This window comes from Alkalihalobacterium chitinilyticum, assembly GCF_029028005.1.
Taxonomy (GTDB): domain Bacteria; phylum Bacillota; class Bacilli; order Bacillales; family Bacillaceae_F; genus Alkalihalobacterium; species Alkalihalobacterium chitinilyticum.
The window spans coordinates 1-48,189 of record NZ_JAOTPO010000026.1; the positions used below are offsets into that span (position 1 = coordinate 1).

47 protein-coding genes, 22 tRNA genes, 3 rRNA genes and 1 pseudogene are annotated in these 48,189 nt (G+C 38.6%); 9 read left to right on the forward strand and 64 right to left on the reverse strand.

Translation table 11 applies throughout. The features are described from left to right. The 13 genes from N7Z68_RS22325 to N7Z68_RS22385 all read right to left on the reverse strand — a co-directional run. Positions 1-202, reverse strand: a 16S ribosomal RNA gene (locus N7Z68_RS22325); the annotation flags it as partial. A gap of 187 nt (positions 203-389) precedes the next feature. Further along, positions 390-466: transfer RNA gene (locus tag N7Z68_RS22330), tRNA-Ile, on the reverse strand. A gap of 11 nt (positions 467-477) precedes the next feature. Beyond that, positions 478-551: transfer RNA gene (locus tag N7Z68_RS22335), tRNA-Gly, on the reverse strand. 6 nt (positions 552-557) lie between these two features. Further along, a tRNA-Pro gene (locus N7Z68_RS22340) sits at positions 558-634 on the reverse strand. A gap of 7 nt (positions 635-641) precedes the next feature. Next, a tRNA-Arg gene (locus N7Z68_RS22345) sits at positions 642-718 on the reverse strand. A 25-nt stretch (positions 719-743) separates the two neighbouring features. Next, positions 744-829 (reverse strand) — tRNA-Leu (locus tag N7Z68_RS22350). A gap of 15 nt (positions 830-844) precedes the next feature. Further along, positions 845-928, reverse strand: a tRNA-Leu gene (locus N7Z68_RS22355). A gap of 25 nt (positions 929-953) precedes the next feature. Next, positions 954-1,029, reverse strand: a tRNA-Asp gene (locus tag N7Z68_RS22360). A gap of 62 nt (positions 1,030-1,091) precedes the next feature. After that, positions 1,092-1,167, reverse strand: a tRNA-Val gene (locus tag N7Z68_RS22365). 99 nt (positions 1,168-1,266) lie between these two features. After that, positions 1,267-1,341: transfer RNA gene (locus N7Z68_RS22370), tRNA-Glu, on the reverse strand. An 8-nt stretch (positions 1,342-1,349) separates the two neighbouring features. Beyond that, positions 1,350-1,440 (reverse strand) — tRNA-Ser (locus tag N7Z68_RS22375). A gap of 2 nt (positions 1,441-1,442) precedes the next feature. Next, a tRNA-Asn gene (locus N7Z68_RS22380) sits at positions 1,443-1,518 on the reverse strand. A 124-nt stretch (positions 1,519-1,642) separates the two neighbouring features. Continuing rightward, on the reverse strand, positions 1,643-2,110 hold the full coding sequence (locus N7Z68_RS22385; protein ID WP_275120664.1) for a SprT family protein: 468 nt from the start codon (positions 2,108-2,110) through the stop codon (positions 1,643-1,645). A 108-nt stretch (positions 2,111-2,218) separates the two neighbouring features. On the opposite strand from N7Z68_RS22385, the gene cmpA reads away from it, so the two are divergent. Beyond that, positions 2,219-2,359 (forward strand): cortex morphogenetic protein CmpA, encoded by a 141-nt coding sequence (gene cmpA / locus N7Z68_RS22390; RefSeq protein ID WP_275120665.1) that lies wholly within the window; start codon positions 2,219-2,221, stop codon positions 2,357-2,359. Between the two features lie 28 nt (positions 2,360-2,387). Here cmpA and N7Z68_RS22395 read toward each other — a convergent pair whose 3' ends face one another. The 14 genes from N7Z68_RS22395 to acpS form a co-directional block, all read right to left on the reverse strand. After that, positions 2,388-4,544 carry a Tex family protein gene (locus N7Z68_RS22395; RefSeq protein ID WP_373323216.1) on the reverse strand — a complete coding sequence of 719 codons (2,157 nt, stop codon included), beginning with the start codon at positions 4,542-4,544 and terminating at the stop codon, positions 2,388-2,390. 222 nt (positions 4,545-4,766) lie between these two features. Further along, positions 4,767-5,369 (reverse strand): PP2C family serine/threonine-protein phosphatase, encoded by a 603-nt coding sequence (locus N7Z68_RS22400; protein ID WP_275120666.1) that lies wholly within the window; start codon positions 5,367-5,369, stop codon positions 4,767-4,769. Further along, positions 5,366-6,154, reverse strand: coding sequence for an RNA polymerase sigma factor SigB (gene sigB, locus N7Z68_RS22405; RefSeq protein WP_275120667.1), 789 nt, complete (start codon positions 6,152-6,154; stop codon positions 5,366-5,368). Before sigB ends, N7Z68_RS22400 begins: the two co-directional genes overlap by 4 nt. Further along, positions 6,123-6,599 (reverse strand): anti-sigma B factor RsbW, encoded by a 477-nt coding sequence (gene rsbW, locus N7Z68_RS22410; protein WP_275120668.1) that lies wholly within the window; start codon positions 6,597-6,599, stop codon positions 6,123-6,125. Before rsbW ends, sigB begins: the two co-directional genes overlap by 32 nt. Next, positions 6,596-6,928, reverse strand: coding sequence for an anti-sigma factor antagonist (locus N7Z68_RS22415; protein ID WP_275120669.1), 333 nt, complete (start codon positions 6,926-6,928; stop codon positions 6,596-6,598). Before N7Z68_RS22415 ends, rsbW begins: the two co-directional genes overlap by 4 nt. Before the next feature lie 53 nt (positions 6,929-6,981). Beyond that, a complete protein-coding gene (locus N7Z68_RS22420; protein ID WP_275120670.1) occupies positions 6,982-8,004 on the reverse strand; it encodes a PP2C family protein-serine/threonine phosphatase in 1,023 nt (340 codons plus the stop codon). Between the two features lie 12 nt (positions 8,005-8,016). After that, on the reverse strand, positions 8,017-8,427 hold the full coding sequence (locus N7Z68_RS22425; protein ID WP_275120671.1) for an anti-sigma regulatory factor: 411 nt from the start codon (positions 8,425-8,427) through the stop codon (positions 8,017-8,019). A gap of 2 nt (positions 8,428-8,429) precedes the next feature. Continuing rightward, positions 8,430-8,786: an STAS domain-containing protein gene (locus N7Z68_RS22430; protein WP_275120708.1), complete on the reverse strand. Its 357-nt coding sequence runs from the start codon at positions 8,784-8,786 to the stop codon at positions 8,430-8,432. 32 nt (positions 8,787-8,818) lie between these two features. After that, positions 8,819-9,637, reverse strand: a complete 819-nt coding sequence (gene rsbRA / locus N7Z68_RS22435; RefSeq protein ID WP_275120672.1) for an RsbT co-antagonist protein RsbRA — start codon at positions 9,635-9,637, stop codon at positions 8,819-8,821. 830 nt (positions 9,638-10,467) lie between these two features. Beyond that, a complete protein-coding gene (locus N7Z68_RS22440) occupies positions 10,468-10,818 on the reverse strand; it encodes a type II toxin-antitoxin system PemK/MazF family toxin (RefSeq protein ID WP_075387512.1) in 351 nt (116 codons plus the stop codon). Positions 10,819-10,821: 3 nt separating this feature from the next. Beyond that, positions 10,822-11,106, reverse strand: a complete 285-nt coding sequence (locus N7Z68_RS22445) for a CopG family ribbon-helix-helix protein (protein WP_075387513.1) — start codon at positions 11,104-11,106, stop codon at positions 10,822-10,824. Between the two features lie 110 nt (positions 11,107-11,216). After that, positions 11,217-12,395, reverse strand: a complete 1,179-nt coding sequence (gene alr, locus N7Z68_RS22450; protein WP_275120673.1) for an alanine racemase — start codon at positions 12,393-12,395, stop codon at positions 11,217-11,219. A 215-nt stretch (positions 12,396-12,610) separates the two neighbouring features. Next, entirely contained in the window at positions 12,611-13,627 is a 1,017-nt protein-coding gene (locus N7Z68_RS22455) for a LolA family protein (protein ID WP_275120674.1), read from the reverse strand. Positions 13,628-14,006: 379 nt separating this feature from the next. Continuing rightward, positions 14,007-14,369: a holo-ACP synthase gene (gene acpS, locus N7Z68_RS22460; protein ID WP_275120675.1), complete on the reverse strand. Its 363-nt coding sequence runs from the start codon at positions 14,367-14,369 to the stop codon at positions 14,007-14,009. Positions 14,370-14,550: 181 nt separating this feature from the next. Here acpS and N7Z68_RS22465 point away from each other — a divergent pair, with 181 nt between their 5' ends. After that, a complete protein-coding gene (locus N7Z68_RS22465) occupies positions 14,551-15,297 on the forward strand; it encodes a rhomboid family intramembrane serine protease (protein ID WP_275120676.1) in 747 nt (248 codons plus the stop codon). Between the two features lie 253 nt (positions 15,298-15,550). Here the strand turns inward: N7Z68_RS22465 and N7Z68_RS22470 are convergent, their stop codons facing one another. The 9 genes from N7Z68_RS22470 to N7Z68_RS22510 form a co-directional block, all read right to left on the reverse strand. Next, positions 15,551-16,105 (reverse strand): hypothetical protein, encoded by a 555-nt coding sequence (locus N7Z68_RS22470; RefSeq protein ID WP_275120677.1) that lies wholly within the window; start codon positions 16,103-16,105, stop codon positions 15,551-15,553. Then, positions 16,062-16,385: a DUF2325 domain-containing protein gene (locus N7Z68_RS22475; protein ID WP_275120678.1), complete on the reverse strand. Its 324-nt coding sequence runs from the start codon at positions 16,383-16,385 to the stop codon at positions 16,062-16,064. The genes N7Z68_RS22470 and N7Z68_RS22475 overlap by 44 nt, the downstream gene beginning before the upstream one ends. A 295-nt stretch (positions 16,386-16,680) precedes the next feature. Then, on the reverse strand, positions 16,681-18,366 hold the full coding sequence (locus tag N7Z68_RS22480) for an ABC transporter permease (protein ID WP_275120679.1): 1,686 nt from the start codon (positions 18,364-18,366) through the stop codon (positions 16,681-16,683). 37 nt (positions 18,367-18,403) lie between these two features. Next, a complete protein-coding gene (locus tag N7Z68_RS22485; protein WP_275120680.1) occupies positions 18,404-19,522 on the reverse strand; it encodes an extracellular solute-binding protein in 1,119 nt (372 codons plus the stop codon). Positions 19,523-19,803: 281 nt separating this feature from the next. After that, the gene (locus N7Z68_RS22490; protein ID WP_275120681.1) at positions 19,804-20,859 is read right to left on the reverse strand and encodes an ABC transporter ATP-binding protein; all 1,056 of its coding nucleotides are present in this window, start codon (positions 20,857-20,859) and stop codon (positions 19,804-19,806) included. A gap of 110 nt (positions 20,860-20,969) precedes the next feature. After that, a complete protein-coding gene (locus N7Z68_RS22495; protein WP_275120682.1) occupies positions 20,970-22,124 on the reverse strand; it encodes a Ger(x)C family spore germination protein in 1,155 nt (384 codons plus the stop codon). Beyond that, positions 22,114-23,214 (reverse strand): endospore germination permease, encoded by a 1,101-nt coding sequence (locus N7Z68_RS22500; protein WP_275120683.1) that lies wholly within the window; start codon positions 23,212-23,214, stop codon positions 22,114-22,116. The genes N7Z68_RS22495 and N7Z68_RS22500 overlap by 11 nt, the downstream gene beginning before the upstream one ends. Next, a complete protein-coding gene (locus N7Z68_RS22505; protein ID WP_275120684.1) occupies positions 23,204-24,724 on the reverse strand; it encodes a spore germination protein in 1,521 nt (506 codons plus the stop codon). The genes N7Z68_RS22500 and N7Z68_RS22505 overlap by 11 nt, the downstream gene beginning before the upstream one ends. A 133-nt stretch (positions 24,725-24,857) precedes the next feature. Beyond that, positions 24,858-25,118 carry a metal-sensitive transcriptional regulator gene (locus N7Z68_RS22510; RefSeq protein WP_275120709.1) on the reverse strand — a complete coding sequence of 87 codons (261 nt, stop codon included), beginning with the start codon at positions 25,116-25,118 and terminating at the stop codon, positions 24,858-24,860. 229 nt (positions 25,119-25,347) lie between these two features. Between N7Z68_RS22510 and mgtE the strand changes: the two are divergent. Together mgtE and N7Z68_RS22520 are read left to right on the forward strand one after the other, a co-directional pair. Then, positions 25,348-26,706 (forward strand): annotated as a pseudogene (mgtE, locus tag N7Z68_RS22515) (magnesium transporter). Between the two features lie 175 nt (positions 26,707-26,881). Further along, complete coding sequence (locus N7Z68_RS22520; protein ID WP_275120685.1) at positions 26,882-27,469, forward strand: YitT family protein; 588 nt, start codon at positions 26,882-26,884, stop codon at positions 27,467-27,469. A gap of 267 nt (positions 27,470-27,736) precedes the next feature. On the opposite strand, the gene N7Z68_RS22525 is transcribed toward N7Z68_RS22520, so the two are convergent. The 4 genes from N7Z68_RS22525 to N7Z68_RS22540 form a co-directional block, all read right to left on the reverse strand. Continuing rightward, positions 27,737-28,852, reverse strand: coding sequence for an RsiX family anti-sigma factor (locus tag N7Z68_RS22525; protein WP_275120686.1), 1,116 nt, complete (start codon positions 28,850-28,852; stop codon positions 27,737-27,739). A gap of 1 nt (position 28,853) precedes the next feature. Then, positions 28,854-29,387: an RNA polymerase sigma factor SigX gene (locus tag N7Z68_RS22530; protein WP_275120687.1), complete on the reverse strand. Its 534-nt coding sequence runs from the start codon at positions 29,385-29,387 to the stop codon at positions 28,854-28,856. A gap of 455 nt (positions 29,388-29,842) precedes the next feature. Continuing rightward, a complete protein-coding gene (locus tag N7Z68_RS22535; RefSeq protein WP_275120688.1) occupies positions 29,843-30,037 on the reverse strand; it encodes a transposase in 195 nt (64 codons plus the stop codon). A 191-nt stretch (positions 30,038-30,228) separates the two neighbouring features. Continuing rightward, positions 30,229-30,648: a universal stress protein gene (locus N7Z68_RS22540; RefSeq protein WP_275120689.1), complete on the reverse strand. Its 420-nt coding sequence runs from the start codon at positions 30,646-30,648 to the stop codon at positions 30,229-30,231. A gap of 248 nt (positions 30,649-30,896) precedes the next feature. Between N7Z68_RS22540 and N7Z68_RS22545 the strand changes: the two genes are divergently transcribed. Further along, complete coding sequence (locus tag N7Z68_RS22545; protein WP_275120690.1) at positions 30,897-31,493, forward strand: DedA family protein; 597 nt, start codon at positions 30,897-30,899, stop codon at positions 31,491-31,493. A 47-nt stretch (positions 31,494-31,540) separates the two neighbouring features. On the opposite strand, the gene N7Z68_RS22550 is transcribed toward N7Z68_RS22545, so the two are convergent. Next, on the reverse strand, positions 31,541-31,960 hold the full coding sequence (locus N7Z68_RS22550) for a hypothetical protein (RefSeq protein WP_275120691.1): 420 nt from the start codon (positions 31,958-31,960) through the stop codon (positions 31,541-31,543). Between the two features lie 365 nt (positions 31,961-32,325). Here N7Z68_RS22550 and N7Z68_RS22555 point away from each other — a divergent pair, with 365 nt between their 5' ends. Both N7Z68_RS22555 and N7Z68_RS22560 read left to right on the forward strand, forming a co-directional pair. Beyond that, on the forward strand, positions 32,326-32,517 hold the full coding sequence (locus N7Z68_RS22555) for a hypothetical protein (protein ID WP_275120692.1): 192 nt from the start codon (positions 32,326-32,328) through the stop codon (positions 32,515-32,517). A gap of 195 nt (positions 32,518-32,712) precedes the next feature. Beyond that, the gene (locus tag N7Z68_RS22560) at positions 32,713-33,516 is read left to right on the forward strand and encodes an alpha/beta hydrolase family protein (RefSeq protein ID WP_275120693.1); all 804 of its coding nucleotides are present in this window, start codon (positions 32,713-32,715) and stop codon (positions 33,514-33,516) included. A gap of 52 nt (positions 33,517-33,568) precedes the next feature. Here the strand turns inward: N7Z68_RS22560 and N7Z68_RS22565 are convergent, their stop codons facing one another. From N7Z68_RS22565 to N7Z68_RS22575, 3 genes are all read right to left on the reverse strand, one after another. Then, entirely contained in the window at positions 33,569-35,116 is a 1,548-nt protein-coding gene (locus N7Z68_RS22565) for a peptide chain release factor 3 (RefSeq protein ID WP_275120694.1), read from the reverse strand. A gap of 82 nt (positions 35,117-35,198) precedes the next feature. Then, on the reverse strand, positions 35,199-36,194 hold the full coding sequence (locus tag N7Z68_RS22570; RefSeq protein ID WP_275120695.1) for a Gfo/Idh/MocA family protein: 996 nt from the start codon (positions 36,192-36,194) through the stop codon (positions 35,199-35,201). Between the two features lie 82 nt (positions 36,195-36,276). Beyond that, positions 36,277-37,194: a YncE family protein gene (locus N7Z68_RS22575; protein ID WP_275120696.1), complete on the reverse strand. Its 918-nt coding sequence runs from the start codon at positions 37,192-37,194 to the stop codon at positions 36,277-36,279. A gap of 150 nt (positions 37,195-37,344) precedes the next feature. Here N7Z68_RS22575 and N7Z68_RS22580 point away from each other — a divergent pair, with 150 nt between their 5' ends. Then, a complete protein-coding gene (locus N7Z68_RS22580) occupies positions 37,345-38,178 on the forward strand; it encodes an MBL fold metallo-hydrolase (RefSeq protein ID WP_275120697.1) in 834 nt (277 codons plus the stop codon). 117 nt (positions 38,179-38,295) lie between these two features. Beyond that, entirely contained in the window at positions 38,296-38,751 is a 456-nt protein-coding gene (locus tag N7Z68_RS22585) for a DinB family protein (RefSeq protein WP_275120698.1), read from the forward strand. Positions 38,752-38,804: 53 nt separating this feature from the next. Here the strand turns inward: N7Z68_RS22585 and N7Z68_RS22590 are convergent, their stop codons facing one another. The 20 genes from N7Z68_RS22590 to N7Z68_RS22685 all read right to left on the reverse strand — a co-directional run. Further along, positions 38,805-39,008, reverse strand: a complete 204-nt coding sequence (locus N7Z68_RS22590) for an alpha/beta-type small acid-soluble spore protein (protein WP_275120699.1) — start codon at positions 39,006-39,008, stop codon at positions 38,805-38,807. Between the two features lie 234 nt (positions 39,009-39,242). Further along, positions 39,243-41,045 (reverse strand): glutamine--fructose-6-phosphate transaminase (isomerizing), encoded by a 1,803-nt coding sequence (gene glmS, locus N7Z68_RS22595; RefSeq protein ID WP_275120701.1) that lies wholly within the window; start codon positions 41,043-41,045, stop codon positions 39,243-39,245. Positions 41,046-41,502: 457 nt separating this feature from the next. After that, the gene (gene glmM, locus N7Z68_RS22600) at positions 41,503-42,849 is read right to left on the reverse strand and encodes a phosphoglucosamine mutase (protein ID WP_275120702.1); all 1,347 of its coding nucleotides are present in this window, start codon (positions 42,847-42,849) and stop codon (positions 41,503-41,505) included. 27 nt (positions 42,850-42,876) lie between these two features. Further along, positions 42,877-44,127, reverse strand: a complete 1,251-nt coding sequence (locus tag N7Z68_RS22605; protein WP_275120703.1) for a CdaR family protein — start codon at positions 44,125-44,127, stop codon at positions 42,877-42,879. Next, positions 44,120-44,944 carry a diadenylate cyclase CdaA gene (gene cdaA / locus N7Z68_RS22610; RefSeq protein WP_275120704.1) on the reverse strand — a complete coding sequence of 275 codons (825 nt, stop codon included), beginning with the start codon at positions 44,942-44,944 and terminating at the stop codon, positions 44,120-44,122. The genes N7Z68_RS22605 and cdaA overlap by 8 nt, the downstream gene beginning before the upstream one ends. Positions 44,945-45,071: 127 nt before the next feature. After that, positions 45,072-45,713: an anti-sigma factor family protein gene (locus N7Z68_RS22615; protein WP_275120705.1), complete on the reverse strand. Its 642-nt coding sequence runs from the start codon at positions 45,711-45,713 to the stop codon at positions 45,072-45,074. 13 nt (positions 45,714-45,726) lie between these two features. Beyond that, entirely contained in the window at positions 45,727-46,290 is a 564-nt protein-coding gene (sigW, locus tag N7Z68_RS22620; protein ID WP_275120706.1) for an RNA polymerase sigma factor SigW, read from the reverse strand. Between the two features lie 206 nt (positions 46,291-46,496). Next, positions 46,497-46,572, reverse strand: a tRNA-Ala gene (locus N7Z68_RS22625). Positions 46,573-46,576: 4 nt separating this feature from the next. Next, positions 46,577-46,650 (reverse strand) — tRNA-Gly (locus tag N7Z68_RS22630). 58 nt (positions 46,651-46,708) lie between these two features. After that, a tRNA-Gly gene (locus N7Z68_RS22635) sits at positions 46,709-46,783 on the reverse strand. A 4-nt stretch (positions 46,784-46,787) separates the two neighbouring features. Further along, positions 46,788-46,863, reverse strand: a tRNA-Lys gene (locus tag N7Z68_RS22640). Between the two features lie 3 nt (positions 46,864-46,866). Next, a tRNA-Gln gene (locus tag N7Z68_RS22645) sits at positions 46,867-46,941 on the reverse strand. A gap of 12 nt (positions 46,942-46,953) precedes the next feature. Continuing rightward, positions 46,954-47,038, reverse strand: a tRNA-Tyr gene (locus tag N7Z68_RS22650). A gap of 22 nt (positions 47,039-47,060) precedes the next feature. Continuing rightward, positions 47,061-47,136 (reverse strand) — tRNA-Thr (locus tag N7Z68_RS22655). Positions 47,137-47,140: 4 nt separating this feature from the next. Next, positions 47,141-47,216 (reverse strand) — tRNA-Val (locus N7Z68_RS22660). A 56-nt stretch (positions 47,217-47,272) separates the two neighbouring features. Then, a tRNA-Glu gene (locus tag N7Z68_RS22665) sits at positions 47,273-47,347 on the reverse strand. A 238-nt stretch (positions 47,348-47,585) separates the two neighbouring features. Continuing rightward, positions 47,586-47,662, reverse strand: a tRNA-Thr gene (locus N7Z68_RS22670). A 4-nt stretch (positions 47,663-47,666) separates the two neighbouring features. Further along, positions 47,667-47,742: transfer RNA gene (locus N7Z68_RS22675), tRNA-Asn, on the reverse strand. A gap of 18 nt (positions 47,743-47,760) precedes the next feature. After that, a 5S ribosomal RNA gene (gene rrf / locus N7Z68_RS22680) occupies positions 47,761-47,876 on the reverse strand. Between the two features lie 188 nt (positions 47,877-48,064). Further along, positions 48,065-48,189, reverse strand: a 23S ribosomal RNA gene (locus N7Z68_RS22685); the annotation flags it as partial.

Sequence of the window (48,189 nt, forward strand, 5' to 3'; positions counted from 1 at the left end):
GACACCATGTGGTGTCACTGATTATCCGGTATTAGCTCCGGTTTCCCGAAGTTATCCCAGTCTACAGGGCAGGTTGCCCACGTGTTACTCACCCGTCCGCCGCTAACCTCATAAGAGCAAGCTCTTAATTGGTCCGCTCGACTTGCATGTATTAGGCACGCCGCCAGCGTTCGTCCTGAGCCAGGATCAAACTCTCCATAAAAGTGTTTGATATAGCTCATTGTCACAAACGTGACGTTTTTAAAACATTGACGAGATATCATGTATCTCATTTATTTCGCTTGGCTTTTTGTTCAGTTTTCAAAGAACTTTTTTTGCGTCTTAAAAGCGACTTCTCTATATTATAATAGTATTTAAATGAAGTCAACACTTTTTAAAAACTTTTTTTCTGGTGGGCCTAAGTGGACTCGAACCACCGACCTCACGCTTATCAGGCGTGCGCTCTAACCAGCTGAGCTATAGGCCCCAAAAATAAAATGGAGCGGGTGATGGGAATCGAACCCACGACATCAGCTTGGAAGGCTGAGGTTTTACCATTAAACTACACCCGCATATGATGGTCGGGAAGACAGGATTTGAACCTGCGACCCCCTGGTCCCAAACCAGGTGCTCTACCAAGCTGAGCCACTTCCCGTATGTTATGGCGCGCCCTGAGAGATTCGAACTCCCGACCTTTTGATTCGTAGTCAAACACTCTATCCAGCTGAGCTAAGGGCGCTTCTATTTTATTCAGTATAATATATTGGTGCGGCCGAGAGGACTCGAACCTCCACGGGGTTGCCCCCACTAGCCCCTCAAGCTAGCGCGTCTGCCATTCCGCCACGACCGCTTTATAATCGCACATTGGTGCGGGTGAAGGGACTCGAACCCCCACGTCAAAGACACTAGATCCTAAGTCTAGCGCGTCTGCCAATTCCGCCACACCCGCTTAGTTTTCTTTTATAAATTAAAAATGGCGGTCCCGACGGGAATCGAACCCGCGATCTCCTGCGTGACAGGCAGGCATGTTAACCGCTACACCACGGGACCACAAACCGCTACAAAGTTATTAAATGATGAAAAACACAAAAGTGTTACAACAAGTTAATATATGGTGGAGGATGACGGGCTCGAACCGCCGACCCCCTGCTTGTAAGGCAGGTGCTCTCCCAGCTGAGCTAATCCTCCATACTGGTTATAAGATGTGAAAGCTTAGTCGCTACAGTGTATGAAAAACCTTCCAAACACGTTTAGTTCTAGCCTTCAACTACTTTTCAATTTCTATATTGGTGACCCGTACGGGATTCGAACCCGTGTTACCGCCGTGAAAGGGCGGTGTCTTAACCGCTTGACCAACGGGCCAATATGACTGGCGGAGAAGGAGGGATTTGAACCCTCGCGCCGGTTACCCGACCTATACCCTTAGCAGGGGCACCTCTTCAGCCACTTGAGTACTTCTCCATTGGCTCCACAGGCAGGACTCGAACCTGCGACCGATCGGTTAACAGCCGATTGCTCTACCAACTGAGCTACTGTGGAATAATTATCGGACTTGAACTATCTTACACGAATACGATCAAGACGTCAAGTTCATTTTGAAAAATATCGCAATTACTTAGACAAGCTGTCTTGTAGCGACTTCTATAATATATCACACAACATTTTAATGGTCAACATCCATTTTTAGCATCCTTAATTTTCCGCCACACTTACCACAAGCATATCGTGATAGGTCAAACTTTCTTTTTCTAGTGTACTTTAATGAACAGCTTGTACATTGAATAATATACCGTTTCTTGGAGTAAGATCTTTCATTAGAGAGTGCTTTACAGTATCTAGCTCCACCTACTTGTTTTAATAAATCTTTAAAATCCTTATCTTTATGTTGATAACCTTTCTTTTGTATGTGAAGGTGATAATGACATAACTCATGTTTAATAATGGAGATCAGCTCTTCTTCACCAAAAGCTTCATACTGTTTTGGATTAATTTCAATGTCATGGGTATGAAGCAAGTATCGCCCCCCTGTTGTTCTAAGGCGATGGTTAAATCGTGCTTGGTGGATAAATGGTCGTTTAAAATATGTTAAGGAAATTTCCTCAACCATGGATTGCAATTCTTCTTGCTTCACGACTTTTTTCTCCTTTAAATAAATTACTTTCAAATTTCTATCAACTTTGACAAACTGTTATACATATATTAATCATAGTAACATAAATGATTAAGGAGCTGCTAGCTTATGCCCTACTGGTTAAGAAAGCAACTAAAAGCTGCTTTCTTTCAAAAAAACCGTTATCAGATTAAATTGCTCAACCAGTGTTGGTTCTATTATCAAAAGACACATTTCAAAAGGAATACAGCAATTGAAAAAAGTAATTAATAAAAGGCTGACTAAGTCAGCCTTTTATTCATTCATTTATTTGTTTTTCAGGTTCAAGCATCGTTAAGGCCACTCTTTGCTTTTTCAGGTCAATATCATCAACCCAAACGGTAACAACCTCTCCTACCGCTACGACTTCTAGAGGGTGCTTCACAAAACGATTGCTTAATTTAGAAATATGGACGAGGCCATCTTGTTTTACACCAACGTCTATAAATGCACCGAAATCAACTACATTTCTTACAGTTCCTTGTAACTCCATTCCTTTTTGTAAATCTTCAAGTGCTAATACACCTTTTTTTAATAATGGCTTGGCTAAATCATCACGAGGGTCACGTCCCGGGCGAATTAGTGCATCAATGATATCCTTTAAGGTCGGTTCACCAATTCCTAATCTTTGCGCCATTTCTGATAAAGAAATTTGCTGAAGTTTTTCTTTTAAGGCATCTGTACCGAGTTCCTCCATGCTAGCGCCTACCGCTTCAAGTAATCTTTTTGTTTCCTTGTATGACTCCGGATGAATAGCCGTATTATCTAACGGGTTGTCCCCTTCAGGAATTCTCAAGAACCCAATACACTGTTCGTACGTTTTATCACCCAGTCTAGGCACTTTCTTTAATTGTTGGCGTGAAGCAAATTTCCCTTCTTCATTACGCTTTTTCACCACATTATTAGCAACCACCTTCGATAAGCCTGCCACATATTGAAGCAATGAAGGTGATGCTGTATTTACATTGACACCTACACGGTTTACAGCGGTCTCTACAACAAATCCTAAGGACTCCGCCAACCTTTTCTGAGAAACGTCATGCTGATATTGACCAACACCTACAGATTTCGGGTCAATTTTAACGAGCTCTGCTAATGGATCTTGTAACCTTCGAGCAATGGAAATCGCACTGCGTTCTTCAACTTGTAAATCTGGGAACTCTTCACGTCCAAGATCTGAAGCCGAATACACACTGGCTCCAGCTTCATTAACAATGAGGTAAGAAATCGGTAAGTTGTTTTCTTTGATTATATCAGCAATGAACTGTTCAGTTTCTCTCGATGCTGTACCGTTCCCTATCGCAATGACATCAATATTGTGCTGCTTGATTAATCGATTCACTACTTTTTTCGCTTCTTCTACTTTATTATGAGGCGGTGTTGGGTAAACCACTGTAATGTCTAAAACTTTCCCAGTATCATCTACGACACCTAACTTACAACCCGTTCGATAGGCTGGATCGACACCCAATACCGTGTGATCTTTAATAGGTGCTTGAAGTAATAGATTTTTTAAGTTCTCTGAAAAAATATGTATTGCCTGTTCTTCTGCTTTCGTCGTTAGTTCATTACGTATCTCGCGCTCTATTGAAGGTTCAATTAACCGCTTATACCCATCTTCAATCGCCTCTGTTACATATGGAACTGCGCCTGAATGATTGTTTTTTATGTAATTTCTATGCATATACGTTTCAATTCTCTGCACAGGGAATGTAACTCCAACACGTAAAATATCTTCTTTCTCACCACGATTCATAGCAAGAATACGGTGAGGAACGACTCGCTTAAGTGGCTCCTCATACTCATAGTACATTTCATAAATACCTTTTTCGTCTTTATCCGCATCTTTAGCTTTTGTAGAAATAACCCCTTCTTTAAAAGCAAGTTCTCTAATATGCTTACGAACATCAGCATCATCAGAAACCCATTCTGCAATAATGTCTTTAGCCCCTTGAAGTGCGTCTTCAATTGAAAGAACTTCATGTTCTTCAGAGATAAATTTTTTTGCTTCTTCTTCCACATCGGCTGCTTTCGGTAAAGAGAACAACCATCCTGCTAATGGTTCAAGACCTTTTTCTTTTGCTACCGTTGCTTTTGTACGACGCTTTTGTTTATACGGTCGATACAAATCTTCAACTTCTTGGAGCTTTCCTGCTTTTTCAATTGCGGCCTTTAATTCATCTGTAAGTTTTCCCTGTTCATCTATAAGACGAATGACCTCGCCTTTTCTTTCACTTAGGTTCACTGCATACTGCCACGTTTCCGTTATTGATCGGATTTGAACCTCATCGATCCCGCCTGTAAGCTCTTTTCGGTATCGAGCAATAAAAGGGACTGTATTTCCTTCCTCTATTAGTTCAATTACTTGCTGAATCGTTTTAGTTGGTAAATTTAATTCTTTACCTATTTTCATCATCATTTGTTGACGTTGTTCCGGGTTACTCAAGTTCATCTCTCCTCTATACACAACTTGCCATGTTAGCATTTCTTCTATTATATTGAATTATGCTCAAAAGTCGACTCTTCTAATAACCTTCGACAAATCACTCTCCAATCCTTTTATTAGAAAGTCAAACGTTCTAAAAGTAGTACAAAAAGGAGTCTGACACGATGAAACGCAGCCAGACCCCTTAATGATTCAATGTAATTGTCCAACGAGAAGCGTTAAGTCATCATCAACTGAACTCACATGTCTTTCAATAAATCGACCCGCCTCTTCCTGTGAACGCATATCTGTTAAGTTTTCGTGTTTTAATCCACTTAGCTTAATCCCATCTGAAAAAATGACAAAAATACTGCCAGGATCGTAAGGAAAACTCTCGGTCTTAACGTTAATTTTCCGACCCGATAAAAACCCGCGATAGGGAATCGGTCTAATCATTTGTCCTTTTGAAGAATAAAACAAAAAGCCAATATTGCCAATGTTGCTATAGTGAACCTCCCTGTCTTTCCGGTCAAATTTGATAACCGTTAATACAACCCCTCGCTTTGAGGCAAGACTTTTATTACATAGCTCCACTATTTTCTTTACATCTTCATGATGATTCTGTCTAATCACTTCCATTACCGTATCAGATGAAGCATACGCCTGTTCGCCGCTCCCTAACCCGTCAGAAACAGCACAGACAACATAATTTTCTTTTTCTACAACGACATAGGAATCCCCACATAACACATTTCCATTCTTCGGTTTCTGATAAGCTGAAATGCTCACATGTTGTTTTTTTTGAAATTCAATCATTTTAAACACTCGGTCGGTTTAACATCAATTGTTTCACGCAGCTTTTGAAGCGCTCTTCGTTGTAGTCTAGATACATGCATTTGAGAGATCCCTAATTGTTCTCCTGTCTCTTTTTGACTTAAGTTTTCATAATAGGTGAGTTGTAAAATCTGCCTCTCCCGCTCACTTAGAACAACAAACGCTTTTTCTAAAAGGATTTGGTGATCGGTTTGCTCGTACCCTTCTTCCGGGCGCCCAACAAGGTCTAACAACGTCGCCTCGCCACCTTCTTGATCCGCTTCAATCGGGCGGTCAACTGATAGTGCCTGATAACTTCTGCCCATTTCCATCGCCTCTAAAACTTCTTCGACAGAAACACCAATCAGTTCAGCAATTTCCTCAACCTTTGGAGAACGTTGGTATTCATTCGTCAATTCATCAACAGCCTTTTTAATTTTAGGCCCTAATTCTTTAATTCTCCTGGGAACATGAACACTCCATGTTTTATCGCGAATATACCGCTTAATTTCACCAATGACCGTAGGCACAGCAAAAGACTCAAAGCTCTTTCCTACAGTTGGATCGAATCGTCGAATAGCACCTAGCAACCCTAACATACCGACTTGGTAAAGGTCTTCTGCGTGTTCAGGCCCCTTTGCAAACTTGCGAGATAACGTTTGTACTAGCGACTTATAATGGTCTACTAATTTCGTCTGAGCCTCGTCCGATTCACTTTTTTGATACTGTGCAATCCATAACATTACACCATCTTGGCTATTGGGTCGTTGCTGAGGTTTCGTCGACATATCGTTCCACCCCATCTCTTCCTAAGTACTTCGTCATCATTAAAATAACACCGTCTTTTTCACTCATCTCCACCTTATCCATTAAAGTGTTGATGAGAAAGAGACCCAGCCCTCCTTCTTTTAACTCATTGATAGGCTGACTTGCATCAATCGGTCCTAACTGATCTCTTATGCCTTCTATATCAAAACTTTCTCCACTATCTGCCACAACTACTTCTAATCGGTCACTAAATACATGAAAGGTCACTGATATACAACCATCCCCTTCATAAGCGTGCTCTACAACGTTCGTACATGCTTCTGCAACAGCAATTTTTATATCTTCAATATCATCGTAAGTGTAGCCAATTCGATTTGCAATTCCAGAAACAGTCAAACGGATGACTCCTACATACTCTGGTTTTGCAGGAACTTTCATCTCGATGCGATCACTTTGACGGGTCATTGCTTTCCCTCCTTTTCTTGATCTTCAATATCGATCACTTCATCCAAACCAGTAATTTTAAATAATCTATGCAAACGGCTGGAAAGTCCTTGAAGTTGGATGTGGCTGTCATAATTGTGCGTAGATTTTAGGGCACCGATAAATATCCCCAATCCCGTACTATCAATATATTCCACATCAGATAAGTCAACAATAACTCTCATACCACTTTGCTCAGTTAGTGGTATTAATACCTCTCTTAATTTCGGCGCTGTAAAAGCATCAACTTCTCCTGATAAGTGTAATAAGTGTAAGTTTTCCTTGGTTTCTTGACGTATTTCTAAGTTCATAATACCCCTCCTGAGAAAATCCTTCTCCTTTTATTTACCACTCTATCATTTTTTTAAACCTTTCTTCGAATTACGATCATCGAAAAATCATCATTCAGTGAGAAATCTTGCAACTGAGCTAAATCATCGTAAATTTTCTCGACAATCTCTTGTGCCGTTAAGTGAATATAACGCCGAAGAAGTGCTGTAATTTCTTCACGTTCAATAAATTGATCTCCTATCCTGCATTCGGTAACACCATCAGAGAGTAAAACAATGACATCTCCAACATTCACTTCTAGCTTATACTCACGGAAATTAGTGTTGTTGGAAACTCCTAGTACAAGACCTTTTGCGTATAAATCAGTAAATCGATCTTGTTTCGCACTGTAGTAAAACCCTGGTTCATGGCCTGCACCTGAGTAAACAAAGCTGTGATCATTCGTGTCATACGATCCGTACATCATGGTAATAAACATACTAGGATCTATATTTTGTTCGACCACACGATTTAGGTTATTAAGTAAAGTGCTAGGTTCCAGAGTGTAAGCCGGCATACTATCGATCGCATATTTAATCATCGACATGCACATCGCCGCGGGTATACCTTTTCCAATAATATCGGCGATTGCGACTGCTAACTGACCGCTTTCATTTTTGACGCAATAATAATAATCTCCACTCATCTTCCCAGCCGGAACACTAATCACACCGATATCGACGTCTTGCATCTGCGGTATTTCTTTCGGCAAGAGGGTTTGTTGCATATTAGCAGCAACATCAATTTGCATTTCTAACTCTAGCTGCTTGTCCCTTAAGCTCTGATGTTCTCTGTAGGCTAATCCATATCCTACCATGATCTCAAGTAAAAACGAAAAAGATTCCTTGATGTCACTCGATAGATCGTCGAACATCTCTTCTAGTACGGCATAGTGTAAACTCACCATATCTTCTGGGGAAATTTGTTTCTCTAGCAGCCGCTTACTATACTGTTGAGCCTTATACAAGTCCTGTTCACTTTTATTTTCTAAGAATGCACGAAGTAAACCTTTATATTCGGATTCCAAAGTTAGATCGAGACTTTCAGCTTCAATCATCGCTTCCCCTCCTTATCTAAGCCATTTCGTTACCGTTATAACAGTTCCTTCCCCTACATTCGTTTCAATCTGAAAATCATCCATTAATCGTTTCACACCAGGGAGACCTGCGCCTAAGCCTCCAGAAGTGGTAAAACCATCTTCCATCACTTGCCGGATATCATCTATTCCTGGTCCCTCGTCGGATGCAATAATTTTAATTCCTTGTTGAAAAGAATTTTCGCTTGTTCCTATAACTCGTTCAATGCAAATTTTTCCCTGTTGTGCATATAAATAAATATTTCGAGCAAGTTCAGATATCGCTGTTGCAATTCTCGCTTGATCTACCGTGCCAAAACCAATTTCCTTTGCTAAGTTCCTCCCGGCTTGTCTAGCTGCAACAATCTCCCACTCACTTTTGACCTCTACACAAGATTGGGTCATCGTTACCCCTCCAATACTTGCTGCAACTTTTCCATCCCTTGCTCTAAATCGAGCGCCGTTTGGACACCACCTAACTCAATTCCCATATCAACTAGTGTGATGGCTACAGCAGGCTGTATTCCGGTTAGCACTACTTTAGTTCCCATTAAATTAGACATATCAACGACATCACCAAGTACTTTTGCAATAAATGAGTCAATCATTTCTACGCTTGTCAGGTCAATCACAACACCCATTGAACCTTCTTTATGAATTTTATTCAGTAAGTCTTCTTGAAACTGCAGTGCCGTTTGATCATCTAATTCGATTTGAACACTGACGAGTAAATAGTCTTTCAACTTTAAAATCGGTATTCGCATACTCATTCTTAGGCCACCTACTCCCTTACAATCTATAAATCTACCAATCGTTTATTTGTCAATTCAAACGCAGTTTCGACCCCTTTTCGAAGTGTACTCTTTGTCGGAAATTGACTTAGATCAATCCCCAAATTTACAATCGTTTGGGCAATTTCGGGCCTAATTCCAACTAGTATACATCTAGAACCAACTAAACGAACGGCTTCAGCTGCCTGAATGATATGGTGTGCCACCATCGTATCGACGACCGGTACCCCTGTTATATCAATTAAGACCACTTCCGCTCGATGCTTAATGACGCCATTTAATAGATTTTCCATTATGAGCTTCGCTCTAGCAGTATCAATCGTCCCAATAAGAGGCATGATTGAAATGTTTTCAAAAATCGGTATGAGCGGCGCCGACAGTTCTAATAAAGATAACTTTTGTAATTCAAACGTATTTTGCCATGAACCGGAATAATTATGGATCACTTTATTAATAATCCCATCAATCCAAGTTTCAATTTCATAGAATAATGAAACGATTCTTTTACTATCGCTTTCTCTTTCTGTTAACATCTCTAAAATAACACGACGAAACGCTTGTAATCCCTGAGTAATATATTCCAGCTGCATCCCCGCACGTACTAAACGCTCCGAGTACTGCCCAATTCGCTCAGTCGCCTCTACTTGACTCCAATGCAATGTATCAAGAATTAATTCAACAAATTCCTGGTTCGTACTATCAAACACATGTTCAGTTACATTTTTCATGTACGTTTCCTTACGAACGGCTTCAATTTCTTTAAGCCACCGTGCTTTTAAATCTGCTTTATTTTGTAAAATAATTTCAATAATATCTGGTTGCAATTCCGACACCTCCATATCATTCTATTATTTCATGTTCACAGAAAAGTTGCAAAAGATGTACTTGGTAGAAAGGCGGAAGTGCCCGGTTAGCGACGTAGGGACTGGAGCCCTCCGTATGAGATAAAGGAAACACGATGAGTGCAACGAGTCGATGTTGACTTATCGTAAGGAGGAGAGCGAAGTCCACTAGGCGCTGGGCACTGCAGCTAGACAATAGAAAGGCGGAAGGTAAACTGCTTAGTGGTGACACAAGAATGAAACGCATATCCGAGTCAAGCCTAGAATTGGTATTGTAACCAAGGAAATGGCCTTGTCCCACTTTTAGCGGACTGAGAGGCCCCTATTTGAACCAAACGGCCATGTTAGAGCATTTCGCGGACTGAGAGGCTCTTATTTGCATCAAATTAAAGAAAATTACCTTTAAAATTGGTATATAAGGGCTTCTGAGTCCTCTAAAATTAATAAAGAGCAACTTTTAACTGGAATAAGGGCCTGTGAGTCCCCTAATTTAATTCCCTTGTTAATCTCAATACAACAAAATCCCACATATGGTAAAAAATATATGAAGTTAGATGAACAAAGCAACCCATACAGCCAACACGGCAGACATCGATTAAACAGATAGTAAAAATCCCAATGCCCTCGCCTGTTTATACACCCACCACCCGTAGACCACAAAAACAACGTGTGAATTCACACTTCACACGCCCAATTAATACTTATATATATCCACAACTCACACAGCCACTCCATCTCAGAAAAAAATAAAAAAGCTACCTCATCTTTTTAGGAGAAGTAACTTTTTCAGCATTTACTGTAAACTTAAAAAATTAAAAATTAATAAGACCTAAACTAATTTGAAGCGCATCATCCACGCGACTCATCATGTCGTCGTCCAAATGTGTGATTTTGTCAGTTAGTCGTTGTTTATCAATCGTCCTAATTTGTTCTAACAAGATCACCGAATCTCGGTCAAATCCATAACGCTTAGCGTTAATCTCTACATGAGTCGGTAACTTTGCTTTTTGAATTTGGGCTGTTATCGCCGCGACGATGACAGTTGGACTAAACCGATTCCCGATATCGTTTTGAATGATGAGAACAGGCCTAACTCCACCTTGCTCTGAACCAACAACAGGAGATAGGTCAGCAAAGTAAACATCGCCACGTTTTACAATCAACAGCTACACCCCACTAACTAAGCGATCTAGGGTGTGCTCTGCTTCCTCCTCAGCAAGAAAGGCTTCTGATGCAATGTTTAAATTGATCTTTGCCATTTCCATATAACCCTGCTGCATCGACTCACGAATTTGACGTCTTTTTCGTTCTCGAAGATACATCTTTGTAGCTTGGGAGATAAATTCACTCCGGTTAACATTTTCCTGTTTAACTACCCCATCTACTTCGTTTAAAAGGTTCTGCGGCAAACTAATCATAATTCGCTTTGTGGCTTGTTCAGACACAAACATACACCCCCAACGTACGGTACGACCTATTTACATTCCGTTATAATAATAGCACTCTCTAGGCTGAATTGCAAAGTCGTTCTTCATTATTTTTTTAGTTAATATTTTTTTCATTACAGTACTAATTTGTTTTTTACAGCATATACCTCGCCGTTCTTGATATAAACTCTTGGGATTCTCGGACCAATCATACAAGGAATTTCATAATTAATCGTTGATAATCGTTTAGCAATATCGTCAACAGAAATCATTTGATCTCCTTGCGCACCGATTAATGTTACCTTTGAACCTACCGGAATTTCGTAAGGTAATTTTACCATACATTGATCCATACATATCCTGCCAACAAATGGAACATACTGTCCGTCTACTAATACTTTTCCATTTTGTGAAGAGTGATAGCGGAACCAACCATCTGCATAACCGATAGGAATTGTACCTATCCATTCCCACTCTTTGGTTTTATATGTTGCACCATAACTGATTCCTTCTTCAGGTGGAACATGTTTAACTTGTATGAGCTTGGAATGTAGAGTAAATGCTTCTTTGAGTTGAACAGGCAGTTTATCTTTTATTTCCATTGAAGGGGTAAGGCCGTACATCGAAATCCCTAGGCGAAACATATTAAATGCTTTCTCAGGGTGCATTAAACCTGTTGCACTGTTGCCACAATGAATAATCGAAATGTCCACTTTCCACTCTTCTAACAAGCTTATTAGTTGTGTAAATCGTTCGTGTTGCTTATTAAAATAAACATCACACAGTTCATCAGCAGTAGCAAAATGAGTGTATATTCCTTCTATCTCAAAGCGTTGATCTTCTTGGATAAGCTCAATTACAGCTTTTCCCTCTTTTTCTTCTCTTATACCAATTCTCGCCATCCCTGTATCGAATTTCACATGAATTTTTATACACTTATCACCACGATAGACTGTTTTGGCTCTTTCTAACCATTCAGCTGAGAAGACCGTGATAGTAATATCATGCTTGGCTGCTACTTCTAAATCCTCAGGACGAATAGCACCTAGGACTAATATAGGTGCTTTAATATCGGCATGGCGTAATTGAATCGCTTCATCTAAAACCGCAACGGCTAAGTAAGAAGCACCGGCTTCCAGTGCTGCTTCAGCTACAGGAACTGCACCATGACCATAACCGTCTGCCTTTACAACTGCCATAATATCCATTTTATGTTGAAAACTCGCTTTAATATTCCGAACATTTTCTTTTATACAATCAAGGTTAACTTCAACCCATGTATCACGATAAAAAGAGTCATTCCAACGTTGCAAAGCGCTCTCCACCTTCCAAAATGCAGCTATTTCTCTTTATTGTGATTATCGTTTTCTTTGTACTAACTGTCAACAATTCTAAAGTCGTATTCATAAAAAGAAAGAGGCTGACTATTCGTATCTAAGCCTCGTCTGTACAGTATAATTGGTTTTCATTATATCAAGTACAAATGTTGGCAAAGTTACTTAGATCAGCCTCCAACCTATTTATTCAGTTATTTTTCCAATGTCCCGTAAACCGAACGAGCAATAGACATCATTTCTTCAGCCTCTAGGTCGTTCGATGCTAGGTAGAAGTCCACTCCTTGATACGTCCACATAAGTGAACCATTGGACATGACACCAACAGTAAATCCTAAGTCTACTGGATCACCAGAACTTACATTCATCGGTGTACTCGCTGGAACAACACGGCTCTTTTCTTGGATTAAAGTAAAGTTATTTTCTCCAGAATACGTAAGAACGACTTTTTCACCGTCTTCAGTTCGAACCGTTTCTGAATTTGTTAATGCAGTACCTTGTGGTTCATACATCGGATAAAGTACAGTCAATGGCGACGCCTCTTCTGCTAACGTCGGCACTTCTTGCCCCATCTGTGCAGCTGTCATGTTACGTTCCATATCAAAATCATCTTCATTGAAGCTAGGATTCATTGAAAACGAACTGAACGTCACTTGCACAAGTGGCTGTAGGTCGGTATTCATGATCTTTACAGATGCAGGTGTAAGATCTTTCTTGTTCAGCATAATTTCTTGACTGTTTAAGTTTTTGTTTTGATAATTTGTTTTCGTTTGAAACACATAGTGATCTTCAGTTGCTTGGAATGTACGATCCGGGTCGTTTAAAATATCAGCAATTAAAGATTCGTATAAGTAGACTTGGCTGTTGTTTTTTGGCCAGTCACTTTGAAAACGGAAGCTCTTATTTAAAGCTGGTGTTAAAACGAACACCCCGTCATCGTTACGAAGAATGATTTGACTTTGGTTCTTCTCATCATTCTTTAACGCTACACGATAATGATTTTCTACCTGATGCCATACTTCAACATCATACTGCTGCGGTTCTTTTCCTGTTTGTAATACCATGGTAGCATCTGTCTTATAGCCGGTCATTTCGCTAAGCTTTTGATCTAATCCTTCAATAATGTCCTCCTGCGTTTTTTCACCGCAACCCGCTAATACAAGAGTGAGAATGACGCTGACGAACAATGCAACTAGTCCTTTCCTTCTCACTACAGTTCACCCCTTCGTCTCATATTTCACGACAAAAGAAAGACATCAGTTATACGTTTCAAGTAATTGTCTTACGAGCAAAGGAAGAAATGCGTGCCTATCATTTAATTTGTAATGTCACGGATCTGAAGTCAAAGCAATAGCCGACAGAAGATATCCCTCAGAAACTCCTAGCTAAGAAGTTTATCAATGATGACATTGTAAAAGAAGTCCGAGTTCTTTTCATTTCTATCGCTTATCACAAACCCCGTGTTAGACATTTATAATTAATAGCGCACGTCCTAACACTCCAAGACTATGAGTCAATTACTCTTGTTGTAAACTGGCTTTCTCCTAACCGCACTATCACTATATGAGACAAACTCACACAATATGCAGACTAGCTTGACAAGCTTTCAATAATTACTTGAGCAACTGCAAATTCTTTTGAGTGAGAGATGGATAAATGTACTGTTTCATCGCCTTTCCAAATTAGCTTCGGTTTCCCAGTTTGTACATCATTAACAACCTCAACATCCTGCCAGCCAACTTCTTTGGAAATACCAGTACCTAGCGCTTTAACGAATGCTTCCTTAGCAGCAAAACGCCCTGCCACAAATTCAATTTGCCGATGTTTTGAGAGGGTGTTGAATTTTTTTCTTTCATTTGGTGTTAAAATTCGCAAGACAAATTTTTCTGTTCGCTCCATCGCCTTTTGAATTCTTCCAATTTCTACAATATCAATTCCTGTTCCTTTTATCATTGATTTGTTCTCCTTCGTTTTGTACCACCATTATTCCCTACTCTTGTTAAGGTTCAAACTTATCTATATTTAACATACCAATTTGAAGTAGTGATATTCTCAACTTGCAATCATAAACTTATCATAACCTGTTCATTTCATGGTAGTATGGAAGAGAAATGAAGTAAAAAGGTGGTTTTCTATGTTTATACGAAATGAAAGCTTTTACTCTTTCCGACGTAATTATCCTGTCATTACAGTTATTGTAGCTATTCACCTTATTCTTTTTGTTTGGATGAACTTTCTGCCTTTTGGTTATCTCGTTCGTAATATTGGGATCGGTTTTAATCCAGCCGTTGCACAAGGTGAATACTGGCGTCTCATTACACCTATCTTTATGCATTTAGGCGTAGGTCACGTCCTATTTAATTCATTCTCACTCGTTTTATTCGGCCCGGCACTAGAAAAGATGCTTGGTAAAGTTAAATTTATTTCAATCTATCTATTAGCAGGAATTATTGCAAACATTGCTACTTTTTATTTAGGCGGTCTTTCATATCCGCCACATTTAGGGGCTTCGGGAGCCATCTTTGGTTTATTCGGTGTATATCTTTACATGGTTTTAAACAGAAAAGATTTAATTGATCAAGCCAATTCACAAGTCGTTATGACGATTTTGATTATTGGTCTCGTTATGACGTTCGTAAACACCAATATTAATATTCTAGCCCATTTATTCGGTTTAATAGGAGGCGCAGCACTTGCACCTATTTTCCTGGCCAATGCACGACCTTTTTATGCGTATCGCCACGTTCATGATCCAGACGAAGTATCTTTCAATCCAAACCGTTGGCGTAAACGCCGTTTGAACGGTGCAACCTTCCAAAAGGCACTTTGGATTGGGTTTGGTATACTAGTAGTCATCGGTATTTTAATTCGCTTTTTTTAAGCAGATATGACGAAATAACAGAACTATAAGGGAAAAGGGCTGACTTAAAAAAGTCAGCTCTTTTTCCTTATTATTTAAAATATCGATCCATTCTTCTTCCATATAAAGACCATTTTCCTTACATTTCTTCTTTGGTTTGTCCTTCATCCGTTTTATGAAGGACACTTCCCTGCAGTTCTTCCATGTTATGTCCTTCAGCAATTCAACCATTTTAAAACAAAAAAAATAAAAATGGGCACCTTAGCACTCATTTTTATTTCCGGTCATATAACTTATATACATTTCCATCTACCAAAGAGTAAATGCTGATGTAGAGTAAACCTGTTGTCCCTTTTTTCACTAAGTATTTTTTCACCTGGTTACAGATCACCTCTGCCTCTTGTTGATTTGTTTCCATAAGGAATACAGTAGCTCGCATACCATTATCATTCGCTAATTTGTTCATAATAACGAGCTGATCATTTATGAAATGAGAACTTCCACCTTCATTATAGGATAGCCCTTTTAATAATGTGTCTGTTGTTTTAGCCAAGACCGTGTAATAATCTGTTGATCTTGAAAAATGATCGATATTTACTTTTTTCCAGTGTTCTGCGATTAGCAATAGAACGTGATAGGCATTTCTATCCTGTTCACCAATGTTGAAATAACCTTCTATTACGTTATTAACAATAGATTGTAATTCAATGCTTAGATTTTCTTGAACTAAGAGATTTGATTTTTGAAAACCAATATGACTTCTAGACATTTGTTGCACCTTCGTTTCAGTTTGAAATTTGACAGTTCGTTTTATTTGGACAGCCTTCATACTGACAGCTTCCAATTGCTTGATAGATTGAACACCAAGACCGCTTCGCGTAACAAATAGGTACACCTTGTTCATTCGCTTTCTTTTTTAGAACAGAAGATAAATTGTGATTTATGTAATCAGTTAGAACGAGTACTAAATCGACGTGAGCTGGAATTTCCCGTTTCACTTGCTGAACTTTCCTCCCGCTGACATGAATGACTTCATTAAACCCTACGGTAGCTAATTTACTTGGAATTTTACCTAAATGATCGGCACCGACAATAAGAAGAGCTGACACATTTAATTCCTCCTTTAATTTTTCAATTGATAATAACTCTCATTTTCATTAACTCTATTTTAATTGATAATGATTATCGGTGTCAATGTGTTTACGGAAAATTAATAAAGAAAACACACTGATTAGCGTGCTTTAGATCAGAGACGTTTGCACACTTCATCCCTTACGTCCAACGCTGACAATTTTTTCTTGAAATGCAAAAAAGACTGACTCCGAATGCTTGTCTTAACCATCTCAACAAAGAGACAGGACAAACACTATAGAATCAGCCTTTCATTTTTAAACAAACGTTTATTTAATATTTTTTCAACAAGTATCGTAACGGAATAATGGATACAAGAATAATAATTAAAGCAGATGGCGCAGCCAAGTAATAAAACGCCTCTTTTGCTTCAACATAAACCCTTACTGCTAACGTATCAAACCCTGGTGGTCGAAGCATTAGTGTTGCCGGCAGTTCTTTTATTGAACTAACAAATACAAGCGCTCCTCCAGCTAGTACACCTGGCAGTATCGAAGGTAAAATAACTTTAAACATGACTTTCCAAGGTGGTTGTCCTAAACTTCGTGCTGCTTCATCAATCCTTGGCGATACTAGACTTAATGATGCTTCTCCTGCTTGCATCGCTTGTGGCAAGAACCGGACAACAAAAGCGAGAGCTACCATATAGAATGTATTGTATAGAGCCGGGATGTGATTATTAAAGATAAAGATCATCCCTAGAGCAACGATTACACCAGGCAATGCATATCCTGCATAACTTAATTTATCAATGGTACTAGAAATCACCGACGGATAGCGAGACTTCAAATAGATGATCGGCATCGCTAAAATCATACACAATAAGGCCGCAAACCCTGAAACTCGCAGGCTGTTCCAAGCAAATCCAAAGAAACGTTCATCAAGTGCACCCATGCCAATTCCAATAATCGACCAATACACAAGTACAGCAATCGGTAATAGCACAGATACAAAAAACACAGTACCTACAAAAAACATCGTTGGAACTTTCCACTTTCCTAAAGATAAGATATCCGGCTCTTTAAATGTATTGGACGTCTGATAATACTTACTCTTCTTCCTTGTTTTTGCCTCAATCCATAAAATTACAACTGTCAGTAATATAAGGACTAAACTTAAAACCGAAGCTGAAGCGGTATCAAAGCTTGCTCGTTGAAAGTAAATGGCAGCTGTAAATGTAACATAACGCATCATCGCAATCGCGCCAAAGTCCGATAAAACGTATAACGAGATGAGGATCGCACCAGCTCCAATTGCCGGTCGTAAAAACGGCAAATTAACTTTCCAAAAGATTTGTCGTGTGTTCATCCCTTGCGATCGAGCCACTTCCTCAAAATTACGATTCATCTTTCGAAGGGAAGCACTTGCAATTAAAAATACATACGGGTACGTAAACATCGTTAAAACGAAGAATACACCCCAAAATGAATAGATATTTATCGGGTAATCACCAAGGAAATTCACTAACCACGGTGTATCGCGCCAAAAGTCACGAACCCATCCGGTCGGCCCAAAGACAATAATATAGGTCATTGCACCAACGTATGGTGGAATCACGAGAGGTAGTGCTAATAACCATTGCCACATTTTTCGACCTGGTATATCGGTTCGCACGACAACCCATGCTAATGTAACCCCAATCGCAACCGCGCAAACGGTTACAGCAAACGTTAGTGAAAACGTATCCCATAATAGTTGCGGTATTCGTCCATCTAACAAACGCTTCCACCGATCTACTCCTGCAAATAGTGACTGCCAGATAACATAAATGATAGGTACTGACATGATTAATCCGGTAAATAATCCGAACAAAAGTAATACAGTACCTGGTGGATTACCTCGCCAAATATCCATCCACTTTCTTCTAAAGAAACGGAGAATGGTTGGAGAGAAATTCTCTCCAACCTTGGCATTTTGATCCTTATTCAATTCATTTTTACGTTGATTCTCATTACTCATTATGCCCTCTCCTAAGTCGCAAAATCATTTATTGCAATTATCTTAATTCAAGGTCTAAGCCTGATTGTTCGATTAGATCTTTTGTATCTTCAAAGTATTGTCCAAGATCTTTTAGTGGCATTTTTTGTACTTTTAAATCACTTAATTTAACTGCCGCCGCATATGGTGGCTCTAAATCTGGGTTCATTGGAACTTCTAAAGACTCCCCAACGAAAGCTAGCTGATTTTCAGGTAATAGTAACCATTCAATGAACGCTTTTGCATTTGCTTCATTTGGAGCACCTTTTACTAGCCCTACTCCAGCCGCGTTTGCAATAACTCCCATTTCACCTTCACCTTGGTCAGGATAGATAAATCCAACGTTGTTATTTGTTGGTTCTTCTAGTTGTTGGTGATAGTAATAGTTGTTAACTAAACCAAATGCATGCTCACCAGCACCTACTGCCATACGAATGTCACCATGCCCGTTATAAATTCCAGCTGCATTTTCTTTAATTGCCTCAATCCATTCAGCTGTTTTCTCATCGCCCCACTCGTTACGTAGTGCTGATACATTACCAATCATACCACCATTTCCACCACGAGTGATAGCAAATTGTCCATTAAATTTATCATCCATTAAATCTTCCATTGTTTTTGGCATTTCTTCTTCTGTAATCATATCTTTATTATAAATGAAACCACGTGATCTTGCCGAAAGTGCGATCCATGAATTATCATCCGCACGGTACTGTGCATCGATTGCTTCCACACCTTCACCTTCAAAAGCAGTTAATAAATCTTCCATACGTAAATATTCTAAAGCACCAACATCATTTGAAATAAAGATGTCAGCTTGAACATTTCCAGCTTCTTCTCTTAATTGAAGTGCGTCAGCTTCATGTAAAGGTCTTACTGTTAATCCTGTTTCTTCAGCAAACTTGTCAAGTAATGGTTGAACGAATTTCTCATTACGGCTTGAATAAACTATGATCTCGCCTTCTAATTCAGCTACTGCTTCTTCTTGATCCGTTTCTTCTTGTTGCTCTTCTTGTGGTTGTTCCCCACCTGTTTCTGGTTCTGTTTGAGTTTCATCTTGACTACCGCAAGCAGCTGCTACAAACACTAATGCTAGTGCCATCATAGCAAGCATTAAAACTTTTAATGATTTTTTCATTGCGTATGTTTCCCCCCATAAATATGTAACATTTTTTATTTGTAATTGGAATGAAACTCATTCTCAATCTCAACTACAATTCGTAGTATAGTGCAATTGATAATCATTGTCAATGGACTTTTTTAAAAAAAATTTTAGTTTTGTAGAAAGTTACAATTTTATGGCGAAAAAAAACTGGCTCAAAAGAAAAGCCCACTAATTCGCAAGATAGAGCATGTTCAAGCTATCTATAGTTTGCGAAAAAGCGGGCACTTTATGAGTCAGTCCACCATATTATTTAATTAATCTACTAAAGCAACTAATTCCGGAGTTATATCAAATGTCACTACACTTCCAATCTCAATGTCTTGTTCGATCGGTGCGTAGATAACCATCGGCTCATTAGACGGTTGGTCTGATTGTAAACGGACATGTACTTCTTGGTATTCACCGCTGTATGTAACTCGTTCTACCATGCCAGCGTAACGTCCTTCTTCAGCGAGACGACAGCCTTCCGGGCGAATAGATACCATTACATTATCGATAGTCTTATCAGATTGCTGCGGTAAACAAACACGGCCAATATGCGTTTCAACGTGTTTTAAGTCCGGACATAAAGTTCCAGAAATTAAATTTGTTTTACCAACGAATTGAGCTACAAAGCAGTTTTTTGGACAACGATACATTTCCCTAGGAGCAGCAATTTGCTGGATGATCCCTTCATTCATAACAACGACTCGGTCAGACACCGCAAAAGCATCTTTTTGGTCATGGGTTACAATGATCGCCGTTGCTTTTGCTTTTCTAAGAATATTCGTTACATCATAACGCATTTTTTCTCTTAGACCAGCATCTAAGTTACTAAATGGCTCATCCATTAAAATTACTTTGGGCTTAGGTGCTAATGCGCGAGCTAATGCAACACGTTGTTGTTGTCCTCCAGATAATTCACTTGGCAAGCGATGCCCAAATTCACCTAGACCAACTAACTCAAGAACTTCTTGCGCACGTTTCTTCTTATCTCTTGTTTTCCATTTATTTAAACCAAACGTAACATTCTTTTCAATTGTAAGATGCGGAAATAAGGCATAGTCTTGAAACACCATCCCTATCCCTCGTTTTTCTGGGGGTAAGGAGCGTCGTTCATCATAAACGACTTCATCACCGATTTGAATTTTTCCTTTAGTCGGTTGTTCAAATCCTGCTAGCATTCTTAACGTTGTCGTTTTTCCACAACCACTTGGTCCTAAAAGAGTGATGATCTCACCCTCTAAAATCTCAAGATTTAATTGGTCAACGGCAGGAGTAGCCGATCTGTTATAATATTTGGTAACGTTATCAAACTGAATGAAGCTCATAGCTAACCTCCGATGCTCCTCAACTTTATCGATGAGAATGATATTCATTGTTAAAATTTTAGCACAGGACAAGCCTAAGCGTCAATGAAAAGACGTTAACTTACTAGGTTTTATCGGCCAATCTTTTGTTTGTCATATTTACCCCGCTGACCTGTATTGGAAATATTAAAAGTGACATCAATGTCAAATTGAGCGTCACGCCAGCCAGTTTCTCTCCAATCTAACGTTTCAAAATACGACGGAGCAGTCGCCCAAACCCTGTGACCTAACAACCAAGGCTCTACATTCATTTCTTGCATTTTAGCTGTCGTCCGCTTAATTTCTTCCTTTATTTCTTTTTCCATTTTTGTTTCTAATTTTGAGATGAATTCTAAATCAGTAAGTTCCTTCACCGTCGCAACATCAATAATCTCAGCATCACCTTTGACATCTATTTGAAATTTGACAGGTTCGGATTTTTTATAATCAATATTTGCTCTTAAGTCCATTCGAGTCAATGAGACCGTTGTCTTAACTCCATTATGATCCAGCACCGTGGTGTAATTCATCGAACTAATTTCATTGTCATGTAGTAACTCACTAATGCCAACCTCACGTTCGAGTAGTTTCCCAGCCATTTTATAATCCTCAAACACCGCCATCCCATCGATTTCCATTTGATCTCCTTTCGATCTCGCTAAAGGTAATGACGAGGCTCCAGAAATCATATTACTATCACGCAGAAATTCAAATAATTTCACACCTTGAGCTCTGGCTATTTTTTGATCGGCATCAAAAAAACGACTTAAATATAGGGCAGGTAACTGGACAAGAGGCGACTCTCTTTTAATAAAATCTTCTGCATTTTCCTCTTCTACAACTAATAGATACACTTGGTTGGCTACAGTTGTTTCACGGTCTAAAAAGTTGATTACTTTATCAAGGTCCTCTCTTGCAATAGCTTCAGAAATGGCTACGGCTTTTAAATGACCAAAAAAGAGAACAGTCGGAGTCAGTGACTCAATCTTAACGATCGCATCCCAGATTGTATCTGCTTCCTCATGAAATGCTTCAAATTCTTGTCCGCCAGGGGCAGCCTCTACTCCTTGGCCGATGCCTTCAGTTAGAATCGGTAATTGAATGGTAACAGCATAATTTTTTTCCGTTCCTTTATCAATCGCCATCCCAACAATCATGGAACGTTGATCTAACTCCCTAGAATCTGGAACACAGCCATTACAAATGATAAGTAGTATAATAATCACTAGAAAGCGTTTAACCTTCATGGCTCGCCCTTCCTCTCTTTTTTCTAAATAAGAAATAACAAAGGAGTACCATAGGTAATATAAAGGAGTAGATTAATGTGTTTACATGGTAAGGGCGCCACGGTTCATTTGTAAAATCGGCTGTTGCCATTATTCCTATAAAGAGAATTAGTATATAAGTAATCACCCACTTTTCAGGCTGTATTTTGGGCCAGGCTATTCTTGCCACGTAGACCATAAACCAAACGTGGATGATAACCATTTTATAAAATGCAATAATCCAAAAGCTTACAAAAAATAAATCGATTCGCTCCAGGCCACCCGCTTCTCCACCAAACGTTTGAACAAGAGAAATAAAAGGAGATACCAATGCTAAACTTTCTTCAAACCCAAAAGTACCAACTGCTACTAGACTTAGGATCACATAAGTCACCATTACAAAAATGAGACCGTAGTTCATCGAGTGCAACACTTTTTCTTTCTTTTTCACATGACTTACAAATGCTAGCAAGGCAAAGACACCGGCATAGCGAATCGTATCCGATAATGTACTAAGGGAAAATGTAACTGGATCAACCGCTATAACTGGCGGAATATAGATCCACCTGAAATGTTCTCCCAAAAGTAACGTAACTAAAAAAAGTAAGATAATCACATCAAACAGAACAAAGAACACCACAAATCGTGTAATCGCAGCCACTCCATAATAAGCCGCCGCACCTACTACTAGTAAAAAGCTCCCTACGATTATCCACCTGGGGGTTTCAGGAAGTAAATACGTTTGGACAATCGTATCCATTCCTTTAATCACAACTATTCCACTATATAAAGTGCTTAAAATAAAATAAATAACTATACCGTAAAAGATAAGTTTAGGCAGCTGCTTTTTTGATTCTGAAAACAGATTTTGACTTTCATATTTCTGAACAAATCGATGAATGAAATAAACAAGGATGAAATAAGGAATAACACCTACAATAAGTTTTAACCATGCACTTCGAATTTCTTCCCCGGAGACAAACGGAAGAAATACTAATCCAACACCAAATGTTGAACACACAGTAAACGCAAATATATCAAAGGAACGAAAGATTTGTTCATCATTTTTCATTCGCTTCACCCTCTTCTTGTCTTGCCTCGGGATTCAATCTAAAAAACGTATTCACTGCTTCTTTTACATTTAATGGGGCAAAAGGAGTTAAATACGGCTTTGAAACTGAATGTAGAGCACATAGATGGATAAATAATAAACAAATGATGAGCGTAAGACCGTATAAACCTAAAAATAATGTAGTGATGAGCAGTACGTAGCGAACCACTCTCCACGTTGACGCAATCTCCCATGACGGTGCCGTAAAGGAAGCAATCGCTGTGAACGCTATAACAATTACCATTGTGCTACTCACAATCCCAGCCTCAACTGCAGCTTGACCAATAACTAAACCGCCGACGATACCAATTGTTTGACCAATAAAACTCGGCAGCCGAATACTAGATTCAACAAGTACATCGAGTGCGAACATCATCAGAAGTGCTTCAAACCCTGCCGGAAGCGGAATGTTATTTCGTGATGCTGCCAATGTCATAGCTAACGTCGTTGGAATTAATTCCGGGTGAAATGCAACTAAAGCGACATACACTGATGGAAACATCGCTGCGACCATAACACAGGCGATACGCAGGAACATAATAAAGCTATGACTCCATGTAGAAGACTCGTCATTGTCGTCACCTGTTTCATAAAAATTGATTAAAGAAATCGGTAATATTAATGAGAAGGTTGAATTGTTTATAAGAATCGCCACTTTGCCTTGTGTTAATGAAAAAGCAACCCGATCCGGCCGCTCTGTTTTCATTGCGAGTGGAAATGGCGTCTTTGGAAAGTCTACTAAATACTGACTTAACATTTTAGAGGTCAAAATTTGATCCGTCTTTATTTTCGAAAGACGCTCTTGAAGCTTACGAACGACAGCTGGATCCGCATATTCTTCAAGGTACACCAATGCCAATTGGGTATGAGTAACTGACCCCGCCTGATACTTTTGTATTTTTAATCTCGGGTCAGGAAAGTACTTTCTCATCAGTGCCATATTTTTATGAACATCTTCAATAAAACCAATCTTTGGCCCGTACACCTGCTGTTCCGTCGATGGGTTTTGAAGACTTCGCGTTTCTACATCACCGAGTGCGATTGTCACAGGTTTATTTCCCGAAAAGTGACATATTACCTCTCCACGCATACAACGCTCTAATAATTCCTTCCAATCCTTCGGCTCAAAGTATTGAACCATATTCATTAGATCGCCTAATGAATCAACATTGATGTTCTGGTCACTTTTGCTTCGATCTGTAATGGGCCTAATAATACTTTCTTGAAACAGACTCGTGTCAATGAGTCCAATAAAAAAATAGAAATTCACTACATGATCTTCCGTAACTTTAATTTCTCGAATGAAGAAATCGTCCATATTCTCAAAAACCTTAGTAACTATATCTTTCACACTACTAATATCAGTTGTAATGTAATTTATATCTTCTAGGCCGATTTTCCTTGTAAGAAAATCATTGTAATCATACGTATTAAATTTAGGCTGTTTTTTCAGTTTATTTAAGAAGAACATACTAAACGCTCCATTTCTTACTTGTTCTCCCTTTATTATGTGAGTATTACAACTTCGTATACTTCTTTCAGATCTATAGTTATAAAACAAAAAGACTGACTTGCTATGAAGTCAGTCTCGCCTTACTATTTTTTTATCTGCTTTTCACTAATAAATTGACCGCTTCTTTTATCGTTTCCTCTGTGTTTTCCCCGTTTTCAATTTGTTCTCGAATACAGGCCTCTAAATTCGTACTTACGACTACTCCAATTGCACGGTCAAGCGCATTACGTACCGCAGCCATTTGTCCAACGATATCTTGACATTCTTTTTCTTCGTCCATCATTTTAAGGATGCCTCGGACTTGACCTTCAATACGCTTCAATCTATTCTTCACTTTATCATCGTATTTCATGCCCATCTCTTACGCCCCCAATTAACATTTTTTTCATTATACACTATTCCTATTTGTTTAACATCTAATTCAAGGTTCTCTATTTAAAGTCTTACATAAATCTATGGATTTAATCCATAAAAAAATGATTTACTAACAAACGATATTCGAGTACATTTAATAGTGTTTTAACTAGTCCATTACATATGAAGATACATAAAATATACAACAAACTAAAGCGGGTGATACAATGATCGCTAACATGTCAGATAACCAAATGCTAGTTTTAGTCATTAAATATTTGAAAGAATCTAAACGACACGCCCTTCAACAACTATTAGATGAACTACACCCATACGATTTTGCACAATTGTACAGAGGCCTCCCCGATAAGCACCATCATAAATTTCTTACTTTCTTGACGCCAAATCAAATTGCAGCATTAATTGCTGAATTAGAACGGGATCTACAAATTGAAATGTTGCACAAACTCGGTATAGAACGTTCATCAAAGGTCATGAACTTAATGGATAATGATGATGTTGCTGACTTATTAACTGACCTCTCTGGTGATAAAATTCAAGAGTTTCTCGATGCGATGAAACAAGAAGAATCAGAAACGGTTCGTGATTTAATGAATTACCCCCCAGACTCTGCGGGTGGACTTATGACCGATCAGTTTATATGGATTAAGGAAAATTATACGGTTCGAGAAGCGGTTGACAAGCTCAAGGTTTATGCAGGTATTTCAGAAAACATTTATTATTTATACGTTATTAATGAAGAGAAAAAGCTTGTTGGTGTTGTTTCTTATCGTGATCTATTAATGGCACATATTGATGAGAGAATATCAGAAATTATGTTTAGCCGTGTTATCGCCGTACCCGTAGATGCTGACCAAGAAGACGTAGCACAAATCATTGAGCGGTATGACTTTATTGCCGTACCTGTAGTTGAGAAAGATCAAACATTATTAGGTATTATCACAGTTGACGATGCAATTGATATCGTTATTCGAGAAGCAAATGAAGATATTGAAAAATTATCGGCTTCAGGTAAAGACATTGACTTTAACACGAAAGCTTTAACAGCTTCCGCTAGGCGACTGCCTTGGCTTATTTTACTGTTATTTATTGGTCTTGTATCTGGGCAAATACTTAACAGCTTTGAGGAGACATTAGAACAAGTTCTTGCCCTGATTTTCTTTATGCCGATGATTGCAGGAATGACTGGAAATACAGGCACCCAATCACTTGCAGTTGTTGTATGAGGTATTGTGACAACGACTGTCGATCGAAAAACAGTCATTAAATTGATTTTCCGGGAGCTACGAGTCGGTATTACCATTGGTATTGTTTGCGGAATTCTTATTCTCCTTATTGCGTTTGTTTGGCAAGGAAGTTTTGTATTAGGTATTGTCGTTGGTATATCCTTATTAATTACTCTTATCGTAGGAACGATGGCTGGAACTGTCATTCCTCTTGCGTTATATCGACTTCGAGTTGATCCAGCTGTAGCCTCTGGTCCATTAATTACAACTTTAAATGATATCTTTTCACTTCTCATTTATTTTGGTATTGCTAGTGCTCTTCTTTCTTATTTAATATAAATCTGTTAATCCGTTAGTTTTTAATTCAACGACATCTAAAACATAACTATCGATAACAAGCCTGGCCCTTATTAGGCCAGGCTTGTTTAATTGTTGTTCTAACCTAACAAGACATGCATATACCTTACAATTAGAGGGCCAAGCTCCTAAACTCAGAAAGCGAAGGGTGCTTCTCATGATTAAAAAAGTGTTTGCAGTTTTAATTGGTAGTCTCTTGATAAGTTACGGGATTAACCAGTTCTTCATTCCTCACCATATTCTTGATGGTGGAATGATTGGTGTCGGATTAATTGTTCATTATGTATGGGATCTGGACGTTGGGCTGTCCATTATTTTACTAAGTGTACCTATCTATATGTTAGCTTGGAAATACTATCGTATCTTTTTTTATTACAGTATCCCAGGGTTTCTCGTTTCATCCTTATTTATTGATTGGTTTGATTTCCTCACTTTACCCTATGAATTTAATCCACTACTGAGCGCAATCTTAGGCGGACTTATATTAGGTGCCGGTGTTGGTATCATGTTTCGAGTCGACATAAGTACGGGTGGACTTGATCTTCTTGCCCAAATGATTGCTGATTACTCTAAAGTAAACATTGGTATAATGATTTTTATTATTGATTTCCTTGTTGTTATAGGTGGGATCTTTGTTATTTCCCCTACTGAAGTACTGTTATCGGTTATTGCCGTTACCTCAACTGGTTTCTCTACTATGTTACTCACTTTAGATACGCATGGCTCACCCCATTCCTCCTTTTAATTCGACAACTCATTTCCCGGGAAAGCAATATTCGACTTTCTTTATTTCCCGTAATGTCGAAGCGCAGTGTAAGTTTTTGCGACATACAGACTGGCCTTAGGCGCAGAGATAAAGAAAATGCGGTGAACTTGAGTGAAGAATGTTGATCTTACCGCGTGGCGGAAAGGTTGTCTAGCTAGGCTTCGAGCGTCAAAGCTAGACATCCTAATATGTTATACTTACGAACAAAAGGGCAGTTCTCTAGGGAACTGCCCTTTCTAATTACCCTTAACGAAAAGCTATTCCGTTTGGTGAAATTTCTGTTGATATTCTATCATTTAACTGATACGGTCCAAATTCCTCTACCCCTGCATTTTTAAATTCTACTTCCTCTATCTTAAAGTCCTTAGCAGTCAGTAATATCGCTTCTACCAAGATTAATGCCTCTTCATGTATGGTTAGTTCAGTTCCTTGACCAAATAAAATAGTTGCAGCTTGGTCTGACGTTTCTATCGTGTCAATTACAATACCGGAAGTCACGGAAGTCATTAATTGAACAATATCTTCAAAGTTAAGCCCTGTAACTTCTCCAAGTCCTCCAACCACTAAAAATGTCCTGCCTGTAGAATTTTCATAAGCTGTGTATCCTGAAGGAGCACTCGTAACTGACATTTCCTCCACTGGTCCGTAACTTCCAATATCTACCCCTCTTTGTCCATCAACTAATATATTAAATCTTTCATAGCCTAACGGTTCAATTACCGACTTAATGGACTCCATTAACATATTTTCATTCGCAGATCCTGCTGGAACCTGGGGAATGTTAACTGAAACTGTTGTGTTAGATACTTCTTCCATAGTCACTCCTTCAAGAGGCGAAGCTAGTAAACCTACAGTTGACGGGTCATACTCTTCTAAGATGCTAGAGATTTGATTTAAGACCGTATCATCGTCTCTCACAATAAAACTCAAAGGAACGATAAACATGGCTTGCTCATCTAGAAATGGAATCGTTACTACTCGTTGGTCCTCTTGAAGATTACTTTCAATTATGGCAGAAATATAGTTTGTATATTCCATTGTTGTTTCTGTTGCTTCCTCTAAAGCTTCGTCCATGTCAACCATAAACATTTCACCAGCTTCGGCTTCTTCTGCATATGGTAAGGCTTCTTCACTTCCATTACTTAGTATCATAGGGATTAGTGCCAATAAAAGAACTGCAGCTGTTGCACTGGCAAGAGTAGGCATCAGCCATGGTCTTCTTCTTTTCTGTGGTTCAGCGGCTTTTATCTGCTTCTGTATATTTCGAAATATCTCATCTTTTGAACGATGATCTTTTACCTTAGGGAGTTGTTTCATTTTATTCGCAAACTCTTCTAAGTCAAAGTTATCTTTGTTGTCCACATTATCCCTCCTTTACAGCTCCAATGTTAGTCTGGCCAACGTATTCCTTTAAGGCTTTAATGGCTCGATGCGTTGTAGTTTTCACTTTACTTTCAGACCACCCGAGAACTTGGGCTGCTTCAGTAATTGTTAGTGACTGGACATATCTTAGGATAATTACTTGTTGTTGATCTGTTGAGCATTGTGCCAGCCCTTTATAAATTAGACGTAATTCGTCGGATTGAGTTACAATTTCTTCAGGTAAAGGTGCTGGATCACGAATTTCTGCTTTCTCAATCGGCCCAAGCAATCCTAACCACTTTCTTTTTTGGCGGTTTTGTTTTCGGATCCAATCAATCGTAATATTCCTTGCAATGGAATAGAGCCATGTCTTTTCACTGCTTTTCCCTTCAAAAGATACATAAGACTGGAGAACTTTAATATATACTTCTTGAACTAACTCTTCTGCCGTTTCACGACTTCGAACCATATAAAATATAAATTGAAATAATGACTGATGATACGTTTCATATAAACGATCGAATGTGCTCTCCAAAAAGGACACCTCCCTTATTTAAGACGATAAACCACTGTGTAAGTTACAAAAAAAACGCAAAAAAAGCCCAGAAGGGAGAATCCTTGTGAGCATCGTTACACAACTTTTTTGTTTATCTCCTTAGAGATAACAATATGTGAAAGTTTGGAAATTGACAACTTAAATTATTCGACAAACCTACTCCCAATAATCCAATATAAAAATCCATAAAGGAGTGCAATTCCTGCGATTAATAGAAATAGTGCTTTATTGGATAATTTCAAACTCCATCCACCACCCTAGATATAATTATTTAAATTATAGCATAGGAAGTGGACAAAAAAAATGAACGCTTAAAGAACTGATTAAGCGCTCAAACAGTACAAGCAATATAGGATTAACCCTATTATGAATTAAAATGTAGGATGACTAGTAGAAAATGATTTGAAGGATAAAAATGAATGTGGACTCATTCATTAACTTTTCTCAAAAGCAACGTTACCTCCTATGCGCCTCTTTTGGAACTTTCCTGATTCATATTCGACCACCCAGCGATGGACTAAACCTACACTTAACACATACCTTCTGGCAATCATCGATTTATTTCCTGTTTCAATTGCTTCTTTCACCACCTTCGCTTTAAATTCCTTAGAGTAGCTAGCTCGCTTCAACACTCATCCCCCATTCCATTTTCTTTTTTTGTAAACGCTTTCATAATTTGTTATAAAAAAACAACCACTAGCTTAGGGTTGTTTTCATCTCTTACTAATGTATATGTCTGAATTTTAAAAAAATATCGATAATTTGTCAAGGTTTCTAACATTACAATTGTATTAAAACCATTACATCTACGTAAAATATATCATTTCACAATCATGACTGGACACTTGGCACGCTTTGCTACTTTATGACTTACACTGCCCAATACCATTTCTTGCAGTGTATTTAGTCCTCTACTGCCGATGACGATCAAATCAAACTGTTTCTCATTTGCATACTTCACAATCGCAAGCCCAGGTTCTCCCCTTACAATTTTCACTTCATAATTAATGTTTTCATTTTTTGCCTGTTGCTCAATTGCACTCAACTTCTGTTTTCTTTGGGAAACTATCCCTAAAGCATCCCAATTTTTTAATACGTCTGCTTTTGACGTGCTCCCGTCGACTACATACAAAACCGTTACAGATGTATCTTTACTCGTTTTAGCGATGGCTATAGCTTTCTCTGCTGCCCTAATGGAATGCTCAGACCCATCAGCAGGAAGTAATATACGTTTAAACATACATATTCCCCTTTCGAAAGTCAGTAAACACACGTTTTGTTTAAGTTGAATTCGTCTAAGCTAGTAAACTACGCGACTTCCATTATTTTCTCTTTATCTTATTATAACTTAAACCAGCCAGACGGTCATTCGACTTTCACTGTGCACATATCATAGAGAGGCAAATTCTCATTTACGTACACGAATTATTAAGTTTATAATGAATTAACATTGTAGGCGAAACCTGAAAGAAGCGGTTGAGGGACATTATGGAGTTATTTGAGTTTTTAATCATGAAGTATGGCTATATTGCCATTATTATTATACTAATAGGGGGAATTGTAGGTCTTCCTATACCAGATGAAGTATTACTTACATTGATTGGGTATTATACATATGCTGGTAAGATGTCGTATACATTAGCTTTACTCTCTGCTTTTACGGGCTCAACAATCGGAATATCGATTAGTTATTTTTTAGGTGCAAAACTTGGGTTGCCTTTCTTATTGAAATATGGACCCCGTTTTCACATTACACATAAAAAAGTAGCTTATACCCAACAGCTTTTTTATAAGTATGGCCCTATCCTTCTTTTTATCGGTTATTTCATTCCAGGGCTGCGTCATATTACCGGCTATCTATCTGGAATATCCAAATACAACTTTATGAAATTTTCTCTCTTTGCCTACACCGGTGCTTTTACATGGGTCTTCCTCTTTATCACACTAGGACAGGAACTCGGGAATAAGTGGTATATTGTTGAACGGTACTTTTTAAAATTTGGGTTACTATTATTTATTTTAGTCGTACTCATCAGTATTTTTCTTATTATTAGATACAATAGTATTAAAAGGAAATCTAAATAGTCCGTTATAAATCAAAAAAAAGTGAGGAAGCCCTCACTTTTTTATTATTACTCTGCAGATTTCAGTTCGATCTCTTCTTTAACCTCATCTACTGTATCAAATAACCATGTACCTGTTAACTCTTCACCATCAAAAGCAACTGCTACAAAGCCATCTTCTACTTGGATGATATCTACTTTATAAGCACCATATTCTTCTTTTTCAGTATCGATTGTATCGATATAACGGATTTCTTGTGCAGAACCCCATAGTAATAACTCTGCAGCATATGAGCTGTACGTTTTACCTTCATGCGCTCTTTCTTTGAACTCGTCAGCTGTTAAGTAACCAGTCTCTTCAACTTCAACTACTTCTTCAGTTTCAGTTGCTCCTCCAGCTTGTTCTGTCTCTTCTGCAGGCTCAGTATCTGCTGTTCCACAGCCAACTAATAACATACCAGCTGCCATAACCATTAAAAACTTTTTCATATCTTCTCAACCCCTATATCTATTTTTCTCTCATGGGCTATTATATAACAAAAAGAATTTTAAGATAAAGTAGAAAGTTTTTACTTTTATAAAGTTTAAATTTTCACTAAAATTTAACTTTTCTGAAAGTAAATTTACTTTTTTATCTTTTGGGACCATTATTCGAGCTTAGAACTTTCTAATTTATACTAAATTACTAGTGCACTCCAGTCGCTTACCCTCTTCAACATTTTAACGATTATATTTTAATAATCGATATTTATTTATTCTAGATAATCATGTATTATATACAATTGTATGGTTATTACTTCATCATTTTTTTATAAAATAATTTACATAAAAGAAATTCTTAGGAGTCGATAGGTATGAAAAAAGATAAAGTGCGTGGTGTAAGCATTCACACAACGGGAGAAGGTTTAGCTTACTATATTCATTATGATCAAAACGGGACAAAACATGTAGACAAACAAATGTATGAGGAAGCTATTGCTTCACTACAAAAATGGGATCACCAAATTGACCAAAACAAAACCGAAGTTAGAGCTTTAAAGCTCTAATCTCGGTTTTTTCTTTAATCGATTTCTTGAACACAATCCACTATAATATCGAAACCGCTTAACTGAAAATATAAGCCAGACAGACCGAACTCAATCCTGTGAAGAACAAATTTACTTCTTGAAAAATTATTAAAATCGAATTATACTTAATTCCAAGTAAACAAATATGTTTTATTGTGATTGGAGGCGTTACCTATGATTAAGCCCGTTTATTTTCCCGCAGGAGATACCCTCTTGTCTGCTATGATTCACTATCCAAAACAAACGCTAAACAAGCATGTTCCAGCGGTGATCTTTGTCCACGGTTTTGTGGGGAGTAAGGTCGGTGAACATCGTCTGTTTGTAAAAGCTGCAAACTACTTTTCTGAACGTGGATTTCTTGTTTTCCGCTTTGATTTTGGCGGTTGCGGTGAAAGTGAAGGCGATTATAGTCACGTAACCTTAACAAAACAAGTTAAAGAGCTCCAATCTGCCATTGATTATGTATTATCCATAGATCAAGTCGATCCCAATCTATTAACAGTTGTCGGTCATAGCTTAGGCGGGGCTGTTTCATCCCTGACTGCTAGCAGGGATGAGCGAATCAAGCGGCTTATCTTATGGTCCCCTGTTGCAAGACCGTACACAGATATCGTTCGGATAACGAGTGAAGAGGCCGTTACTCAAGCTCACCAAAATGGAGTTTTTGATTACAAAGGATTTAATTTAAGCCATTTCTTTTTTGAAAATCTCAAGCTTCACCATCCATTAAAGGCTATACGTAATTACTTTGGACCAGCCTACATTATTCATGCTGCAGACGATCAAGATGTTCCTGCTGACAATGCTATCGATTACTATGATGCATTGAAAGAAAATAGAGCGGGAACGACACAATATTCTTATATTCAAGATGCTGACCACACCTTTTCTAGTTACCTTTATGAACAACAGTTATTTGATACTACGTTTGAATGGGTAGTCGGTATTGAGACCAAGTGTGAAGCTAATATTATATAAATGTAAAAAAGCTAGACGAGCAGGTAACCGCATCGTCTAGCTTTTTCAAGTCCTAAAACAACATATCCCAACCCGAAGATAATTTAACCTCAGGGTACTTATCCTTAAACCAATTGTACGTAAAGTCATTCTCAAATAAGATCACCGTACGTTCGTGAAGATCTTTAACGAGAAGCTTGCGGCTGTCTGTCATTCGGTCTGTCACTTCCCCTTCCACGACCCATCTTGCTAGGGAATGCGGAAGATATGTTAATTCAATATCAACGTTATATTCATTCTTCATTCGGTATTCAAAGACTTGATACTGTAATTCACCGACTGCACCTAAAATATAATCATCAAAATATGGGGTACGGTATAGCTGAATCGTTCCTTCTTGAACAAGCTGGTGAAGACCTTTATGAAAATGCTTATGTTTTAAAGCATTTTTAGCTATTACTTTTGCAAATCGCTCAGGCGGGAACTGTGGCAGTTCTTCATATTGAAAAACGTCATTTCCCGTTAATAATGTATCGCCCACTTGATAGTTGCCAGAATCATAAATTCCAATGATGTCTCCAGCATAAGCCGTATCGACCGTCTCACGTTCTGAAGCAAAAAATTGATGAGACTGTGCGAGCTTTATACGTTTCCCCGTTCGGGCAAGGGTTACATCCATCCCTCTCTCAAATGCCCCTGAACAAATACGTAAAAATGCGATTCTATCCCGGTGCTTCGGATTCATGTTCGCTTGAATTTTGAAAATAAACCCAGAAAACTGAGGGGCATTCGGTTGAACTTCCCCTTTTGATGATTGCCTAGGTTGAGGGGGTGCAGCTAATTGAACAAATTGCTCAAGGAATCCTTGAACCCCAAAGTTACTCAAAGCACTGCCAAAGAAAACAGGAGTCATCTTTCCGTCTCTTACTTTTTCCATTGAAAAAGTGTTCCCTGCTTCATCAAGAAGCATAATATCTTCATCTAATTTTTCCGTTTCATAATCACGAAGACCCGCTTCTTCAAGACTGACGACTTGATGCTCTTGACCTTCAATGAATACTTCAACCGATTGATCTGACCGATTATAAATACCTTTTAAGGTTTTTCCCATACCGATCGGCCAATTCATCGCATACGTTTCCATTTCTAACACTTCTTCAATTTCAGCTAATAAGTCTAACGGTTCTTTTCCTTCACGGTCTAGCTTATTAATAAAGGTTAGTATAGGAATTCCTCTCATTTTACAAACCTTAAACAATTTAAGCGTCTGTGCTTCTATCCCTTTTGTTCCGTCAATAACCATGACAGCTGTGTCAACGGCTGTTAATGTACGATACGTATCCTCACTAAAGTCTTGGTGACCTGGCGTATCTAAAATATTTATTTGAACTCCTTCGTACTCTAGCTGCATCACACTTGAAGTAACAGATATTCCACGCTGCTTTTCAATTTCCATCCAGTCAGATGTTGCATACACACCTGATTTCTTTCCTTTTACAGTTCCAGCTTTTCTTATTCCTCCGCCGAGCAGTAACACTTTTTCCGTTAACGTTGTTTTCCCTGCATCGGGGTGAGAGATAATAGCAAATGTTTTTCTTGGTAATGTTTCTTGTTTACTCATACGATTGCTTCCTTCCTGTCTTGCTCTTATCCCAATAGTATAATGAAAGTTTACTCGACATACAAACTAATTTTTCTACCATTTAAAGAACTTCAACACTCTTCTTTTCACACAAAGACCTGAAGCATGCATCCATGACACGCATATTTTTTAACGTATGCTGATTACTTTCGTTTAGATTCTCTTCTTTTAAGATGGCATTAGAAAAATGTTCGATTTGAGCACGGTATTGATCGGCCACAAAATTCTCTTCACGGGTTCCATCCTGAGTTACAACAATAAGCTTTCCTTCCCCGCCTTGCTTATCAGGACGAAATGCTTGAGTTATAATAATTTTTCCTTTTGTTCCAATGACTTCGTATTGATTGACTGGATATTGCTCCAAACTGCTCGAGAACGTTGCAATCACCTGATCTGGAAAAGTCATCGTCCCTTGTACGGTTAGATCGACTTGGCTTTCTTCATCTATATTTCCTCTACAATACACTGAAAGGGGCTCCATTTCTAAAATAGAAAGAATGGAATGAATACAATAACAGCCGACATCGTATAGACTGCCTCCGCCAAGTTGAGCGTTTAAACGAATATTCTTTGCTGTTAAGTCTAATAAATAGGTGAACGCTGAATTCATCTGTTTGACTGTACCAATCTCCCCTGAATTTATAATCTCCTTCACTCTTGTGTGTTGCGGGTGAAACTGATACATGAACGCTTCCATAAACTTAACTCCCTGCTGGTCACATACTGCAAGCATTTCTTCTGCTTCTTTACTGTTTAACGCTGCAGGTTTCTCACAAAGAATGTGCTTGCCGTTTAAAGCAGCTTCGACCACCCACTTTTTATGGAGAGCATTGGGTAACGGAATATATACCGCATCAATTTCCGGGTCTGTTAACAGTTCTTCATAAGAGGAGTAGGCTTTCGGAATATTGAATTCTACTGCTGTTTGTTTAGGTGCACCTTTTTGACTGCTGATCGCTAGAATATTGGCATTGTTTGCTCGTTTTATCGCAGGGATTACGGCTTTTTTCGCAATTCCAGCATCACCTAATACACCCCAATTTATTGATTGTTTCATCCGATACGACCTCCAATTTGTTCATAAAAAGATCCTACCATGTTTTATAATCACACAGTAGGAAGCGAATTAGTATTTAAAATTATTTTTTTAAGTAGGCAATCCCATCCGGATGAATACCGACTTCAATTCTTTGTTCTTCTTTTAATGTCTCCATATTAATGACAGAAATGTCGTTTGTTTTATTATTAGCTACAAATGCTAGTGTACCTTGTGCATTAAATACTGTTCCTCCAGGCCAAACGCCCACACGGATCCGTTTTACTTCCCATGGCCTTACATTTCCTTTTAGTTCATGTGCTGTTGCAATAATCGATAAATCGCCTGACTCTCGGTTTGGAATTAATGCATATTTGCCATCAGGTGAAAACACGATACGAATAGGCACACTTCCTACACGACGTTTGTGCTCTACTTCAAGAGTTTGTGTATTAATCACATATAAATTATTGTCTCCTTGATTAGCTACATATAAATGTTCACCATTCGGGTGTACTGCTACTCCTTCTGGTGCTTTTCCAACTGGAAAATGATTAATGATCTCCTCTTTTTCAGTGTTGACTACCGTCATATTATCTGAACCAATGTTCGGAACATATACGGTTTTCCCATCGGGTGAGAACGAAATCATATGCGAAAGTTTTTGATATGTAGGAATTACCTTTTCAATTTCATCAGTTTCACTATTAATGATAAATACTTTTTCACTATATGTAGATGCCATGTAAATCTTTTTCCCGTCAGTCGTTACTCCTAGCCCATGAGGAAAGTTGAAGTCTGGATGTTCCAGTGTTTTTTCAATTTCAAATGTTTCATTGTTTATAATATTCATTTTATTACCTAACGAGCATGTTACATACGTTTTCTTACCATCTGGTGTAACTACTACTTCATGAGGATTGTAGTCCGTTTCAATTGTTTTTTCAATCTCATTCGTTTGTAGATTAACTATTGAAATCGTATCCTCATCTTTATTTAAAACAATTAGATACTCTTGCATTAATCGTTCCTCCCTAATGAATTTCGTTATCCTAAATATAGCATTGGCACCTAATATACACAAACCATATAAAACGCATAAATGATTTGTAAAATGTTGTGGTAAGATAATAACTGAATTCATATTCATATTACAGACTAGGTGGTCAAAATGAAACTCACAAAGACAATCTCAACTCACGACGAAGTCACATGTCTACATGGAACCATTAAAAAGTTTGGAAGAACATTCACATTCAATGTTTATTATATAGACGGTCTCCTCATTGACACAGGTCCTGTGTGCGCCAAAGAAATCGTTATTGATTTTGTACAAGAGGTAAAACCGAAACAGATCATACTTACGCATCATCACGAAGATCATGCTGGTAATGCAGCTACCTTATCGAAACGGTTTGGTTTACCCATTAAAATGAGTGCTCTTACAGCTATGATACTTCAAGCTCCTCCGACTATCCCATTGTATAGACGCTTAATTTGGGGACGAGAAATCGTAAGCGTTCGTGGAGAAGTTGTTCAAAGCTCCATTATAACTGAAAATGATCGATTTACGATTGTGGAAACACCAGGTCACTCCAACGACCATATATGTTTAGTCAATGAAATGAAAGGCTGGTTATTTGCTGGTGATTTATTTCTAGGGAAGCGCCTCTTGTATGGTATGAAGGGTGAATCGATGCCTCTATTATTGAAATCGGTTAATCATATTTTAGATTACCAATTTGATACCGTATTTTGTGGACACGCAGGAGTTGTTGGTCATGGACACGAAGCACTTGAAGCAAAGAAGCATTTCCTAGAAACACTCATATCCGAAACGACCTCTCTTTACAACCGTGGCTGGAGTGAAGAAAAAATAACAAGAAAGCTGCTTTCTCGACAAGGCGCTATCCAACTGTTTTCTGGAGGAGAAATGGCACCTAAGCACTTAATCCACTCGGTTATTGAGTCCATTTCTTCTCAAAACAATGTAAGAACTAATTAATTTCTTAGGGTGACTTAATGTCGCCTTTTTTTACGTCAAATGCAAAACAGTTTCCTTTTATTGCATTTTCGTATACAATTGTTATCGGAATTATCAAAAAATACTAGGGGGTATAATATGGCTGTTACTGCATTTACATTTGCTCGATCTGCTAACATTCAAGTTTTAAATGCCGCAAAAGAACACCAACTCGACGCGGTTCCAGAGGGTTTTAACAATTCGGTCCGTTGGAATGTTGGACACGTTCTCGTCATCGCTGAAACGGTATTAAGACATTCTGAGCATTACGAACCTGTGTTACCAAGCTTATATAAGAGGTTGTTTGATATGGAGACAAGACCATCTGAATGGACAGAAGAACCACCATCTGTAGCTGAAATCATGGAAATGTCTCAGAAACAACTAAAAGCGGTACAGAAGTTAAATAGTGAGCATGGTGACACTACTTTTGCCAAACCATTTGTTTTATTTGGTACTACTTTTGATAATGTTTCAGACGCTCTTACATTTATATCTTTTCATGAAGGACTTCACTACACGACCTGTAAATACCTATTAAAGAAGACGAAATAAACTTAATATCAAAAAGGAGGAAGAGTGTTTACTCTTCCTCCAAGCCATACATATTATCTTTGATAACCGCCAAGTTGTTGCTCAGCCATTTGTACTAAACGCTTCGTGATTTCTCCACCTACAGAACCGTTTGAACGAGCAGTAGTGTCAGCTCCGAGTTGTACACCGAATTCTTGTGCAATTTCCATTTTCATTTGATCAATTGCTTGTTGTGCATTTGGTGCTACTAGTTGGTTTGAAGAATTATTGTTTGCCACTAGAAATCAACTCCTTAATAAGATTTAATTATATTATTTTCTAGAGTTGCGATTCTAAACATGGTAATTTATTCCTCAACTTTTAGTAATGTTTTGTGAAATTTCAAATTCCCTGATCAGTAGCCCCTCAACCTTTGCCAGACAGCTTAGAAAGAATTTGCAATAACAAAAAACGAGACCTAATTGGCCTCGTTTTTGAAATTACTTAACTTGTATACCGACGATTACATTTTATTATTCAACAGTTACAGACTTTGCAAGGTTACGTGGCTTATCAACATCACAACCACGGTGTAACGCAGCATAGTATGAAATAAGTTGTAATGGAATTACACTTACGATTGGTGTTAAGTACTCATGTACACTCGGGATAACAAATGCATCATCTACATCCTCTAAACCTTCCATACTAATAATGCAAGGATTTGCCCCACGTGCTGCAACTTCTTTCACGTTTCCTCGAATACTTAAATTAACATGTTCTTGAGTAGCTAAAGCAATGACAGGTGTTCCTTCTTCGATTAATGCAATCGTTCCGTGCTTTAACTCACCACCAGCAAAGCCTTCAGCTTGAATATAAGAAATCTCTTTTAATTTAAGTGCTCCCTCTAGGCCTACATAAAAGTCAAGACCGCGGCCGATAAAGAAACAATTACGAGTCGTTGATAAGAAATCTCTAGCTAATTTTTCGAGTGTTTCCTTTTGATCACATAAAGCTTCAATAGATGTTGCGACAAGACTCAATTCATAAATTGGATCAAAGTCAATGTCATAGCCTTGAGCCTTTGCCGTATCTACTGCAAGAATCGCTAGAACAGCCATTTGCGCTGTATAGGCTTTTGTTGAAGCTACTGCAATTTCTGGTCCTGCATACGTATGAAGCGTGTAATTCGCTTCACGTGATAACGTAGAGCCAGGTACATTCGTAATCGTTAAAGCACGATAGCCAAGTTTTCTGACGTTCACTAATACGCCTCGACTATCGGCTGTCTCACCACTTTGTGAGATAAAAATAAAGAGTGGGTTTTCTGATAACAACGGCATGTTATATAAGAATTCACTTGCAATGTGAACCTCTACTGGCTTTTTTGCAAGTCGTTCAATGAGTTGCTTTCCAACTAATCCTGCATGATAACTCGTTCCAGCAGCAATAATATAAATACGATCTGCTTCCTTCATCGCTTCTCGAATATTACCATCTAATTGAATTTTGTCATCACTATCTTTATATTTAGAGATAATGTTACGAATAACAACAGGCTGCTCATCGATTTCTTTTAACATGAAATGAGGATATGTTCCTTTTTCAATGTCACTTGCATCTAATTCTGCTTTAAATGGTTCTCTTGAAATCGTTACACCTGCTAAATTCTTAATCTCTATTTCATCACGAGTAACAATTACAATTTCTTGATCCATTAATTCAACAAATGTATCTGTCACTTGCAACATTGCCATCGCATCACTTGCAACAACATTTACATCTTCACCAATCCCTACTAAAAGCGGACTTTTATTTTTACCGACATAGATTTTTTCCGGATCCTTCTCGTCGATTAACGCCGCAGCGTATGATCCTTTTAGTAACGATAATGTTTGACGAAATGCTTTTTCAACAGTCTGACCTTCATTAAGAGACTTTTCTACAAGTTGAACGATAACTTCCGTATCAGTATCACTTTCAAACGTCACATCTTGTAAAAACTCACGTTTAAGCTGTGAGTAGTTCTCAATAACTCCATTATGAACAATCGTGAAACGATGTGATGTACTTTGATGAGGGTGAGCATTAACTTTACTTGGTTCCCCGTGTGTTGCCCAACGCGTGTGACCAATTCCAACCGTTCCAGTCAAATTCTCATCAACAGCCTCACGTAGTGTTGCAATCCGTCCCTTTTCTTTAAAAAGGTGAACACCTTCCTCGTTTACAATTGCAATTCCGGCAGAGTCATAGCCACGATACTCTAGCTTTTCTAACCCTTTTAATAAAATCTCTTTGGCATCCTGCGTTCCAATATATCCAACAATTCCACACATGGTTTATTTCCTCCAATCGGGAGGCAAGAAACACCCATGTTGATTTCACTTATCCAAGGGCTTTTTTCTTGCCCCCACTCTTCTGATAGTCAATTATTAACACCAATGCTTTTGATTTTGTACAGAAAGTCACCTCTCTGTTTTTTACAAAAACTTTCGGTTGTGATGTTCAACCGAGGGGCATCCGCCGATCTTCGATAAACCCCTTCCTCGTCAACTATTCATCATCCTAGAATAGTTCAGGCGCTTTAAAAATGAGACTAGTTGTCTGACCTCCTGTCTTTTTCAAAGTCAAAGATAATAATACAATACGACATTGAAAGTGGTCAATCTATTTCCTAAATGAAATGTAAAGATGTTAAATATTTACATAGTAATTCCACTCGAATATTTCTCCAGTTTCAAGCCATGTAGTATTAAAAATATGCAAAAGCGGCACTTCTTGTGCCGCTTTTTCTTATTCGGATAATCCCATTTCAGCTCGAACGACATCCGCAATTTCATTCACGAATTGTTCACAAAGTTCTTCCGTTTTCGCTTCTACCATTACACGAACTAATGGCTCAGTACCCGACGGTCGTACAAGGACACGTCCGTTTCCTGCCATTTGAGCTTCGACTTTTTCAATCACTTCTGCGACTTTTTCGTTTTCCTGAACTGCGTTTTTATCCGTTACTCGTATATTAACAAGAACTTGAGGGAATTTCTTCATCTCACCTGCTAATTGAGATAAAGGTTTACCCGTTGCTTTAACAATATTCACTAATTGTAAAGCTGATAGCATACCATCTCCAGTTGTAATATGATCGAGGAATATAATATGGCCAGACTGTTCGCCGCCAAGATTATAACCGCCTTTTCTCATTTCTTCCATAACATAGCGATCGCCTACACCGGTTTGTTTCGTCTCAACACCAATTTCCTCAATACCTTTATAGAACCCTAGGTTACTCATAACTGTTGATACAACTGTATTATGTTTCAACCAACCTTGTTCTTTCATATATTTTGCACAAATAAACATAATTTGGTCGCCGTCCACAATATTTCCTTTTTCATCTACAGCTATTAATCGGTCTGCATCTCCGTCAAAGGCTAAGCCTAAATGAGCTCCCTTATCAACAACTAAAGATGCTAGTGCTTTTGGATGTGTAGAGCCAACGCCGTCATTAATATTAATACCATTAGGAGAAGTCCCCATCGTATAAATATCTGCCTCTAAATCTGCAAATAGATGCGGTGCTAATGAAGATGCAGCTCCGTGGGCACAATCGAGCGCAATTCTTAAACCAGCAAAGTCCTCTTGAACAGTTTGCTTTAAGAACTGAAGATATTTTTGGCCTCCTTCAAAATAATCATTGACCTGACCTAATTCTGCCCCTACTGGACGAGGTAACGTATCTTCTTGATCCAAGAGTGTTTCAATTTCTTGTTCTTGGGTATCTAATAATTTAAACCCATCTGGTCCAAAAAATTTAATTCCATTATCAGCAACTGGATTGTGAGATGCTGAAATCATAATACCCGCTTGGGCACTCAAAGCTTTTGTTAGAAATGCAACTCCTGGCGTCGAGATAACCCCTAGACGCATAACCTCCGCACCGATTGAAAGTAACCCTGCAACGAGTGCACCTTCAAGCATTTCACCGGATATGCGTGTGTCACGTCCAATTAGTACTTTCGGTTTCTGAGTATTTTTAGTTAAGATATGTCCACCCATACGGCCTAATTTGAATGCTAACTCTGGTGTTAATTCCGTATTGGCCACACCGCGCACCCCATCAGTTCCAAAATATTTACCCATCAATAATCTCTCCTTCAAATAAATCCCTTATTGATCTTCTTGTTCATTTTCCTCGACTATAATTAACGCCTTTTCAGTTGCTGTTTGTAATAACAAGTTTTGGGGGCCTACTACTTGTAGGTCGACTTCATGTTCTCCTGGAGAAAGCTGATTAATATCAACAAAAACCTGTATATCTCCTCTGCTTACTTTATCTAATAGAACACGTGAACCTTTTAGAATAACATCTGTAAATTGATTTTCTGGCGTAATAAATCCAGCTGTATATCCTTCGGGTAAACCAGTAATCTCGATCGGTATCTCTTCTAAGATTAATGTCTCTTCTACACTTAATTCAACGGTTACATTAACCACCTCAGGATCCACCTTCTCTACTCCGCGTGGCTTTGGCACAGTTAATTGAACGGTTTGGCTTTGTGTAATTTCACTTAGATCTAAGTCTATCCCTTCAATTAAGGAAATGTTGTTAAGAACATCTTGTGGTCCGAAAATTGTAACGACTTTTGGGTCTACAGTCAACGTATTTATACTTAAACCTTCAGGGAGTTCTCCTTGCCTAGATACCTTTATAGGAACTTCTTTATATGGACTTGTAACTGGTATTCGGACATCAACTACAGATGGGTCAACATCAAGATGCAGTTCATTTCCAAAATGATCATATAACTTGACAGGGCCGCTTTTTTCAAACGTTTGATCTGCGCCTTTTACATCAATATATACTTTAGCGATAGCAACCTGATCAATAAACTCTTCAGCTGCAGTAACTTCAACGTTAACTGGTGTTACAATCGGAGTGCCAATGGAATACCCTTCTGCAACTTCGTCTCTATTAACTAACTCCACTTCCACTGGTAAGGAGACGGTTTTCTTTTCTTGTAATACAACCCGAACAAACTTGGGAACGATTGAGACCGTAACATCATTTGGAAAACCTCGATGTTCAACACTTACATTATGCACACCGGCCTCTAAGTCGGTTAAATCAACAAACACCTCATACGAAGGGCGAGTAAATTGAAAAAGTGTAATTGAACTTTGGGGTCCTTTTAAATTGACTTGCACACTCTCTGCCATTTCAGTTACTGCAAAGCGTTCTGTATCAAAAATTGGAGTAACTTCAACTTCCTCTAATGTGTATGTACCAGGACTAACAGGAGGCAAGACCCCTGCTGGTTGATTGTAGATATTATCGTAATTCACCATCATAAAAAGCATTAGAGCGATGAAGAATGAGATTATTTTTACAAACCATGGACTATTAATAAACTTATCCATTTTTCTTACCTCCCCATTGCCAGCGAGAGGCCGAAGTTGATTTCGTTTCTATAATTAGTTCTTTTTCTAATAGGTGTCGTAACTGTTCTTCATTTAAATCTCGGTGGAGTTCTCCATTTTTTGTAAGAGATACGTTCCCCGTTTCTTCTGATACGACAATCGTTATACTATCTGTCACTTCACTAATTCCTAGTGCCGCACGATGTCGTGTACCTAACTCCTTTGATATAAATGGATTTTCAGATAAAGGTAAATAACATCCTGCAGCTAAAATAGCATTTTCTTTAATAATGACTGCTCCATCATGTAAAGGAGTGTTAGGGATAAACACATTTATTAATAGCTCTGAAGTTAATTTAGCATTCATACCAATCCCAGTTTCCACATAATCGTTCATTCCCGTCTCTCTTTCGACTGAGATAAGAGCACCAATACGACGTTTAGCCATATAACTTGCAGCTTTTAATATAGCTTCAATAGATTTTGTGGCTAACTCTTCTTGGGGAGCATTCGTTCTTGAGAAAAACCTTCCCCGTCCTAACTGCTCTAGTGCTCTTCTTAATTCGGGCTGGAATATAATAATAATTGCTAGTAAACCGTAAGTCACCGTTTGTGTCATGAGCCAATGAAGCGTACGTAAGCCAAGGATATTACTTAGGAACCAAACAGCTAAGATGACTGTAATTCCCTTTAGTAACTGTACAGCTCTCGTACCTCGAATAACCATAATTAGCTTATAGATAACATAGGTGACCAATAATATATCAACGATACTGCCTAAATGTCTAAGAAATTGAATTTCACCGTCAGGAAACATGCTTGTATCCTCCAAACATTAGTAAAACAAAACTATACTATTAAGTAGCTTTTTCATTATATCACAAAGAAATACCTTTCATATTTTTAGTTTTATATTAAAACTATGAAGTTTTCTATAAAGTCCCTTAGCTTTCTTTTTCTCCATCAAATACATTAATTACTTCTAACAGAAACTCTTTTATATGATACCAAGTCCATTCTAACACTTGGTTAATTTCCTTTATTTCTCCGCTTACAGAACCAGCAGATGCTAAATATTGCTCACTATTAATCAACAATATACTGCCATTTACCTCACCTGCTACTTCAAGTTTTCCATTACGAATTGTTAAATCCCCTTCAACCACTTCACCTTCTGGTACAACCACTGTCCCGGTTTCTTTATCAATTTGAAAATTTCCGGCACCCGAAACCATTAGTTGTCCTTCTTGATGATTCCAGATGGAAACAATACTGGAGGACATGAATACTATAAATAGAGCAGCAGCCACTAGGAAAGGATGCCGTCTAACCCACCTTTTCCAAGCCCGAGATGTCGCCTTTTTGCTTTCGGGCAATTGCTTTAAAACATTAGCTGTAAAATCACTAGGTGCAGAAATATGTGATGAACTCTGGACAAAGGCAATTGTACGTTTTAACTCATTATAATGTTCACTGCAAACTTCACAATGGTTTATATGTTTATATAGTTCAGCTCGTTCTTTTTCAGAAGCTTCACCGTCAAAATACTTATGCATTAAGAGTACATATTGGCGCTCACAAGCCATCTTAAATCCCCCTTTATTTATTTCCCATTCTCTTTCTTAATGCTTCTCTCCCTCTATGTATACGTGTCTTTACCGTTGAAACTGGTAAATCCAAAATATCACTAATTTCTTTTAGGGAAAGATCTTCGATGTATTTGAGTATGATCGCCGAACGATACTTCGGAGGAAGTTGATTAATCTCATCCTGTATCCACTCTTGCATTTCTATCGTTACTACTTGCTCCTCAGGCAGATCTTGATCTGCCGCAATTTGTGATTGAACCGTTAACCCTTCACTGCCAGAAATAGGATCACTTAAAAAATAATCTGGTTTCTTCTTTCGTAAACGGTCAATTGAAAGATTAGTCGTAATTCTAAAGAGCCATGTTGAGAATTTCCGCGATGTATCATAACTATCAATATTTGTATAAGCACGTAAAAAAGCTTCTTGCGCGATATCTTGTGCTTCATGCACGTTACCTACCATTCGATAAGATAGTTGATAGACTCTATCTTTAAACAATTCTACTAATTCACCAAAAGCCTGTTGATCCCCTTTTTTAACTTCTTTAATAAGTTGTTGTATTATTCTATCCATTTCTATTCCCTCCGCTTATAGTGCGGTTAGTGTATATACGAACCACCTAAGAAAAGGTTTCACTTTAATAAAACTTTTCCTTAAAATATACTACCTATTTTACCACTTTTATTTGGGAATAGAAGGAAATATAGAATAATAGTTAATTATTTCTTTAAATACAAAAAATCCTTAGATACGATATCTAAGGTTACATTTATTATCTTTGGTGGAGCCTAGCGGGATCGAACCGCTGACCTCCTGCGTGCAAGGCAGGCGCTCTCCCAGCTGAGCTAAGGCCCCATAATGGAGCGGGTGATGAGAATCGAACTCACGACATCAGCTTGGAAGGCTGAGGTTTTACCATTAAACTACACCCGCAGGTTATTCACTTGAAGTTTCTTCATTCAAAAGGTAATCCAAGAACTAGGTGCACCTTTGGAGCGGAAGACGGGACTCGAACCCGCGACCCTCACCTTGGCAAGGTGATGTTCTACCACTGAACTACTTCCGCAAAATGGTGAGCCATGAAGGACTCGAACCTTCGACCCTCTGATTAAAAGTCAGATGCTCTACCAACTGAGCTAATGGCTCGAATGGCTGGGCTAGCAGGATTCGAACCTGCGCATGGCGGAGTCAAAGTCCGGTGCCTTACCGCTTGGCTATAGCCCATCCTAACTTAAATGGTGGAGGGGGACGGATTCGAACCGCCGAACCCTCAGGGAGCGGATTTACAGTCCGCCGCGTTTAGCCACTTCGCTACCCCTCCAGCTAAACTTTATAGTAAAAAGTGGTGCCGGCGAGAGGACTTGAACCCCCAACCTACTGATTACAAGTCAGTTGCTCTACCAATTGAGCTACACCGGCATAATGGTGGAGGATGACGGGCTCGAACCGCCGACCCCCTGCTTGTAAGGCAGGTGCTCTCCCAGCTGAGCTAATCCTCCATTCAGATTTTGATAAGCTGCGAATTTCTTCTTGCTTCTAAAAATCTTTTAAAGATTGGTGACCCGTACGGGATTCGAACCCGTGTTACCGCCGTGAAAGGGCGGTGTCTTAACCGCTTGACCAACGGGCCATAAAATGACTCATCACACTGACAAAAAGTATTATAACAAAATCACTCTAGATAATGCAACATTTTTTCAATCTTTTTTGAAGAAATTTGTTCTAGTATAAGGTTACTGTCATTTAATTATGAACTTGAATTAATCACAGCTCAAAGACTGATCCTTCGCATTCAGTCACGTATCGATGATTAGATAACAAAAAAACTTTCCCTTATGGAAAGTCACCTGTAAATTAGATATGTACGCTGGAGCTTCCAAGCGGACTCGAACCGCTGACCCCTTCCTTACCATGGAAGTGCTCTACCGAACTGAGCTATGGAAGCAAATTGGCTCCACAGGCAGGACTCGAACCTGCGACCGATCGGTTAACAGCCGATTGCTCTACCAACTGAGCTACTGTGGAACGAGTAAATAAAAAAAAGCCTAGCGACGTCCTACTCTCACAGGGGGAAGCCCCCAACTACCATCGGCGCTGAAGAACTTAACTTCCGTGTTCGGCATGGGAACGGGTGTGACCTCTTCGCTATCGCCACTAGACTTTACGGATTCTGATAAGCTACGAATTTCTTCGTCAGTTTTGCCCTTCTGGTACTCACGTATTAACATACGATCCGTTCCTCAGGACTTCACTTCCTTGAACTTCTTGCTTCTAAAAATCCTTATTAAATTGAGAGTGGTTCTCTCAAAACTGGATAATGGCTAGATGAATTCAACGCTTTATAAATTTGGATAAGTCCTCGACCGATTAGTATCTCTCAGCTCCACGTGTCGCCACGCTTCCACCCGAGACCTATCAACCTCATCATCTCTAAGGGGTCTTACTTACTTAACGTAATGGGAAATCTCATCT

Excerpts from the sequence above, each read along its gene's own strand:
- cmpA (WP_275120665.1), top strand. The coding sequence starts at position 2,219 with ATGCCCTACTGGTTAAGAAAGCAACTAAAAGCTGCTTTCTTTCAAAAA.
- N7Z68_RS22395 (WP_373323216.1), bottom strand. The coding sequence starts at position 4,544 with ATGATGAAAATAGGTAAAGAATTAAATTTACCAACTAAAACGATTCAG.
- N7Z68_RS22400 (WP_275120666.1), bottom strand. The coding sequence starts at position 5,369 with ATGATTGAATTTCAAAAAAAACAACATGTGAGCATTTCAGCTTATCAG.
- sigB (WP_275120667.1), bottom strand. The coding sequence starts at position 6,154 with ATGTCGACGAAACCTCAGCAACGACCCAATAGCCAAGATGGTGTAATG.
- rsbW (WP_275120668.1), bottom strand. The coding sequence starts at position 6,599 with ATGACCCGTCAAAGTGATCGCATCGAGATGAAAGTTCCTGCAAAACCA.
- N7Z68_RS22415 (WP_275120669.1), bottom strand. The coding sequence starts at position 6,928 with ATGAACTTAGAAATACGTCAAGAAACCAAGGAAAACTTACACTTATTA.
- N7Z68_RS22420 (WP_275120670.1), bottom strand. The coding sequence starts at position 8,004 with ATGATTGAAGCTGAAAGTCTCGATCTAACTTTGGAATCCGAATATAAA.
- N7Z68_RS22425 (WP_275120671.1), bottom strand. The coding sequence starts at position 8,427 with ATGACCCAATCTTGTGTAGAGGTCAAAAGTGAGTGGGAGATTGTTGCA.
- N7Z68_RS22430 (WP_275120708.1), bottom strand. The coding sequence starts at position 8,786 with ATGCGAATACCGATTTTAAAGTTGAAAGACTATTTACTCGTCAGTGTT.
- N7Z68_RS22445 (WP_075387513.1), bottom strand. The coding sequence starts at position 11,106 with ATGTTTGTGTCTGAACAAGCCACAAAGCGAATTATGATTAGTTTGCCG.
- acpS (WP_275120675.1), bottom strand. The coding sequence starts at position 14,369 with ATGATAAAAGGAACAGGAATTGATATTGTAGAAATTGGAAGAATTCAA.
- N7Z68_RS22465 (WP_275120676.1), top strand. The coding sequence starts at position 14,551 with ATGTTTATACGAAATGAAAGCTTTTACTCTTTCCGACGTAATTATCCT.
- N7Z68_RS22470 (WP_275120677.1), bottom strand. The coding sequence starts at position 16,105 with ATGAAGGCTGTCCAAATAAAACGAACTGTCAAATTTCAAACTGAAACG.
- N7Z68_RS22480 (WP_275120679.1), bottom strand. The coding sequence starts at position 18,366 with ATGAGTAATGAGAATCAACGTAAAAATGAATTGAATAAGGATCAAAAT.
- N7Z68_RS22485 (WP_275120680.1), bottom strand. The coding sequence starts at position 19,522 with ATGAAAAAATCATTAAAAGTTTTAATGCTTGCTATGATGGCACTAGCA.
- N7Z68_RS22490 (WP_275120681.1), bottom strand. The coding sequence starts at position 20,859 with ATGAGCTTCATTCAGTTTGATAACGTTACCAAATATTATAACAGATCG.
- N7Z68_RS22495 (WP_275120682.1), bottom strand. The coding sequence starts at position 22,124 with ATGAAGGTTAAACGCTTTCTAGTGATTATTATACTACTTATCATTTGT.
- N7Z68_RS22500 (WP_275120683.1), bottom strand. The coding sequence starts at position 23,214 with ATGAAAAATGATGAACAAATCTTTCGTTCCTTTGATATATTTGCGTTT.
- N7Z68_RS22505 (WP_275120684.1), bottom strand. The coding sequence starts at position 24,724 with ATGTTCTTCTTAAATAAACTGAAAAAACAGCCTAAATTTAATACGTAT.
- N7Z68_RS22510 (WP_275120709.1), bottom strand. The coding sequence starts at position 25,118 with ATGAAATACGATGATAAAGTGAAGAATAGATTGAAGCGTATTGAAGGT.
- N7Z68_RS22520 (WP_275120685.1), top strand. The coding sequence starts at position 26,882 with ATGATTAAAAAAGTGTTTGCAGTTTTAATTGGTAGTCTCTTGATAAGT.
- N7Z68_RS22540 (WP_275120689.1), bottom strand. The coding sequence starts at position 30,648 with ATGTTTAAACGTATATTACTTCCTGCTGATGGGTCTGAGCATTCCATT.
- N7Z68_RS22545 (WP_275120690.1), top strand. The coding sequence starts at position 30,897 with ATGGAGTTATTTGAGTTTTTAATCATGAAGTATGGCTATATTGCCATT.
- N7Z68_RS22550 (WP_275120691.1), bottom strand. The coding sequence starts at position 31,960 with ATGAAAAAGTTTTTAATGGTTATGGCAGCTGGTATGTTATTAGTTGGC.
- N7Z68_RS22555 (WP_275120692.1), top strand. The coding sequence starts at position 32,326 with ATGAAAAAAGATAAAGTGCGTGGTGTAAGCATTCACACAACGGGAGAA.
- N7Z68_RS22560 (WP_275120693.1), top strand. The coding sequence starts at position 32,713 with ATGATTAAGCCCGTTTATTTTCCCGCAGGAGATACCCTCTTGTCTGCT.
- N7Z68_RS22565 (WP_275120694.1), bottom strand. The coding sequence starts at position 35,116 with ATGAGTAAACAAGAAACATTACCAAGAAAAACATTTGCTATTATCTCT.
- N7Z68_RS22570 (WP_275120695.1), bottom strand. The coding sequence starts at position 36,194 with ATGAAACAATCAATAAATTGGGGTGTATTAGGTGATGCTGGAATTGCG.
- N7Z68_RS22575 (WP_275120696.1), bottom strand. The coding sequence starts at position 37,194 with ATGCAAGAGTATCTAATTGTTTTAAATAAAGATGAGGATACGATTTCA.
- N7Z68_RS22580 (WP_275120697.1), top strand. The coding sequence starts at position 37,345 with ATGAAACTCACAAAGACAATCTCAACTCACGACGAAGTCACATGTCTA.
- N7Z68_RS22585 (WP_275120698.1), top strand. The coding sequence starts at position 38,296 with ATGGCTGTTACTGCATTTACATTTGCTCGATCTGCTAACATTCAAGTT.
- glmS (WP_275120701.1), bottom strand. The coding sequence starts at position 41,045 with ATGTGTGGAATTGTTGGATATATTGGAACGCAGGATGCCAAAGAGATT.
- glmM (WP_275120702.1), bottom strand. The coding sequence starts at position 42,849 with ATGGGTAAATATTTTGGAACTGATGGGGTGCGCGGTGTGGCCAATACG.
- N7Z68_RS22605 (WP_275120703.1), bottom strand. The coding sequence starts at position 44,127 with ATGGATAAGTTTATTAATAGTCCATGGTTTGTAAAAATAATCTCATTC.
- cdaA (WP_275120704.1), bottom strand. The coding sequence starts at position 44,944 with ATGTTTCCTGACGGTGAAATTCAATTTCTTAGACATTTAGGCAGTATC.
- N7Z68_RS22615 (WP_275120705.1), bottom strand. The coding sequence starts at position 45,713 with ATGGCTTGTGAGCGCCAATATGTACTCTTAATGCATAAGTATTTTGAC.
- sigW (WP_275120706.1), bottom strand. The coding sequence starts at position 46,290 with ATGGATAGAATAATACAACAACTTATTAAAGAAGTTAAAAAAGGGGAT.